The 57,671-nt window shown below is 36.3% G+C and carries 57 protein-coding genes (1 of these 57 running past the window's edge); 45 read left to right on the top strand and 12 right to left on the bottom strand.

The window, feature by feature from the left end:
* The 13 genes from ACTWQB_RS07810 to ACTWQB_RS07750 form a co-directional block, all read left to right on the top strand.
* Positions 1-677: the 3' portion of a bifunctional 5,10-methylenetetrahydrofolate dehydrogenase/5,10-methenyltetrahydrofolate cyclohydrolase gene (locus ACTWQB_RS07810; protein ID WP_443138633.1), read on the top strand. Its footprint begins 175 nt before the window's first position; 677 of the gene's 852 nt are visible here — the last part of the coding sequence; its start codon lies beyond the left edge, outside the window; it ends in the stop codon at positions 675-677.
* A gap of 15 nt (positions 678-692) precedes the next feature.
* Positions 693-2,048 carry an exodeoxyribonuclease VII large subunit gene (gene xseA, locus ACTWQB_RS07805; RefSeq protein WP_443138632.1) on the top strand — a complete coding sequence of 452 codons (1,356 nt, stop codon included), beginning with the start codon at positions 693-695 and terminating at the stop codon, positions 2,046-2,048.
* Positions 2,041-2,292, top strand: coding sequence for an exodeoxyribonuclease VII small subunit (gene xseB / locus ACTWQB_RS07800; protein WP_443138631.1), 252 nt, complete (start codon positions 2,041-2,043; stop codon positions 2,290-2,292). The genes xseA and xseB overlap by 8 nt, the downstream gene beginning before the upstream one ends.
* On the top strand, positions 2,285-3,160 hold the full coding sequence (locus ACTWQB_RS07795; RefSeq protein WP_443138630.1) for a polyprenyl synthetase family protein: 876 nt from the start codon (positions 2,285-2,287) through the stop codon (positions 3,158-3,160). The genes xseB and ACTWQB_RS07795 overlap by 8 nt, the downstream gene beginning before the upstream one ends.
* A 704-nt stretch (positions 3,161-3,864) precedes the next feature.
* Positions 3,865-4,455: a hypothetical protein gene (locus tag ACTWQB_RS07790; RefSeq protein ID WP_443138629.1), complete on the top strand. Its 591-nt coding sequence runs from the start codon at positions 3,865-3,867 to the stop codon at positions 4,453-4,455.
* 21 nt (positions 4,456-4,476) lie between these two features.
* Positions 4,477-6,363 (top strand): 1-deoxy-D-xylulose-5-phosphate synthase, encoded by a 1,887-nt coding sequence (dxs, locus tag ACTWQB_RS07785; RefSeq protein ID WP_443138628.1) that lies wholly within the window; start codon positions 4,477-4,479, stop codon positions 6,361-6,363.
* A 2-nt stretch (positions 6,364-6,365) separates the two neighbouring features.
* Positions 6,366-7,202 (top strand): TlyA family RNA methyltransferase, encoded by an 837-nt coding sequence (locus tag ACTWQB_RS07780; RefSeq protein WP_443138627.1) that lies wholly within the window; start codon positions 6,366-6,368, stop codon positions 7,200-7,202.
* Between the two features lie 19 nt (positions 7,203-7,221).
* Positions 7,222-7,674, top strand: a complete 453-nt coding sequence (gene ahrC, locus ACTWQB_RS07775; RefSeq protein ID WP_443138626.1) for a transcriptional regulator AhrC/ArgR — start codon at positions 7,222-7,224, stop codon at positions 7,672-7,674.
* Positions 7,675-7,689: 15 nt separating this feature from the next.
* The gene (gene recN, locus ACTWQB_RS07770; RefSeq protein WP_443138625.1) at positions 7,690-9,402 is read left to right on the top strand and encodes a DNA repair protein RecN; all 1,713 of its coding nucleotides are present in this window, start codon (positions 7,690-7,692) and stop codon (positions 9,400-9,402) included.
* Positions 9,403-9,683: 281 nt separating this feature from the next.
* Positions 9,684-10,757: a SpoIVB peptidase gene (gene spoIVB / locus ACTWQB_RS07765; RefSeq protein WP_443138624.1), complete on the top strand. Its 1,074-nt coding sequence runs from the start codon at positions 9,684-9,686 to the stop codon at positions 10,755-10,757.
* Between the two features lie 254 nt (positions 10,758-11,011).
* The gene (gene spo0A / locus ACTWQB_RS07760) at positions 11,012-11,803 is read left to right on the top strand and encodes a sporulation transcription factor Spo0A (RefSeq protein ID WP_443138623.1); all 792 of its coding nucleotides are present in this window, start codon (positions 11,012-11,014) and stop codon (positions 11,801-11,803) included.
* A 41-nt stretch (positions 11,804-11,844) separates the two neighbouring features.
* Complete coding sequence (locus ACTWQB_RS07755; protein WP_443138622.1) at positions 11,845-12,165, top strand: hypothetical protein; 321 nt, start codon at positions 11,845-11,847, stop codon at positions 12,163-12,165.
* 177 nt (positions 12,166-12,342) lie between these two features.
* Entirely contained in the window at positions 12,343-13,707 is a 1,365-nt protein-coding gene (locus ACTWQB_RS07750) for an aspartate kinase (RefSeq protein WP_443138621.1), read from the top strand.
* 69 nt (positions 13,708-13,776) lie between these two features.
* On the opposite strand, the gene ACTWQB_RS07745 is transcribed toward ACTWQB_RS07750, so the two are convergent.
* Positions 13,777-13,992, bottom strand: a complete 216-nt coding sequence (locus tag ACTWQB_RS07745) for a DUF2627 family protein (protein ID WP_443138620.1) — start codon at positions 13,990-13,992, stop codon at positions 13,777-13,779.
* Between the two features lie 136 nt (positions 13,993-14,128).
* On the opposite strand from ACTWQB_RS07745, the gene ACTWQB_RS07740 reads away from it, so the two are divergent.
* The 10 genes from ACTWQB_RS07740 (at position 14,129) to ACTWQB_RS07695 (ending at position 25,682) form a co-directional block, all read left to right on the top strand.
* Positions 14,129-16,180, top strand: coding sequence for a sigma 54-interacting transcriptional regulator (locus tag ACTWQB_RS07740; RefSeq protein ID WP_443138619.1), 2,052 nt, complete (start codon positions 14,129-14,131; stop codon positions 16,178-16,180).
* Positions 16,181-16,203: 23 nt separating this feature from the next.
* Complete coding sequence (locus ACTWQB_RS07735) at positions 16,204-17,103, top strand: bifunctional enoyl-CoA hydratase/phosphate acetyltransferase (RefSeq protein ID WP_443138709.1); 900 nt, start codon at positions 16,204-16,206, stop codon at positions 17,101-17,103.
* A gap of 22 nt (positions 17,104-17,125) precedes the next feature.
* Positions 17,126-18,226, top strand: coding sequence for a Leu/Phe/Val dehydrogenase (locus tag ACTWQB_RS07730; protein WP_443138618.1), 1,101 nt, complete (start codon positions 17,126-17,128; stop codon positions 18,224-18,226).
* On the top strand, positions 18,192-19,334 hold the full coding sequence (gene buk, locus ACTWQB_RS07725) for a butyrate kinase (RefSeq protein ID WP_443138617.1): 1,143 nt from the start codon (positions 18,192-18,194) through the stop codon (positions 19,332-19,334). The genes ACTWQB_RS07730 and buk overlap by 35 nt, the downstream gene beginning before the upstream one ends.
* Before the next feature lie 3 nt (positions 19,335-19,337).
* A complete protein-coding gene (gene lpdA / locus ACTWQB_RS07720) occupies positions 19,338-20,759 on the top strand; it encodes a dihydrolipoyl dehydrogenase (RefSeq protein ID WP_443138616.1) in 1,422 nt (473 codons plus the stop codon).
* A 17-nt stretch (positions 20,760-20,776) separates the two neighbouring features.
* Positions 20,777-21,781: a thiamine pyrophosphate-dependent dehydrogenase E1 component subunit alpha gene (locus ACTWQB_RS07715; RefSeq protein WP_443138615.1), complete on the top strand. Its 1,005-nt coding sequence runs from the start codon at positions 20,777-20,779 to the stop codon at positions 21,779-21,781.
* A gap of 2 nt (positions 21,782-21,783) precedes the next feature.
* Complete coding sequence (locus tag ACTWQB_RS07710; RefSeq protein WP_443138614.1) at positions 21,784-22,767, top strand: alpha-ketoacid dehydrogenase subunit beta; 984 nt, start codon at positions 21,784-21,786, stop codon at positions 22,765-22,767.
* 19 nt (positions 22,768-22,786) lie between these two features.
* The gene (locus ACTWQB_RS07705) at positions 22,787-24,064 is read left to right on the top strand and encodes a dihydrolipoamide acetyltransferase family protein (protein ID WP_443138613.1); all 1,278 of its coding nucleotides are present in this window, start codon (positions 22,787-22,789) and stop codon (positions 24,062-24,064) included.
* 141 nt (positions 24,065-24,205) lie between these two features.
* A complete protein-coding gene (locus ACTWQB_RS07700; RefSeq protein WP_443138612.1) occupies positions 24,206-24,637 on the top strand; it encodes a BrxA/BrxB family bacilliredoxin in 432 nt (143 codons plus the stop codon).
* A gap of 91 nt (positions 24,638-24,728) precedes the next feature.
* Positions 24,729-25,682: an aromatic acid exporter family protein gene (locus ACTWQB_RS07695; protein ID WP_443138611.1), complete on the top strand. Its 954-nt coding sequence runs from the start codon at positions 24,729-24,731 to the stop codon at positions 25,680-25,682.
* Positions 25,683-26,035: 353 nt separating this feature from the next.
* Here the strand turns inward: ACTWQB_RS07695 and nadA are convergent, their stop codons facing one another.
* The 3 genes from nadA to ACTWQB_RS07680 are packed head-to-tail and all read right to left on the bottom strand — an operon-like array spanning position 26,036 to position 28,540.
* Positions 26,036-27,136, bottom strand: coding sequence for a quinolinate synthase NadA (nadA, locus tag ACTWQB_RS07690; RefSeq protein ID WP_443138610.1), 1,101 nt, complete (start codon positions 27,134-27,136; stop codon positions 26,036-26,038).
* A 12-nt stretch (positions 27,137-27,148) separates the two neighbouring features.
* The gene (nadC, locus tag ACTWQB_RS07685) at positions 27,149-27,985 is read right to left on the bottom strand and encodes a carboxylating nicotinate-nucleotide diphosphorylase (RefSeq protein ID WP_443138609.1); all 837 of its coding nucleotides are present in this window, start codon (positions 27,983-27,985) and stop codon (positions 27,149-27,151) included.
* Positions 27,986-28,039: 54 nt separating this feature from the next.
* Positions 28,040-28,540 carry an FAD-binding protein gene (locus ACTWQB_RS07680; protein ID WP_443138608.1) on the bottom strand — a complete coding sequence of 167 codons (501 nt, stop codon included), beginning with the start codon at positions 28,538-28,540 and terminating at the stop codon, positions 28,040-28,042.
* A gap of 99 nt (positions 28,541-28,639) precedes the next feature.
* Here ACTWQB_RS07680 and ACTWQB_RS07675 point away from each other — a divergent pair, with 99 nt between their 5' ends.
* Together ACTWQB_RS07675 and ACTWQB_RS07670 are read left to right on the top strand one after the other, a co-directional pair.
* The gene (locus tag ACTWQB_RS07675) at positions 28,640-29,788 is read left to right on the top strand and encodes an IscS subfamily cysteine desulfurase (RefSeq protein WP_443138607.1); all 1,149 of its coding nucleotides are present in this window, start codon (positions 28,640-28,642) and stop codon (positions 29,786-29,788) included.
* Complete coding sequence (locus ACTWQB_RS07670; protein ID WP_443138606.1) at positions 29,763-30,302, top strand: transcription repressor NadR; 540 nt, start codon at positions 29,763-29,765, stop codon at positions 30,300-30,302. Before ACTWQB_RS07675 ends, ACTWQB_RS07670 begins: the two co-directional genes overlap by 26 nt.
* A gap of 28 nt (positions 30,303-30,330) precedes the next feature.
* Here ACTWQB_RS07670 and prli42 read toward each other — a convergent pair whose 3' ends face one another.
* Positions 30,331-30,480: a stressosome-associated protein Prli42 gene (gene prli42 / locus ACTWQB_RS07665; RefSeq protein WP_443138605.1), complete on the bottom strand. Its 150-nt coding sequence runs from the start codon at positions 30,478-30,480 to the stop codon at positions 30,331-30,333.
* A 158-nt stretch (positions 30,481-30,638) separates the two neighbouring features.
* Between prli42 and ACTWQB_RS07660 the strand changes: the two genes are divergently transcribed.
* From ACTWQB_RS07660 to ACTWQB_RS07635, 6 genes are all read left to right on the top strand, one after another.
* Positions 30,639-32,297: an acyl-CoA mutase large subunit family protein gene (locus tag ACTWQB_RS07660; RefSeq protein WP_443138604.1), complete on the top strand. Its 1,659-nt coding sequence runs from the start codon at positions 30,639-30,641 to the stop codon at positions 32,295-32,297.
* Between the two features lie 19 nt (positions 32,298-32,316).
* Complete coding sequence (locus ACTWQB_RS07655) at positions 32,317-32,721, top strand: cobalamin B12-binding domain-containing protein (RefSeq protein WP_443138603.1); 405 nt, start codon at positions 32,317-32,319, stop codon at positions 32,719-32,721.
* Positions 32,718-33,125, top strand: a complete 408-nt coding sequence (gene mce / locus ACTWQB_RS07650; protein WP_443138602.1) for a methylmalonyl-CoA epimerase — start codon at positions 32,718-32,720, stop codon at positions 33,123-33,125. The genes ACTWQB_RS07655 and mce overlap by 4 nt, the downstream gene beginning before the upstream one ends.
* A gap of 2 nt (positions 33,126-33,127) precedes the next feature.
* Entirely contained in the window at positions 33,128-34,675 is a 1,548-nt protein-coding gene (locus tag ACTWQB_RS07645) for an acyl-CoA carboxylase subunit beta (RefSeq protein WP_443138601.1), read from the top strand.
* A 19-nt stretch (positions 34,676-34,694) separates the two neighbouring features.
* A complete protein-coding gene (locus tag ACTWQB_RS07640; protein ID WP_443138600.1) occupies positions 34,695-35,828 on the top strand; it encodes a M20/M25/M40 family metallo-hydrolase in 1,134 nt (377 codons plus the stop codon).
* Between the two features lie 81 nt (positions 35,829-35,909).
* A complete protein-coding gene (locus ACTWQB_RS07635; RefSeq protein WP_443138599.1) occupies positions 35,910-37,160 on the top strand; it encodes a DNA polymerase IV in 1,251 nt (416 codons plus the stop codon).
* Between the two features lie 84 nt (positions 37,161-37,244).
* On the opposite strand, the gene ACTWQB_RS07630 is transcribed toward ACTWQB_RS07635, so the two are convergent.
* From ACTWQB_RS07630 to ACTWQB_RS07615, 4 genes are read right to left on the bottom strand one after another with little or no spacing between them, the layout of a single operon-like run.
* Positions 37,245-38,615 (bottom strand): aldehyde dehydrogenase, encoded by a 1,371-nt coding sequence (locus tag ACTWQB_RS07630; RefSeq protein ID WP_443138598.1) that lies wholly within the window; start codon positions 38,613-38,615, stop codon positions 37,245-37,247.
* Positions 38,608-39,543 carry a ribonuclease Z gene (gene rnz / locus ACTWQB_RS07625; protein ID WP_443138597.1) on the bottom strand — a complete coding sequence of 312 codons (936 nt, stop codon included), beginning with the start codon at positions 39,541-39,543 and terminating at the stop codon, positions 38,608-38,610. The genes ACTWQB_RS07630 and rnz overlap by 8 nt, the downstream gene beginning before the upstream one ends.
* A gap of 17 nt (positions 39,544-39,560) precedes the next feature.
* The gene (gene namA, locus ACTWQB_RS07620) at positions 39,561-40,580 is read right to left on the bottom strand and encodes an NADPH dehydrogenase NamA (RefSeq protein ID WP_443138596.1); all 1,020 of its coding nucleotides are present in this window, start codon (positions 40,578-40,580) and stop codon (positions 39,561-39,563) included.
* An 18-nt stretch (positions 40,581-40,598) separates the two neighbouring features.
* Positions 40,599-41,312, bottom strand: coding sequence for a glycerophosphodiester phosphodiesterase (locus ACTWQB_RS07615; protein WP_443138595.1), 714 nt, complete (start codon positions 41,310-41,312; stop codon positions 40,599-40,601).
* A gap of 147 nt (positions 41,313-41,459) precedes the next feature.
* Between ACTWQB_RS07615 and ACTWQB_RS07610 the strand changes: the two genes are divergently transcribed.
* Entirely contained in the window at positions 41,460-43,067 is a 1,608-nt protein-coding gene (locus ACTWQB_RS07610; RefSeq protein ID WP_443138594.1) for a M20/M25/M40 family metallo-hydrolase, read from the top strand.
* Between the two features lie 76 nt (positions 43,068-43,143).
* Positions 43,144-44,115: an MBL fold metallo-hydrolase gene (locus tag ACTWQB_RS07605; protein ID WP_443138593.1), complete on the top strand. Its 972-nt coding sequence runs from the start codon at positions 43,144-43,146 to the stop codon at positions 44,113-44,115.
* A gap of 72 nt (positions 44,116-44,187) precedes the next feature.
* Here ACTWQB_RS07605 and ACTWQB_RS07600 read toward each other — a convergent pair whose 3' ends face one another.
* From ACTWQB_RS07600 to ACTWQB_RS07590, 3 genes are all read right to left on the bottom strand, one after another.
* Positions 44,188-44,529 (bottom strand): YolD-like family protein, encoded by a 342-nt coding sequence (locus tag ACTWQB_RS07600; protein WP_443138592.1) that lies wholly within the window; start codon positions 44,527-44,529, stop codon positions 44,188-44,190.
* A gap of 12 nt (positions 44,530-44,541) precedes the next feature.
* On the bottom strand, positions 44,542-45,771 hold the full coding sequence (locus ACTWQB_RS07595) for a DNA polymerase IV (protein ID WP_443138591.1): 1,230 nt from the start codon (positions 45,769-45,771) through the stop codon (positions 44,542-44,544).
* 281 nt (positions 45,772-46,052) lie between these two features.
* Positions 46,053-46,979, bottom strand: a complete 927-nt coding sequence (locus tag ACTWQB_RS07590; RefSeq protein WP_443138590.1) for an aldo/keto reductase — start codon at positions 46,977-46,979, stop codon at positions 46,053-46,055.
* A gap of 98 nt (positions 46,980-47,077) precedes the next feature.
* On the opposite strand from ACTWQB_RS07590, the gene ACTWQB_RS07585 reads away from it, so the two are divergent.
* The 12 genes from ACTWQB_RS07585 to sigF all read left to right on the top strand — a co-directional run bounded on the left by ACTWQB_RS07585 (position 47,078) and on the right by sigF (position 57,510).
* Positions 47,078-47,623 carry an NUDIX domain-containing protein gene (locus ACTWQB_RS07585; protein WP_443138589.1) on the top strand — a complete coding sequence of 182 codons (546 nt, stop codon included), beginning with the start codon at positions 47,078-47,080 and terminating at the stop codon, positions 47,621-47,623.
* A 57-nt stretch (positions 47,624-47,680) separates the two neighbouring features.
* Entirely contained in the window at positions 47,681-48,808 is a 1,128-nt protein-coding gene (locus ACTWQB_RS07580) for an endonuclease Q family protein (RefSeq protein ID WP_443138708.1), read from the top strand.
* An 82-nt stretch (positions 48,809-48,890) separates the two neighbouring features.
* Positions 48,891-49,520: a stage II sporulation protein M gene (spoIIM, locus tag ACTWQB_RS07575; protein ID WP_443138588.1), complete on the top strand. Its 630-nt coding sequence runs from the start codon at positions 48,891-48,893 to the stop codon at positions 49,518-49,520.
* Positions 49,521-49,629: 109 nt separating this feature from the next.
* Positions 49,630-50,079 (top strand): ferric iron uptake transcriptional regulator, encoded by a 450-nt coding sequence (gene fur, locus ACTWQB_RS07570; RefSeq protein WP_443138587.1) that lies wholly within the window; start codon positions 49,630-49,632, stop codon positions 50,077-50,079.
* Between the two features lie 159 nt (positions 50,080-50,238).
* The gene (gene xerD, locus ACTWQB_RS07565) at positions 50,239-51,126 is read left to right on the top strand and encodes a site-specific tyrosine recombinase XerD (RefSeq protein WP_443138586.1); all 888 of its coding nucleotides are present in this window, start codon (positions 50,239-50,241) and stop codon (positions 51,124-51,126) included.
* 64 nt (positions 51,127-51,190) lie between these two features.
* Positions 51,191-52,372 carry a phosphopentomutase gene (gene deoB / locus ACTWQB_RS07560; RefSeq protein WP_443138585.1) on the top strand — a complete coding sequence of 394 codons (1,182 nt, stop codon included), beginning with the start codon at positions 51,191-51,193 and terminating at the stop codon, positions 52,370-52,372.
* Between the two features lie 13 nt (positions 52,373-52,385).
* Positions 52,386-53,201, top strand: coding sequence for a purine-nucleoside phosphorylase (locus tag ACTWQB_RS07555; RefSeq protein ID WP_443138584.1), 816 nt, complete (start codon positions 52,386-52,388; stop codon positions 53,199-53,201).
* A gap of 20 nt (positions 53,202-53,221) precedes the next feature.
* Positions 53,222-54,526, top strand: a complete 1,305-nt coding sequence (locus tag ACTWQB_RS07550; RefSeq protein ID WP_443138583.1) for a pyrimidine-nucleoside phosphorylase — start codon at positions 53,222-53,224, stop codon at positions 54,524-54,526.
* A gap of 176 nt (positions 54,527-54,702) precedes the next feature.
* Positions 54,703-55,863, top strand: a complete 1,161-nt coding sequence (locus ACTWQB_RS07545; protein ID WP_443138582.1) for a D-alanyl-D-alanine carboxypeptidase family protein — start codon at positions 54,703-54,705, stop codon at positions 55,861-55,863.
* Between the two features lie 96 nt (positions 55,864-55,959).
* Positions 55,960-56,313 (top strand): anti-sigma F factor antagonist, encoded by a 354-nt coding sequence (gene spoIIAA, locus ACTWQB_RS07540; protein ID WP_443138581.1) that lies wholly within the window; start codon positions 55,960-55,962, stop codon positions 56,311-56,313.
* On the top strand, positions 56,310-56,753 hold the full coding sequence (gene spoIIAB / locus ACTWQB_RS07535; protein ID WP_443138580.1) for an anti-sigma F factor: 444 nt from the start codon (positions 56,310-56,312) through the stop codon (positions 56,751-56,753). The genes spoIIAA and spoIIAB overlap by 4 nt, the downstream gene beginning before the upstream one ends.
* Before the next feature lie 4 nt (positions 56,754-56,757).
* Complete coding sequence (sigF, locus tag ACTWQB_RS07530) at positions 56,758-57,510, top strand: RNA polymerase sporulation sigma factor SigF (protein ID WP_443138579.1); 753 nt, start codon at positions 56,758-56,760, stop codon at positions 57,508-57,510.
* The last annotated feature ends 161 nt before the right edge of the window (positions 57,511-57,671 follow it).

Genomic DNA, 57,671 nt, shown 5'->3' with positions numbered 1-57,671 from the left:
AGGTCGGAATCTCATCTCAGGTCATCGAATTAGACCAGGAAATTTCAGAAGAAGAATTACTTCTGCATATTAATGAGTTAAATAATGATTCTAGTGTACATGGTATTTTAGTTCAATTACCTCTGCCAGACCACATTAACGAAAAACGCATATTGGAATATATAGAACCAACTAAAGATGTCGATGGGTTTCATCCAATTAATATCGGTCGAATGCAAATCGGTCAAGATGCTCTTGTCCCATGCACACCTTTAGGGATTATGAAATTATTGGAGTATTATGGTATTAATCCAACTGGCAAACATGCGGTTGTGGTAGGTAGGAGCAATATAGTTGGTAAACCTGTAGGACAACTATTATTAAATGGAAATGCTACAGTTACCTATTGTCATTCTAAAACTTCAAACTTATCAGAAATTACCAACAAAGCAGATATTTTGATTGTTGCGACAGGCAAAGCAAATACCATTGGTGAGTCGGATCTAAAAGAAGGAGCTATCGTTGTTGATGTTGGTAACACTTTCTTAGATGATGGGCGTGTCGTGGGTGATGTTGATTTTGAAAGCGTGAAAAATAAAGTCAGCAAAATCACACCAGTGCCAAAAGGTGTGGGACCCATGACAATCACAATGTTATTACATAATACAGTTAAAGTGGCAAAAACCTTTAAATATTAAGGGGAGTTTTTACTTGTGGAGAAACGATATTTAACGGTCACGGCATTAACGAAATATATTAAGCGTAAATTTGAAACGGATTCTCATTTAAAAAATGTTTGGTTGCAAGCAGAAATCTCTAATTTTAATCACCATTCCAGGGGACATATGTATTTTACATTAAAAGATCAAAATGCTAGGATTTCCGCGGTAATGTTTGCTTCACAAAATCGTATGCTTAAATTTAAGCCCGAAAATGGAATGAAAGTATTAGTGCGAGGGGATCTATCCGTCTACGAACCACAAGGTCAATATCAGATTTATGTTCAAAGCATGCAACCAGATGGAGTAGGGGCGTTATACCTAGCTTATGAAGAACTTAAGAAAAAGTTAGAGTATGAAGGTTTATTTGACCGAGGACGAAAGCAACCTATTCCAAAGTTCCCTGATCGAATAGCAATCATAACTTCACCAACTGGTGCAGCTGTAAGAGATATAATTACAACTTTAAAAAGACGTTATCCCAATGTAAGACGAACAATTTTACCAGTATCTGTCCAAGGGGAGCAAGCAGCACCATCAATTGTACGTGCTATTGAACATGCAAACTATATTGGAGAATTTGATACCATTATCGTTGGCCGTGGCGGAGGTTCTATTGAAGAATTATGGGCTTTTAATGAAGAAAGCGTAGCAAGAGCAATTACAGCATCAAGAGTCCCAGTTATCTCAGCTGTAGGTCATGAAACAGATTTTACTATTAGTGATTTTGTAGCTGACCTAAGAGCACCTACCCCAACTGCTGCAGCTGAATTAGCTGTTCCATCTATATTAGAGCTTAAAAAGCAATTATTAACGGATAGCCAACGTCTACAACAATCATTGCAACATCAAATTAATACTTATAAAGATCGATTAAGAGGTATTAATCAAGCTTATGCTTTTAAGTATCCAATCCATCTAACTAGACAAAAAGAGCAAGATTTAGATCGAGCTGTACATAACTTAAATAAAAACGTAATACGTTACTTTGAACAAAAACGAGTTGAAGTGAATCACTCACGTAAACAGTTATATACGTATAACCCTAAAACAATCATTCAACAACATCATCAAGAACTAATTTATAAAAAGTCTCGAATAAATCAGGCACTTAAACAGCAGGTGTCTTTGCATCAAAATAACTTTCAAAATCAACTAAACAAACTTTCTATCCTAAATCCGTTAGAAACAATGAAAAGAGGGTACTCGATTTCTTATAAAGGAAAAGAAATCATAAAATCAACAAAACAAGTTGAGCCGGGTGATGCTATAAAGATTTCGTTACAGGATGGTTTAATTGATTGTCAGGTATGGGGTACTGAAGGTAAGGAGGAGGATTTAAATGACTGATACAAACAAAGACCACGAGTTAACATTTGAACAAGCTATGCAGAAACTTGAGGCAATTGTTGAGAAGCTGGAGGAAGGTGATGTGCCACTAGAACAAGCGATTGAGTATTATAAGGAAGGTATGAAGTTGTCTAACTTTTGTAACAAAAAACTTCAATCTGTTGAAGAGGAAATAACTGAAATTATGAAAGAATCAGGTGAAACTGAACCTTATAAAGTGGAGGAAGAGTCGAATCGTGATTGAACAATATATTGAAAATAAACAGATGTATATTAACAACTTGTTAATGGAGAGGTTAAACCAACTCAATTTACCTCAAGGTTTTAAAGAGGCTGTCTTATACTCAATTGAAGCTGGAGGGAAAAGATTAAGGCCAGTTTTAATGTTAGCTACATATGAAGCATTTCAAGAAAAAAATGATAAAGTTATTGAACCCGCTTTAGCATTGGAGATGATTCATACATATTCGTTGATTCATGACGATCTGCCTGCAATGGATGATGATGATTTTAGAAGAGGTAAAGAAACCTTACACCGAAAATTTGACGAGGCGACCGCAATTCTAGTTGGAGATGGGTTATTAACTCAAGCATTCCACGTCGTATCAACTTCTTCAATGCTAGAAGCGGAGGAGAAAATTTATATTATTCAGCAATTAAGTCAATCGGCAGGTTTGGAAGGCATGATTACAGGTCAGCACCTTGATTTAAAAGCGGAAGATCTCCAATTAACTGAACGTGAATTAAATGATATACATCAACTTAAAACTGGTGCCATAATAAGATCAGCACTAAAAATAGGAGCTTATTTAGGTGGAGCCAATCCACCCCAAATAGAATCTCTTGATGAATTTGGGCAATATTTAGGGCTTGTCTTTCAAATTCAAGACGATATATTAGATGTTGAAGGAGACATGGCAGTCATTGGTAAACCAGTTGGAAGTGATGAAGAAAGAAACAAAAGCACCTACCCTCAAATACTTGGTTTAGAAGAAGCGGTCAAAATAAAAGAACGCTACATGGATGCTGCTAAAACAAAGTACAAAGAGTCAGGTATAGAACAACCTATTTTATTAGACTTATTAGACATTTTCGGCAACAGGCAATCTTGAACACTAATGATTGTTTGCACCTCTCGGATGTGATAAAATAGGGATTGCAATAGGGGTGGTGCAGTATTCTAGTCGGTCCTCCACTTCTGAAGGCGGGCCTAAAAATCCGCCAAAGGGCACATCGATGAAGTTCCTGGTGTTGGCTTGAGGCGCCCAGCCTTGGGTCAATGCTGGGAGTTAAGGTTGTAGGGCGATCCACAATGGCATGTGGGCGTTGACCCTGCTTCCGCGGAGGCCCATTCTTGTGCCCCATTAATCGCGCTTAATGGGGTACGAAATGGGGTATGAACCTGCACTATAAGGTTAGTAGCCTTATTTGCAGCGTAGCCTGCCTTGAGTGGTGTTTAGGGGATTACAATTAAAAGCATTAATTCGGATGGCCACCGATGACGTGCTGTTGACATTGTATGAAATAAACACTGCAAAAGAGGCTAGGAAGTGGTCAAAGACTGTCGAGGAAAACTCCTAGACTGTTCTTGAGACACTTAAAAGGGATTGTAGTACGGACTAAGTGGTAGTCCAGTCTAGCTGTGGTGACGCAGCTAAGGTCAGTTTAAAGGGGAACCGCCGATGTGGCAACACACGGTACTGACTTGGGAAAACCTACTGGACCTAAGCCGTAATATTTACCTTTTAAGTGACCATCCCTACCTACATATAATTAGTGTTTACTACACATATTTTTCACAAATAAGAGGGAAATTATGAACAAAAATACGATAAAGAGTTCATTGCGTTTTAGTATAAGTATCGCCGTTATCACATTCGTGTTAGCGGCCATTTTTTCAATTGCTTCCAATAATGCCCTCAACGGAACAACATGGTCTATTGGATTGATTATAGTACTTATCATTGTGTTTATTGGGGTTTTCTTTGATATGATGGGCATAGCAGCTGCAGCTGCAGCTGAAACACCATTTCATGCAATGGCTGCAGAGAGAGTACCTGGGGCAAAACATGCTATTGTGATTGTCAGGAATGCAGATCGCTTTGCATCATTTTGTAATGACGTGATTGGTGATATCGCAGGTGTTGTAAGTGGTGTTGCTGCAATGATCGTCGTCATTGAACTAATGAATGTCATTCAATTAGGACAACCTGTATTAAACACAATTCTTACAAGTATTGTGGCTGCATTAACTGTTGGTGGTAAAGCAGTAGGAAAGACATTGGCTATGTCAAAATCAACTCAAATTATACTTATGGCAGGTAAAATTTTGTATTTTATAGAAACAAAGTTACATATCAAAATTTTGCCGAATTTGAAAAAGAAAAAAAAGAAGCAAGAAATATAGGATAAAGGTGAGTGGTCCACTGTGGATCTTAAAGACATTAAACATCCTTCAGATATTAAACAATTATCAATTGAAGATTTAAAAAAATTAAGTGAACAAATCCGTCAGTTTCTTATTAATGAATTATCTGTCACTGGTGGACATTTAGGCCCAAATTTAGGTGTTGTTGAATTAACATTAGCATTACATCATGCTTTTGATAGTCCTAAAGATAAATTTATTTGGGATGTCGGACATCAATCTTACGTTCATAAGATGCTAACAGGTAGAACTGATCAGTTTTCTACCTTAAGACAATATAAAGGACTTTGTGGGTTCCCTAAGATGAACGAGAGCGAGCACGATATATGGGAGACTGGTCACAGCTCAACGTCATTGTCAGCTGCAATGGGGATGGCCATTGCTCGAGACTTAAAAGGGGAAGAGCATTCGGTTATACCAATTATAGGTGATGGTGCTTTAACTGGTGGAATGGCTTTAGAAGCTTTAAACCATATTGGAAGTGAAAAGAAAAATGTAATTGTTATTTTAAATGATAATGAAATGTCAATTGCGCCAAATGTCGGTGCTCTGCATAATATTTTAGGTCGCTTAAGAAGCGGTCAACGCTATAATTGGGTAAAAGATGAACTTGAATGGTTGATGAAAAAAGTCCCTGCAGTTGGTGGACGTTTGGCAACAGTAGCTGAACGTGTAAAAGATAGCATGAAGTATCTTGTTGTCCCGGGGATGTTTTTTGAAGAGATGGGTTTTACTTACTATGGACCTGTTGATGGACATGATTATGAAGATTTATTTAATTCCATTCAATATGCAAAGAAAACAGAAGGACCTATTCTTATTCATGTATTAACTAAGAAGGGTAAAGGGTATAAACCTGCTGAATCAGATAAGGTCGGAACATGGCATGGTGTTGGACCATATAAAATTGAATCTGGAGAAAGCTTGAAGAAAGCTTCTAATGGACCTGGTTGGAGTAAAGTTGTTAGCGACACCTTGATGGAAGTTGCTGAAAAAGATGAAAGCGTTGTAGCTATTACACCTGCTATGACTGTTGGTTCTAAACTGGAAGATTTTAAAAAGAAATTTCCTGAACGTTTATTTGATGTAGGGATTGCTGAACAACACGCAACCACTTTAGCTGGGGGCGTAGCAACTCAAGGCTTGAAACCGTTCTTATCTATTTATTCAACATTTTTACAAAGAGGATTTGACCAAGTGGTACATGACATTTGTCGTCAAAACCTAAATGTTGCTTTTGGTATTGATCGAGCTGGATTAGTTGGCGCAGATGGTGAAACACATCAAGGTGTGTTTGATATTTCATTCTTACGTGATTTACCAAACATGACGATTATGATGCCAAAAGATGCGAACGAGTGCCAGGACATGGTTTACACTGCATTAGAACATCAAAATGGTCCAATTGCTGTTCGGTATCCACGTGGAAATGCAAAAGATCAGCCTGAAAAACGTCCATTCAAGAAATTACCAATAGGTAAATGGGATGTGCTTAAAGAAGGAAATGATGCGGTGATTTTAACATTTGGAACGATGATTGACCTAGCATTAGAGGCTGTTAAAGAGATGGAACGCGACGATTATTCAATACGAGTAGTTAATGCAAAATTCATTAAACCTCTTGATGAAGAAATGTTAAAGAATTTAAATAACATTCCGATCTTAACTATAGAAGAACATGCCCTACAAGGCGGATTCGGAAGTGCAGTATTAGAATTTTATGAGCAGGAAAACTTGCCAATGCCTTATATTCAAAGAATGGGAATTCCAGATCGATTTATTGAGCATGGCAGTGTAAATGAACTTCTAGAAGAGATTGGACTTACAAAAGATGGAGTCGTGACAAAGTTAAAAGATATGGTACCAACAAAAGAGAAAAGAGCTTAGATATGGGTAAGAAAGTACGTTTAGACACGTTATTAGTTGAACAAGGTTTTTTTGATTCAAGAGAAAAGGCTAAAAGGTCTATTATGGCTGGTTTGGTTTTTCATAAACATGAACGATTAGACAAACCTGGTTTAAAAATTGACTCAGACATAGAGCTTACCGTTAAAGGAAAAGCAATACCTTATGTTAGTCGTGGTGGTTTAAAGCTTGAAAAAGCATTAAAAGTGTTTGAGATTGATGTGACAGGTCGTTTAGTGATGGATATCGGTTCATCGACAGGTGGCTTTACGGATTGTTCATTACAAAATGGGGCAAAAGAAATATACGCAATTGATGTAGGATATAATCAATTAGATTGGAAATTGCGTAATGATCCTAGAGTTCATGTAATGGAAAGAACGAACTTCAGATATGTTACAAAAGCTGACTTAGATTATGGTTTGCCAAGTATGGCAGTTACAGATGTATCATTTATTTCATTAAAATTAATATTCCCAGTTCTTAAAAAACTGTTATTAACAAATTCTGACATAGTTACGTTAATTAAACCACAATTTGAAACAGGTAGAGAACAAGTAGGTAAAAAGGGAATAATTAGAGACGCAAAAGTTCACGAAGAAGTTGTTAAAAACATTATTAACTTTGTTTATGAAGAAGGATTTGATGTGGTTGGCTTAGATTATTCACCAATCACAGGTGGTGATGGCAACATTGAATTTCTTCTTCATACTAAATGGCTGAATGAGTTACCAACTAATCATATAACCGACCAAGACATACATTCAGTTATTCAAACTGCTCATGAAGAGTTTAAACAGAAGAAAAAATCAAACGATTAATTAAGTTGGTGATTTTTAAGTGAAAAAAGCTCAGAGATTAATGAAAATACGTGAACTAATTTCAAAAGAAACCATTGAAACGCAAGATGAGATGGTTCGACGCTTTCATGAGTTAGGGTTCCCGGTAACACAAGCAACAATTTCTAGAGACATAAAAGAATTACAGCTTGTAAAAGTAACTACACATGATGGTTCGTATAAATACAGTCTTCCTCAAGATCAAAAATATGATCCGGTTCAAAAACTTAGAAGAATGTTGACAGACAGTTTTGTCTCAATAGATCGAGCTGATCATTTTATCGTACTTAAAACAATTCCTGGTAATGCTCAAGCTGTTGGAGCTCTTCTAGATAAATTAGAATGGAATGGCATTATGGGGACATTATGTGGTGACGATACTTGTATGATTATTTGTCGATCACCTGAACAATGCGTTGAGGTGTATAACAGCTTTAATGACATGTTGAATTAAATTGAGGTGGCTAACGTGTTAGCGGAAATTAATATTAAAAATTTTGCAATTATAGATGAAATATCGTTAAGCTTTAATGATGGATTAACTGTATTAACTGGGGAAACTGGTGCTGGTAAATCCATCATCATAGACGCCATCCAGCTGTTGGCAGGAGCTAGAGCTTCGGTTGAATTTGTAAGGCATGAAGCTGATAAGGCTAATTTGGAAGGCATTTTCTTTATTGATGATCAAAGTCATCAAGTTTATGATGTATTAGAGCAATTTGATATCCCTTTAGATGAAGAGGGAAGCATTATTTTACAACGTCAAATTACTTCAAAAGGAAAAAGTATTTGCAGAGTAAATGGAAAGCTAATCACGTTAGGTATATTAAAGGAAATAGGGCAAACGCTAATTGACATACATAGTCAACATGAAACACAGTCATTAATGCAAGCAGAACAACACATAAAGTTGCTCGATCAATATCAATTTGAACAAATTTCAAAAGTTAAAGAATCTTATTTAAACCTGTTTGATAATTATGAACGTTTATTAAAACGTTATAAAGAATTGTCAGAAAATGAACAAGAAATTGCCCAACGTATTGATTTGTTGAAATTTCAATACAATGAATTGCAAGAAGCAGATTTACAACTTGATGAAGATGCTCAATTGGAAGAAGAACGGCATCAATTAGCGAATTTTGAGCGATTATTCGAAAGTCTTCAAACAACCTATTATGCTCTTTATGGTGAAAGTAAAGGATTAGACTTTTTAAGTCATGCTATGACATCTTTAGAGCAAATTGAAGATGTTAATGATACTTTTAAAGATCTTTCTGAGCAACTGAAGTCTAATTACTATGCAATCGAGGAATTATCATTTGAATTAAGAAATCAACTTGATGGGTTAGAATTTCAACCTGAGCGTTTAAATGATATTGAAAATAGGTTGCATGAAATTAACCGTTTAAAGAGAAAATATGGTAAAGACGTTAATGAAATATTAGAACTCATGTCTGAAATGGAAGAAGAACTCGAACAATTAGAAAATAAAGACACTCATATACAAGCACTTGAAAACCAGATTAGCGATATTGAAAAAGATACATTAGTTGAAGCTGAACAATTACATGAAGTTCGGAAACTTGTTAGCCAAGAATTAATTAAATCCATACACAAAGAATTAAAGGATTTATATCTTGATAAATCAAAGTTCGATGTCCAATTTGATACGCAAAAAGGCCATATAAACTGGAAAGGCCAAACCGTTAAGTTAACTAGGAATGGATTAGATCATGTTCAGTTTATGATAAGTACTAATCCTGGAGAACCCTTGAAGCCATTGCAGAAAGTTGCTTCTGGTGGAGAGATATCAAGAATTATGTTAGCTCTTAAAAGCATTTTTGCAGAGCATCAGAATATGACAAGTGTTATTTTTGATGAAGTGGACACAGGTGTAAGCGGCAGAGTAGCTCAATCCATTGCTAAGAAAATTCATCAAATCTCAAACAACTCTCAAGTTTTATGTATTACGCATTTACCACAAGTTGCAGCAATGGCTGATCAACACTTATTAATTGAAAAAGACCAAAGTGATAATCACACAACAACAAGAGTAAAAAAACTGAATCAAAACGAGTCAATTGTTGAGATTAGCCGAATGATGTCTGGAACAGAAATTACAGAAACGACTTTACAACATGCTGAAGAGCTTATAAAACAAGCTAAAGAAACTGTATGATTTGAGTGAATCGCCTTTGGTTATTACTTAAGGCGATTTTTTGTAAATGTATTTTATAATTAGTTTTTAATTAAATATGATCTTAATCACCAATTTTTAAATAGTATAAAATGCTTCGTTTGATTGCTCCAGCCTTATCTTTTTCGAGGGTTAACTATTCAAATCAATAATACACAGAGAAGGAAAAGATAAACTGTATTGCATGTGTTTTAATCGTTTAAAAAGCATGCGAAATGCTCAAATTAAGCTTACAGCTTAATCAAGAAATGAGGAGTGTGAATATGAAAAGTTCTCGCCATATCATACATTTAATTCTCCTTGTTTCGTTTTTAATTCCATTCTCGCATGTAGGTCCACTTTCCGCCGAAACAGTAAGTGAAGTCATCCCAGGTGGTCAATCCGTTGGGGTAAAATTACACACAACTGGTGTAATTGTCGTAGGGTTTAGTCCAGTACAAACCAATGATGGTAAGGTGTCGTCAGCTGAACAGGCAGGTGTTAAAACTGGAGATATAATTTTACAATTAAATGGAAGTAAAATAGATAATATGAACAGTTTCGTTCAAGAAATGAAGAAGTTAGAAGGTAGTAAGGAACCTGTTGAACTGCTTTTAAAACGAGAAGAGCACATATTTCCTTTAACCATTAATCCCGCATTTGATGAAAAGGATGAGGCTTATCGTTTGGGGCTGTTCATCCGAGATGCTACGGCTGGTATTGGAACATTAACGTTTTACGATCCCGATTCTAAGAAGTATGGAGCTTTAGGCCATATTATTATGGATCATCAAACTAAAAAGCCGATTGATATTTATAATGGTAAAATCGTACCTTCAGATATAACTTCAATTAATAAAGGTAAAAATGGGACTCCTGGTGAAAAAAAGGCACGCTTCTCCATGGATGAAGAAAGTTTAGGTACGATTCAGATAAACAGTGATTATGGCATTTTTGGAAAATTAAATAATGCATCGATTTTAAAAGGTCATCAAGATCCTATTCCTGTTGCTAAATCTAATGAGGTTAAAGAAGGTAAAGCTAAAATTTTAACCGTTGTTGAAGATGATGAAGTAAAATCTTTTGATATTGAGATCATAAGCAGTGTTCCTAGTAAGAACCCAGAGACAAAAGGTATGGTAATAAAAATCACTGATCCAGATTTGCTGAACAAAACAGGTGGAATTGTTCAAGGTATGAGTGGAAGCCCGATTATACAAGATGGGAAATTAGTGGGGGCTGTTACTCACGTTTTCTTAAATGACCCTACAAGTGGCTACGGAGTTCATGTGGAATGGATGCTAAATGAAGCAGGATTACAAATAGAGTCAGAAAAGACATTAAAAGACGCCAGCTAATTAATAAAACACCAATCAATTTTGATTGGTGTTTTATTTTTGTAAGAAAGAATGGTTAAGTGGCGCTCGTGGCTCTAATGTAATCGACAAATTTCAATAAAAAGGCGAAAAATATGTCGTAAATTGAAGAAACCAAAAGAAAATAAATAAAAATATAAATAATTTAAATTTTTTTCAGATAAAAGAAGGATTTATAACGATTTTATGGAATAAGATTAGTGAAGATACAAGAAAATCTTGGGAGGTTAACAGTAATGGAAAAAGTACGTTTAGGAATTGCAGACGACAACAGAGAATTAGTCACCATGTTAGAAAATTATTTTGGTGAGGAGGAAATGGTTGAAGTTGTGGGAACGGCATATAATGGTAGAGAATGCTTAACAATGATCGAAGACACCAATCCAGACGTACTCATCTTAGATATTATTATGCCACATGTAGACGGATTAGCCGTATTAGAAAAGATGCGTGAGTTAAATCTAGATGAACTTCCTAATGTCATTATGTTAACAGCGTTCGGCCATGAATCTGTCACGAAAAAGGCAGTGGAATTAGGTGCTACATACTACATGCTGAAACCATTTGATCTTGACCTGTTAAAGGAACAAGTATTACAAGCAGCTGGTGCTATTCAACAGAAACCAATGCATTTTGATCAACCAGGTCAATCAGCAGTAAAGCCAACTAAGAAGATTGATTTAGATGCTAATATCACATCAATCATTCATGAAGTCGGAGTACCTGCACATATTAAAGGATATCTATATTTAAGAGAAGCTATTTCAATGGTTTATCATGATATAGAATTATTAGGCTCCATAACGAAAGTGTTGTATCCAGATATCGCTAAGAAATATAATACAACTGCTTCAAGAGTAGAGCGTGCTATTCGACATGCGATCGAGGTAGCTTGGAATCGCGGGAATATTGATTCGTTATCATCTATTTTCGGTTATACGGTAAGCGTTTCTAAAGCTAAACCAACAAACTCTGAATTCATCGCCATGATCGCTGATAAGTTACGATTAGAACATAAAGTTAGTTAATATATCAAAACCTCCTTTCTTCCGAAAGGAGGTTAATTTTAGTGTTGGAGGAAGTTATGACAAAGCAAAAATATGAAACAGATACTACTAATATTATTGCTAAACTCCTATTTGTGGTGGGAAGCTTAATGATCATTGCTTCGTTGCTTTTCGCTTTCGTTCAAGCTAGTCAGATAGGACTGAACCATAACTTCTCTTTTAACGTGTTCTTATTTTACTTGTCGGTTGGTCTGGTTATATCTCTAATATTCTTTGCAATAGGAGAAATCATAAAGAAGTTAGATCATATAGATAAACGATTGTATAATAAAGGATGGTATATAGATTCAGAAGTAGATCATGATGAAAAACAAATTCTTTGATTAAATAGCACCTCAAAGCCTGAGGTGCTATTTTTATTCTTTAAGGTTTCCATAAACTGCATATACTCAAAAATAAGTCGACATCCTTTAGTGTACTCACTATCTTAAGATTTCAATAATTAGAAGCATAATGATAAAATGTTTAAATGTATTACATATTTGGAAGGGGATTTCGAAATGAAAGTCGCAAAATTTGGTGGTAGTTCTGTAGCAAGTGCTGAAATGTTACAAAAAGTTGCAAACATAATTAAAGAAGATAAAGAACGAAAATTTATCGTAGTATCAGCCCCTGGTAAACGCTTTGATGATGATATTAAAGTTACTGATTTATTTATAAAGCTTGGAGAACAACATATCAGTGGACAAGATACCACTGAAACTTTAGAGCAAGTAGTCAATCGCTTCTTATCGATAACAAAAGAATTAGGTTTATCTGATGAAGTGGTTGAGCGAATAAAAAAAGAAACAACTTATATTCTTAATGAAACTAATAATACTGCACACCTTAAAGACGCTCTAAAAGCGATGGGAGAGGATTCGCTCGCAAGGGTTTTAAGTGCATATTTAAATAAGATTGGTCTAAATGCGAACTATGTTAATCCTAAAGATGCAGGAATTATTGTAAGTGACCAACCAGGTGATGCCCAAGTATTGGAATCGAGCAATGATAAAATTCATCAATTAAGAAATAAAAACGGCATCATGGTTATACCTGGATTTTTTGGATATACAGAAAAAGGTGTATTAACAACTTTTCCTAGAGGTGGTTCTGATATTACAGGATCGATTATTGCTGCAGGTGTGGAAGCCGATCTCTATGAAAATTTCACTGATGTAAGTTCTGTTTATTGTGTGAACCCAAATATCGTTGATCATCCGAAAGAAATTAAAGCATTAACATATAAAGAAATGCGTGAATTGTCTTATTCAGGGTTTTCAGTATTCCATGATGAGGCCTTGATTCCAGCGTTTAACAAAAACATTCCTGTTTGCATTAAGAACACTAACGAACCACAAGCTCCAGGAACAATGATTGTTTCAGAGAAAAAAGAACATAATGGGCCTGTTGTTGGAATAGCGAGTGATAAAGGGTTCTCTAGTATTTATGTTGGTAAATATTTAATGAACCGTGAGCTAGGATTTGGTCGCAACCTTCTCAACATATTAGTTGAAGAAGATGTTTCATTTGAACATGCTCCATCAGGAATCGATAGTATGTCTGTTATCGTAAGATCAGATCAACTGACAGCAAAGAAAGAAGAGCGTTTATTACGTAGAATTAAGCAAGAACTAGATGTGGATGCTATTAAAATAAGTCATAATCTTGGAATGGTTGTCATTGTAGGTGAAGGAATGAGCCAAAGAGTGAATGTGGCGGCTATAGCTACGACTGCAATTGCTAAAGCAGGAGTTAATATTAAAATGATTAACCAAGGGTCATCAGATGTATCTATGATGTTTGGAATTAGTGAAGAAGATATTGATGATACTGTAAGATCTCTTTATCAAGACTTTTTTGAGTCATCCATGCCAGTAAGATAAAATATATTTTCTTTAAAATAAGAAACCGGAACTTTAAACATTAAAGTTCCGGTTATTTTTTTGATTAATTTATTTAGTTTTTTGCTTACGTCTGTCACGGTGTAAAAGGAAACCGCCAATAAAGCCAATTCCAATTATGACAAATAAAACGCCTGCAAATAATTGCACGAAAACATTTAAAAATACGGATTCAACTATTCCAAAGAAGGAGTCTCTTATTAATTTAATTCCATATACGCCTAATATTCCAGGTAATAGTAACATTAAAAATGCAACAATTCTCATAATCAAAACCTCTTTTCTTTATCCCTAAGTAGTATATCATGAAAAATATTATAAAAACACGAAAATATCTTGCATTCTTAAAGCGCTTACATTATGATTGAAGTGTGCAAATTTTTGCAAGGTGTAGGTGGGCGAAATGCAAAATGTTGTAATTGTAGGCGCAGGTAAAGGTGGCACAGCGATTTTAAGGTTATTTCAACAAGTAGAGATGTTGAATATCAAAGCAATCGCTGATATTGATTCACACGCACCTGGACTCGAAATTGCTAAAAAGTTAAACATTAATACATATAACGATTATGAAAACGCAATATCTGAATCAGTTGATATCATTGTTGAAGCAACTGGAAATCAGCAAGTATTCAATCACTTATTGAGTGCAAAGCCAGATCATTGTGTTCTAATTCCAGGAACAATTGCTCATGTCATTTATCAACTATTAGATGAAAAGGAATCTCTCGTTGATCAAATCAAGAAAGATACATCCAAGCGTGAATTAATTTTAAATTCAATTCATGATGGAATGATCGTAATTAATAACGATGAAATGATTACTTTTGTAAATAAGGCAGCTAGTGAGATATTAGATATTCAACAAAATAATATGTTAAATCAGCGAATTTCAAATGTAATACCTGATTCAAGATTACCAGAAATTTTAGAAACAAAAAATCGCGAAATTAATCAACATCTTACATTAAATAACGGGAAAAAAGTCATCACAACACGAATTCCTCTAATTAGTGAAAATAACGAATTGTTGGGCGCTTATGCTGTATTTAAAGATATTACTGAAGTCGTAAGTCTCGCTGAAGAAATTACGAATTTAAAAGATATCCAAGTAATGTTGGAGGCGATCATTCATTCAAGTGAGGAAGCTATATCGGTTGTAGATGAAACAGGACATGGGTTAATGATTAACCCAGCCTATACAAAAATTACCGGATTAACCGAAAAAGAAGTCATTGGAAAACCAGCTACAGCTGACATTTCAGAAGGCGAAAGCATGCACTTAAAAGTATTAAAAACCAGGCGCCCTGTTCGTGGTGCTCGAATGAAGGTTGGACCTAACAAACGAGATGTACTTGTAAATGTAGCACCAATTATTGTAGATGGTAAGTTAAAAGGTAGTGTAGGAGTTATTCATGACCTTTCTGAAATAGAAGCTTTAACAACTGAATTAAAACGAGCAAGACAAATTATTAGAAACCTTGAAGCAAAATATACCTTTAATGATATAATTGCTGAATCATCTGATATGTCTTTGGCTTTAGAACAAGCTAAAGTTGGTGCAAAATCTCCAACCAGTGTTTTGTTAAGAGGCGAGCCTGGAACTGGTAAAGAATTAATAGCTCATGCCATTCATAACGAAAGTGATCGCAAGCACATGAAGTTTATAAGAGTAAATTGTGCATCATATGACGATGAAGTTCTTGATCGGTTGTTATTTGGTGATGAGCAAGGTTCAACTGAACAGAGGATAGGGTATTTTGAAGAAGCTAATCGAGGAAGTATTTTTTTAGATGAAATAGGTGATTTGTCACCGATTCTTCAATCTAAAATATTACGTGTTCTTGAAGAAAAAAGTATCGTCAGAGTTAATGGACAAGAGCCAGTATTTGTTGATGTAAGATTAATTGCCTCGACAAATGTAAACCTCGAAAAAGCGATTATGACAAATGAATTTAACGAAAAACTTTACTATAGGTTAAATAAGTTTCCTATTAATATTCCTCCACTTAGAGAGAGGATCGAAAGCGATTTGAAGCCGTTAATACACCATTTGCTTAGCCATTTAAATGAAAATTATGGTAGAAATGTAAATGGTATTTCTAATGATGCTTTAGATAAATTGAAAAAATATGATTATCCTGGTAACGTTCGCGAACTCGAAAATATAATCGGCCGAGCTATTATTAACATGGATATTGGAGATAATGTGATTCATGAATATCATTTACCTCCTTTAAGGAAAACGTCTTTTGATGATCTAGACATCATGTATGAGACCACAGATGAACAAGTTATTCCATTACAAGAAGCGTTAGATGAATTTGAAAAACAATTGATCTTAGAAACGCTTGAAAAAAATAACTTTATCAAAGCCAAAACGGCTAAACAATTAAATATTTCTATTAGAAATTTGTATTATAAGATGAAAAAATACAACATTGGAAAGGATACTTAAGGTACATCATGAATACTCAAGAAATGACGCTAGATGGCTTAGTAGAACAACTTTGTAATATGAGAGAAAAAAAGGTTGTAGCAGTCGCTGAAGCAACAAATGTAGAGACTTTAAAGGCTGTAAAAGACGGTATAGACCGTGATTTAGCAAGCTTTAAGTTGTTTGGAAATATAGAAGACATTACAAATGCAGCTGATGCGATTGAATTAAATTTAAACAATGACAAGATTACACTGCACCATGCGACTTCGGTGGAAAATGCCGTAGATAAAGCTGTTCAATCAGTATCCGAAGAACGGTCAGATGTTCTAATGAAAGGGAATGTGGCTACAAAAATAGTTCTAAAAGCCGTCTTGAAAAAAGGGTCAGGCCTGAGGAACGGTCGAATACTATCGCACGTAGCCATGTTTGAAATGAAAGGCCGTAATCGCTTCTTATTTCTAACTGATGCTGGAATGAATATTGCACCAGACTTAGAAGAAAAGGTGCAAATCATTCAAAATTCAGTTGATGTAGTCAATAAATTAGGAATAGTAAAACCAAAAGTTGCACCGTTAGCTGCCGTTGAAATAGTTAACCCAGCAATGCAAGCTTCAGTTGATGCAGCTGTTCTTTCTCAAATGCAAAAAAGAGGTCAAATTACGAACTGCATTGTAGATGGACCGTTAGCTTTCGATAACGCTATATCTATGGATTCAAAAGAACAAAAGGGTATTCAGTCTGAGGTTGCAGGCGATGCTGACATATTAGTTTGTCCATTTATTGAAGTAGGAAATACTTTATACAAGTCTTTTACTTATTTTGCTGACGCAAAAGTTGCGGGTATTATAAGTGGGGCTAAAGCACCTATTGTTTTAACCTCTCGTGCCGATTCGGCTGAGAGTAAAATATATTCATTAGCTTTTGCATTATTATCATCATAAAAAACTAGGGAGGAATACAGACATGGATATTTTTAAATACTTAGAAGAAAGTGATTACGAACAGGTTGTATTTTGTCAGGACAAGAACTCGGGCTTAAAAGCAATCATTGCTATTCATGACACAACACTAGGTCCAGCATTAGGTGGAACTCGTATGTGGACATATGATTCTGAAGAGGATGCAATTATTGATGCTTTACGTCTATCCAAAGGTATGACATATAAAAATGCAGCTGCAGGTTTAAATCTTGGCGGAGGAAAAACGGTTATCATTGGGGATCCGAAAAAAGATAAGAACCCTGAAATGTTTAGAGCCTTTGGTCGTTACATTCAAGGATTAAATGGTCGTTATATAACAGCTGAAGACGTTGGTACAACAGTTCATGACATGGATACAATTTATATGGAAACTGATTACGTAACAGGAATTTCACCTGAATTTGGCTCTTCAGGTAATCCATCACCAGCAACAGCATATGGAGTTTATCTTGGAATGAAAGCCACTGCTAAAGAAGCATTTGGAAGTGACTCACTAGAAGGTAGAGTTGTAGCTGTTCAAGGTGTAGGTAACGTTGCTTATCATATGTGTAAACATTTACACGAAGAAGGCGCAAAATTAATCGTTACAGATATCAATAAAGAATCTGTAAAACGAGCAATGGAAGATTTCGGTGCTCATGCAGTTGACCCTGATGATATTTACGGAGTTGATTGTGATATTTATGCTCCATGTGCGTTGGGTGCGACAATTAATGATGAAACGATTCCACAACTTAAAGCTAAAGCTATTGCTGGATCAGCAAACAATCAGTTAGCAGAAGATCGTCATGGAGAGAAGCTACATGAATTAGGTATTGCATATGCTCCTGATTATGTCATTAATTCTGGTGGAGTTATTAACGTTGCTGACGAATTAAATGGTTACAACAAAGATCGTGCTTATAAGCAAATTGAAACAATTTATAATAGCTTAGAAAAGATTTTCGAAATTTCTAAACGAGATAATATTCCAACTCATAAAGCTGCTGATCGTATGGCTGAAGAGCGTATTGAAAGTGTGAGCCGCTCACGTAGTACGTTCTTAAGAAATGAGCATAACATCATCTCTAGAAGAAACGGTTAAGTTGGAGGAATTATTAGTGAAAAATTTTCGAACACTTATTATCAATCCTGGATCTACATCGACGAAAATTGGTGTATTCGAAGGACATAACAGCATTTTAATTAAAACCATTAGACATGATATAAACGAGTTAAACAAGTTTAATCAGTTAATGGATCAGTATAAATTTCGTAAAGACGTTATTTTAAAAACGTTAGATTATGAAGGATTTAATCTTTCTAATTTTAGAGCTATTTGTTCAAGAGGTGGCTTACTTAGACCAATAGAAGGCGGAACATACGTGGTATCAGAAGACATGGTTCACGACCTAAAAATCGGTTATAACGGTGAACATGCATCTAATCTAGGGGGTCTGATTGCTTATGACTTAGCTCAAGACTTAAATATACCAGCTTTTATTGTTGACCCTGTTGTTGTAGATGAAATGCAGCCAATTGCTAAGATTTCTGGTTTAAGCGCGTTACCTCGTAAGAGTATTTTCCATGCTCTAAATCAAAAGTCTGTTGCAAGAAAAGTTTGTGAACATAAAACCAAAACATACGAAGAAGCAAAACTAATTGTATGTCATATGGGTGGCGGTATCACAATAGGTGTTCACAAAGATGGAAAAGTTATAGATGTTAATAATGGACTTGATGGTGAAGGACCATTTTCGCCTGAGCGTGCTGGCACATTACCAGCTGGTCAACTAGTTGAATTATGCTTCTCAGGTAAATATGACCAACAACAGATTAAGAAAATGTTAGTTGGTCAAGGTGGTCTTGTAAATCACTTAGGAACTCAAGATGCGATAGAAGTTGAAAAACGAATCGAAAATGGAAACGAAGAAGCAAAGTTGATTTATGATGCTATGGCATACCAAATCGCGAAAGAAATTGGATCTGCTAGCGCTGTATTAAAAGGTGAAGTGGATGCTATTGTATTAACAGGCGGCCTTGCACACGGCAGTGAATTCGTAAAACAGATCACACAATATATTGAATGGATTTCAGATGTTGTTGTTTTACCTGGAGAAAACGAAATGGAAGCGCTTGCGGAAGGCGCATTGAGAGTGTTAACAGGAAAAGAACCAGCCAAAGAATATATTATTGAAAAAGAGAGGAGTTAAATAATGGCTCTAGAATACGATTTAGTCGTCTTAGGTGGCGGTACTGGGGGATATGTAGCTGCAATACGTGCCAGTCAATTAGGGTTAAAAGTAGCTGTCGTTGAAAAAGAAAAGATGGGTGGAACTTGTCTTCATAAAGGATGTATTCCATCTAAATCATTATTACGAAGTGCAGAAGTCTTTAAACAAACAAAGAATGCTGAACAATATGGTATTGAAACAGAAAATACTTCATTAAACTTCATTAAAGTTCAAGAAAGAAAGCAATCCATCGTTGACCAATTACATAAAGGTGTCGAAGGATTAATGAAAAAAGGTAAGATCGAAGTTTTTGAAGGCTTCGGACGTATATTAGGTCCGAGTATTTTCTCTCCTACTGCAGGAACGATTTCTGTTGAGCGTAATGATGGAGAAGAAAACACGATTATTATTCCAAAAAACGTTCTAATTGCAACAGGATCAAAACCAAAATCACTACCAGGATTAGAACTCGATGGCGAAATGGTCTTATCTTCAGATCATGCTTTAAACTTAGAAGAATTACCAGAATCTATTTTGATAGTTGGTGGAGGCGTAATTGGAATTGAATGGGCCTCAATGTTAGTAGATTTCGGTGTACAAGTCACGGTAGTAGAATATGCTGATCGTATATTACCAACTGAAGATGAGGAGGTTTCTAAAGAAGTAAAAAGGTTACTTAAGAAAAAAGGAATCAAGATAGTTACTGGTGCTAAAGTATTACCAGACACTCTTGATAAAGGTGATCAAGTGTCGATAAAAGCCGAGCACAATGGTGATGAAAAAGCATTTACAGCTGATAAAATGCTTGTATCTGTTGGGCGTGCGCCAAATGTCGATAACATTGGTCTAGAAAACACAGATATAGTCGTAGAAAACGGTGCTATTAAAACAAATAAATTCTATCAAACTAAAGAATCTCATATTTATGCCATTGGGGATGTAATTGGTGGAATGCAATTAGCGCATGTTGCATCCCATGAAGGAATTGTTGCAGTTGAGCATATGGCAAATGAAGAGCCACTACCAATTAATTATGACCACATCTCAACTTGCATTTACTCAAATCCTGAAGTCTCAAGCGTTGGATTAACAGAACAACAAGCGAAAGAACAAGGTTATGATGTTAAAGTAGGTAAGTTTTCTTTCCAAGCCATTGGTAAAGCACTAGTTTACGGTGAAAAAGATGGTTTTGTAAAAATTGTGGCGGATAAGAAAACAGAGGATTTATTAGGTGTCCATATGGTTGGTCCACATGTAACGGATATGATTGCAGAGGCTGGATTAGCGAAGGTACTTGATGCAACACCATGGGAAATGGCTCATACGATCCACCCGCATCCAACACTATCGGAAGTTATGGGTGAAGCGGCATTAGCTGTTGATGGAAAACAAATTCATGGATAAAAAGGGGAGGTACTAAAATGGGAAAAAATCGTCATGAAGAACTAGGTTTATCTGATGAGCAAGTTCTTGATATGTACCGCACGATGTTACTTGCTAGAAAAATCGATGAAAGAATGTGGTTATTAAACCGCGCAGGAAAAATTCCTTTTGTAATCTCTTGTCAAGGACAGGAAGCAGCTCAAGTTGGAGCATCTTTCGCCCTTGACCGTGAGAAAGATTATACGGCTCCATATTATCGAGATATGGGTGTTGTCTTAGCATTTGGTATGACAACAACAGAATTGTTTTTATCAGGTTTTGCTAAGGCTGAAGACCCTAACTCAGGTGGTCGTCAGATGCCAGGACACTTTGGTCAGAAGAAAAATCGTATTTTAACAGGTTCATCACCAGTAACAACCCAGTTACCACATGCAGTTGGTGTTGCTTTAGCTGGCAAAATGGAAAAGAAAGATTTTGTCTCTTTTGTAACGTTAGGTGAAGGGTCATCGAACCAAGGTGATTTTCACGAAGGTTTAAACTTCGCAGGAGTTCATAAACTTCCAGTTATTACTATGGTTGAAAACAATAAATACGCAATTTCCGTTCCTTTAGAGCGACAAGTGGCATCTGAAACGGTAGCAGATCGTGCTAAAAGTTATGGAATGCCAGGTTATCAGGTGAATGGTAATGATCCATTAGAAGTTTTCAAGGTTGTAAAAGAAGCACGTGAGCGAGCAGTGAATGGAGAAGGCCCTACATTAGTAGAGGCTGTTACGAATCGTCTAACTGCTCACTCGAGTGATGACGACCATACAGCATATCGCGACAAAAAAGAGATTGAAGAAATGAAAAAGAATGATTGTGTTCTTCTATTCTCTGAATACTTAAAAGAAAATGGTGTTTTAACAGATGAAAAAGAAGAGGAACTAAAGAAAGAATTAGATGCAGAGATCAATAAAGCAACGGATTATGCTGAGAATGCTCAATATGCTCCTGCAGAAGATGCACTTAAATATGTATACGCTGAAGAGGGAGGGGAATAACAATGCCAGTTAAGTCCTATATTCAAGCAGTTACGCAAGCAATGCGTGAAGAAATGGAACGCGATGAGAAAGTATTCGTATTAGGTGAAGACGTCGGTAAAAAAGGTGGCGTTTTCAAAGCAACAGAAGGCTTATATGATCAATTTGGTGAACAACGAGTCATCGATACACCATTAGCGGAGTCGGCAATCGCTGGTGTCGGTATTGGTGCAGCGATGTATGGTATGAGGCCAATAGCTGAAATGCAGTTCGCTGATTTTATCATGCCAGCTGTGAACCAAATTATCTCTGAAGCAGCTCGAATTCGATATCGTTCTAATAATGATTGGAGCTGTCCGATTACAATTCGTGCTCCATATGGTGGTGGAGTACACGGTGCACTTTATCATTCGCAGTCTGTTGAAGCGGTATTTGCTAATCAACCAGGTCTGAAAATTGTTATGCCTTCAAACCCTTACGATGCTAAAGGGTTATTAAAAGCGGCGATTCGTGACGAAGATCCGGTTCTTTTCTTTGAGCATAAACGTGCTTACCGTTTATTAAAGGGTGAAGTGCCAGATGATGATTATGTATTACCAATCGGAAAGGCTGATGTGAAGCGTGAAGGAGAAGATATTACTGTTATCACATATGGACTATGTGTTAACTTCGCTCTTCAAGCTGCAGAAAAATTAGAAGAAGAAGGTATCTCTGCACACATTCTAGATTTAAGAACGGTTTATCCATTAGATCAAGAGGCCATTATTGAAGCTGCCAAAAAGACTGGTAAAGTACTACTTATTACAGAAGACAACAAAGAAGGTAGCATTATGAGTGAAGTTGCGGCAATTATTTCTGAAAACTGCTTATTTGATTTAGATTCTCCTATTCAACGTTTAGCAGGACCAGATGTACCGGCTATGCCTTATGCACCAACAATGGAGAAATTCTTTATGGTTAATCCGGATAAAGTCGAAGAAGCGATGCGTGATTTAGCAGAGTTTTAAGTGAAGAGGAGGTTATGAAATGAGTGTAGAAAAAATCACAATGCCTCAATTAGGTGAAAGTGTTACAGAAGGTACGATTAGCTCTTGGTTAGTGAGCGTCGGGGACCAGGTTAATAAATATGACCCTATTGCAGAAGTTATGACTGACAAGGTAAACGCTGAAGTACCATCTTCATTTACAGGAACTATTAAAGAATTAGTTGCTAATGAGGGAGACACGATTGAGGTTGGAGAACTAATTTGTTATATCGAAGTTGAAGGTGGGTCTAGTGAGGAAGCAACAGAACCAACAAACGATTCAAGTGACCAAGATGAAGTTAAAGAATCTGCTGAAAATAAAGATCAATCAATGAAGAAACGCTACTCTCCAGCAGTTTTAAAATTAGCACAAGAACACAACATTGATTTAAATCAAGTTGAGGGATCTGGCAGAGGCGGCAGAATCACACGTAAAGACGTTGAGAAAGTCATTAATTCAGGAGATATTCCTCAGGCTGGTACACAAGAACAACAGTCTAAGCCAGTAAAAGAAGAAACTAGTGCAGCGACTCAACAGCCTAGTCAAAGTAAACCATCTCCTATGCCATCTGCACAAGAAGGCGATGTAGAAATTCCTGTTACAGGTGTTAGAAAAGCCATTGCTCAAAATATGGTTAAATCGAAAACGGAAATCCCTCATGCATGGATGATGGTAGAAGCAGATGTCACAAACCTTGTTAATTTAAGAGATGAACTGAAGGAAGACTTTAAGCGTAAAGAAGGATTTTCATTAACTTACTTTGCATTCTTCGTAAAAGCTGTTGCACAAGCATTGAAAGAATTCCCAGAAATCAATAGTTCATGGGCTGGCGATAAAATTATTCAGAAGAAGGATATTAACTTATCTATTGCTGTAGCCAATGACAATCAACTATTCGTGCCAGTCATTAAGAATGCAGATGAGAAAAGCATTAAAGGCATTGCAAAAGATATTGCTGAACTTGCAAATAAAGCACGTCAAGGTAAGCTAACAAATGATGATATGCAAGGTGGAACATTTACGGTTAATAACACGGGATCATTTGGCTCTGTTTCGTCCATGGGAGTAATTAATCACCCACAAGCAGCCATCTTACAGGTTGAATCAATTGTTAAGAAACCTGTTTACATGAATGGCATGTTTGCGGCCCGTGACATGGTCAACTTATGCCTATCTCTTGACCACAGAGTTCTGGATGGACTAGTGTGCGGAAACTTCATGAAACGAGTTAAGGAAATTTTAGAGAATATGTCTCAAGACAACACGTCTGTATACTAATATAACGATCGAAATAGATGGCAGGAAATCTTTGCCATCTATTTTCATTCCTCTGAAAATTGCAATATAATTGAAAGACAGACATAAAATTGATAGGATTATATTGAACTATTAAAACTGAGAAAAAAGGAGCCATTTAGAATGGATTTCAACATTTATATGCAAGACTTTGTTAATCAAGCTCGTACAGAGATTAACGAAGCGGGGTTTGAAAACTTAACAACTCCAGAAGAAGTAGATGAAGCATTTGCTCGCAAAGGTACAACACTAGTGATGGTTAACTCTACATGTGGTTGTGCTGGTGGTGTAGCTCGTCCAGCAGCAGCTAACGCAATCCATCATGACCATCGTCCAGATTATTTAGTGACTGTATTTGCAGGGCAAGATCGTGAAGCTACTGAAAGAGCAAGAGAATTTTTTGAAGGTTACCCGCCATCTTCACCTTCATTCGCACTACTTAAAGATGGTAAGATACAAAAAATGGTTGAGCGTCATGAAATTGAAAGCTCAACACCAATGGAAGTTGTCCAGCAATTACAATCATTATTTGATGAATATTGTGAAGAATACTAAGAAAAAGGTGGTTACATACCACCTTTTTCTTTTTCAATAATTTTATTTTGCGTTATAGTGTAATTAAAAAGAACATAAGAGAGGAACAATCATGTTAAAGATTGGTTCAAGAACAATCAAAACAGCTATTGGTGCTCCAGTCTCTATATTTATTGCGCAACTACTAAATTTAGATAATTTTATATCTGCAGCAATACTAACTATTTTATGTATTAAAGTTACAAGGAGAAGCTCAATTCTTAATGCGTGGTATCGTTTTTACGCATGTATTATTGGCTTGGCTGTATCAAGTGTACTTTTTGAGACAGTTGGTTATTTTCCATTAACAGTTGGATTAGTTTTATTAATTTTTATACCCATTACCGTGAAATTAAAAATTACTGAAGGTGTTATTACGAGTTCGGTTATTATTTTGCATGTTTATGGTGCTGGAAATGTGACAGTCGATTTGCTTGTAAATGAAATAGTTCTTCTTCTCGTAGGTATCGGAGTGGCACTAATATTAAACTTATATATGCCAAGTTTAGAGTCAAATTTAGAAGAAGTACAAAAAGAAGTAGAAGAGAATTTCTCTATTATATTAAAAGAGATTGCCCATTTCTTAAAAACAGGGGATCATTCTTGGACGGGTGCAGAGCTGACAAAAGTATCACAACTATTAGATAAAGCGAACGACCTAGCGTCTCGTGATGTGGATAATCACTTATTAAGAAGTCATCATCCTTATTATCATTACTTCCACATGAGACAAAAGCAATTTGAAATTCTAGAGAGAATGTTACCTTTGATTAGTCGAATTCATGCAACAGATGATGAGTATTATTACATTGGAGAATTGTTTGAAAACCTTGCTGATCATGTGCAACCTAAAAACACAGCGATTAAGTATTTGGAGCAATTAAATAACATACGAAAACAATTTAATCGAGAAGAGTTGCCCGCTAATCGACAGGCATTTGAAGAACGGGCTAATTTGTATTTGTTATTAAATGAAATTGAACAATATTTAATTTTAAAACGTTCCTACAAAAAGAGTGATATTTAATTACAAGGCTAAGTTCAACTTCGTTGTTGATATTATGATTCGCTTTCATTGGACGCTTTCCGCGGGCACGGCTTTAACCTCCCAAAACTCACAACGTTCGTTGTAGGGGATTTTCAGCTCGTGCTGTTCCCGCAGGAGTCGCCACCTACGCTCATCATAAATCAACAAGTTTATTGTTCTTATGTCAACACTACTTAAACAGAGCTTCATATAAATATTAATTAAGCTAAAAAGCCGGATGTTAAGAGTTCGCACCCAACATTCGGCTTCAATTATATAGTTTAGTCAAAGTGTACGCGAAATGCGATCCTGTGTCGTTTAAACGAATCAAAATGCACGCGAAACCTTTCATCTTATAAACTTAACATACGATCTAAGGCTAGTTTGGAATAATAAGAAACATCTTCATTAACTTTAATTTGGTTAACGGGTAGGCCTTGGTTAATAGAGTCTAAACACCACGCCAGGTGTGCAAGGTCGATACGGTTCATCGTTAAACATGGGCACATATGGGGGTTAAGTGAGATAATTTCTTTGTCTGGGTTCTCTTTAATAAGTCGTTTTACTAAGTTCATTTCTGTTCCAATAGCCCATTTCGAACCGCTTGGTGCCCCTTCAATCGTATCTATAATATATTTAGTAGATCCATTATAATCAGATAACTCCACAACTTCTCTACGACATTCCGGATGGACTATAATTGCCATATCTTGATGCTGTTCTCGTACCTGTTGAATATTGTGTTCAGTAAAATTTTCATGAACTGAACAGTGACCCTTCCACAGAATAACTTTTATGTCAGTTAAATTACCTTCGTAAATTAATGTTTCTAAAATTGGATCCCATACAGCCATTTGGTCTAAGGGGATCCCAAGATCGTAAGCCGTATTTCGACCTAAATGTTGATCTGGTAAAAAGAGTAACCGTTCTTTCTGGGTAAATGCCCAATCCATAACACGCTTGGCGTTAGAAGAAGTGACTGTTGTACCACCATGTTGACCTACAAATGATTTAATGGCTGCTGTTGAGTTAACATAGGTCATAGGTAAGATTGTATCGCCAAATAACTTCATCAACTCTTCCCATGCAACTTTTGTTTGTTTAATGTCAGCCATATCTGCCATTGAACATCCTGCACGTAAATCAGGTAAATACACTGACTGATGGTCTTCTGATAATATGTCAGCAGTCTCCGCCATAAAATGTACTCCACAAAAGACAATGTGTTTTGCAGTAGTATTGGCAGATAATTGAGCTAATTGAAGAGAATCACCTCGAGCATCTGCATGATTCATGACTTCTTCCTTTTGATAATGGTGACCTGGTAAGAATAAATCATTTCCTAGGTTTTGTTTTATTGAAGTGATTAAGTGATTTAATTCGTCATGACTCATATTTTTATATTGCTCAGGCATCTTAGAAATAGATTGTTCCATCTGAGTTAATAAATTCAATTTAAATACCTCCTATGAATGAATATGTACGTCTACACTTATATCTAAAGATTCAATTTGGTGTGTTAGACATCCTAATGAAATGACATCCACCGGTATATGTGTGTAGTTAGGTAAATCCTGTAATGTGATTCCACCAGATGCTTCAGTTAAGATGGATGAAGGGATTAAAGATAACATGTTAGATAGTTTCTGTGGCTTCATATTATCTAGTAAAATACAATCAACATCGTTTTCAACTGCTTCTTTAACTTGCTGTTCATTTTCCGCTTCTACAACAACTTTAACCATATGGCCGGTTTGTTGTTTTACTTTTTGAACGGCATCTGTGATAGATCCACAAAACAAAATATGATTATCTTTAATCATTACAGCATGATCTAATCCAAATCGATGGTTAATCCCACCACCTTGTTTAACAGCAAACTTCTCAAGCATTCTTAGTCCGGGTGTTGTTTTTCTAGTGTCACTAATTTTAGTGTGTGAACTGTTTAATAGCTGAACGGCTTTTTTTGTTTTAGTCGTAATTCCACTCATTCGTTGAATTAAGTTTAAGATCACTCTTTCACCTGTTAATAGATCTCTTATAGGTCCTTTTGCAAAGGCTATAAGTTGCCCATTTTGTAGTGGCTCTCCATCTGTAACCTTTATATTGACATTAATCGCTGAATTAATGGCTTGATAACCAACTCGTATAATATCTTCACCACAAAAGAAACCTTCTGACTTAGCAATAAACTGTACTTCTCCTAGTTCTTGATCAAAAATCGCATCAGTCGTTAAATCTTGGTAGCCGACATCTTCAATAAAAAACTCTTCAATCTGCTTTCTAAGTCGTAACATATTCATTATGTAACCTACTTTCATCAACACTATATATTGACTGATATTGATTGTTGGCATTTATAAATTTTGCACCAAAGCATCTGGATTCTTTGTAAGTAATTCATAAACAAATGCATGTTCAATAATCTTTACATTTGAAGGTAATTGCTTAATGAGAGTGTCAATAATGGCTTTTCCGGTTTGGTCCCCACCTGATTTAACAATTCTTCTGTGAGAGTGAGCGCCTTCTTTCCCAAGTATAAAATGATGATTAGATTGATCGAATGGACAACCTTGATTAGTCAACTGTTCAATGATTTCAGGAGCTTGTTGAGTCATCTCAGTGACGACATCTTGATTGTTTAGATAACATCCAGCTTGAATCGTATCAATTGCATGTACTGTTGGGTGATCTTCTTGGTCAATAGCCGCTGAAATCCCACCTTGAGCAAGAGCTGAATTACTCGTTTTTAATTTGCTTTTAGTTAGAATAGTGATGTCTAACCTGTCATCTAATTGGGTTGCTAGTTGTAAAGCGGCAAGGCCACTACCTATGATAAGGACATCTGTATACGCCATGTCAAACTTCCTTTTTACACCTGTCTTGACATATATATTTACATATAATTTAATAAATGACAAGAGGTAAGACAGAAATTTATTTAGGGGAATGATGACATGAAGTATTTTGACTATGCGGCCACCACACCTATGAGTGGCATTGCCTTAGAAACCTATCAAAAAGTGGCCAATCAATATTACGCAAATGCGAATAGCCTCCATGATCTAGGTGGAATGACTAATGAACTATATGAACTGTTTATGAAACAGTTTAGTGACTTAATTGGATGTCAACCAGAACAGTTATTTCTTACAAGTGGCGGTTCAGAGTCCAATATTTTAGGTATAAAGACTATTTTGCAACGTCATTTAGGTAAACATATTATTGTGTCGAGAGGCGAACATAACTCTATTCATAATATTTGTCAGCAATTAGAGGAAGAGGGTTATGACATAAGTTATTTAAGTTTTAATACTTCAGGACAAATTGACATTGAGGAATTAAGGTCCTTAATTAGAAATGATACGACATTAGTGATTGTCCAACATGCGAATGGTGAGATTGGTACGTTACAACCAATAGAGGAAATCGTTGAACTATGCCATTACCACAATATTTATTTTCACATGGATGCGGTACAAAGCTTTACTAAGGTTGACTTGAAGCACATGACTTCTATGGTAGATAGCATGAGCATGTCCTCTCATAAAGTTTATGGCCCTAAAAGACTGGGTGGATTATATTTAAAAGAGGGATTGAACAATGGTATAGAATCGCTTTTATTAAAAGGAAATACGTTGGATGTCCCTGGTGTGGCCTCGTTTGTATCAGCTGCGTATGACATGGTAGAAAAAATGGACGTGGAGAATGAGCGAGTGTTATTTCTTAGAAATTTATTTTTTGATCACCTATCAGAAATCAAAGAGGATTTAACGATTTATGAAAACAATCGTGGTGATCAATTACCTTCTATCATTGGCATGGGGATTCAGGGGATAGAAGGACAATGGGTTATGCTAGAATGTAATCGAAATGGGTTTGCGATTTCAACCGGGAGTGCTTGTGATGTAAAATATAATAAGAAGCCTAATGCTTTAAACGCACAATCAGTTTCAAATGAAAAAGCTAGAGAGTTTTTTAGAATTTCAATGGGAAAAGATACAATGGAAGAAGATGTGATTGAGTTAGCTCAATTTCTTGTTAGTATGGTAAAGGAATTTAAGGGAGGTCAGGGCTTGTATGAAAGCAAAAATGTCAGCCGATGAACGACGAGAATATATATTGAAATTATTAAGAGAATCTCAACAACCTTTATCAGGTAGAACAATAGCCGAACGAGCAGGTGTGAGTCGTCAAATAATAGTAGGGGATATGGCTTTATTAAAAGCGAAGAAAGAACCAATATTAGCCACTAGTCAGGGGTACATTTATATGCATGATTCCGGTAGTCAAAAAGGCTACGAAAGAACCATTGCATGTTACCACAGTCCAGAAGATACGGTTAATGAATTAAATATCCTAGTCGACCATGGGGTTTTTGTGAAAGATGTAACGGTTGATCACCCTATTTATGGCGAATTTACTGCACAACTTAGGATTTCTAATCGAAAAGAAGTAGAGGCATTTATAGAACAAATTCAATCTTCAAATGCAGCATTATTATCTGAGTTAACAGATGGTATTCATCTACATACGATACAAGCAGACCGTGAGGACTTATTAGATCAAGCAGAACAAGCTTTAGAGAAAGCTGGGTATTTAGTAAATAAAAAGGTATGAGCCGGGGCTCATACCTTTTTAGTGTGCTTTATATAAACATAGCAGCTGCGAAAGTAAATGTTGAAAGTAGCATGGCAATAATCATTAACCAAATCACTACTGTTGTCCATTTAGCGCGCTTTCTTCTCGGTGTTGAAAAAGGAGCTTGCGCCTGCTTTTTCTTCTGTTTGTTAGACACGATGGATTCCTCCCCTAAAATAATACGCTAATGTTATTGTAAAAGAAAATGAAGGATTGGACAAGATGAATCTTTCCTTTAAAATAGAAATAGGAGAGAAAATTCTTAAAAATAGTAATGATTTTAAATTTGATCTTTTTTTGAAGGGAGTTAGGAACATGGGGAATGAGTATAACGATGCAAAACAAGAATGGGAAAAGAAGCTATCTAAAACTAAAGAACGTTTTCCTGAACGTAAAGAATCATTTGTTAATAGTTCAGACTTAGAAATTGATCCATTATATTTACCAAAGCATAAAGGGCTAGAAGAAGAATACATAGAAAAGCTAGGTTTCCCTGGACAATATCCTTATACAAGAGGTATTCAACCAGGGATGTATCGCAGCCGTTTTTGGACGATGCGACAGTATGCAGGTTTCGGTTCAGCTAAAGAAACCAATGAACGTTTTCGCTATTTATTAGATCAAGGTCAAACCGGACTATCTGTAGCTTTCGATCTACCAACGCAAATCGGTTATGACTCAGATGATCCCATGGCAGAAGGGGAAGTTGGTAAAGTTGGTGTGGCAATAGATTCATTGGAAGATATGGAGACACTTCTTAAAGGGATTCCGTTAGACAAAGTTAGTACATCGATGACAATCAATGCGCCGGCGTCTGTTTTACTTTGTATGTATATTGCCGTAGCAGAAAAACAAGGAGTACCAAAGGAAAAAATAACAGGTACTATTCAAAATGATATTTTAAAAGAGTATATTGCTCGAGGTACTTATATTTATCCACCTAAGCCATCCATGAGGCTTATTACTAATATCTTTGAATATTGTGCGAAAGAAGTGCCGAAGTTCAATACAATTAGTATTTCGGGCTATCATATTCGTGAAGCAGGTTCAACGGCCGTACAAGAAGTAGCATTTACGTTAGCAAACGGAATGGCTTATGTTAAAGCTGCAATTGAAAGCGGTTTAGATGTCGATGAGTTTGCGCCAAGATTAGCTTTCTTCTTTAATGCTCATAATAATTTCTTTGAAGAAGCGGCGAAATTTAGAGCAGCTCGTCGTATATGGGCAAAGATTATGAAAGAGAAGTTCAATGCAAAGGACGAAAAGAGCCTTCGCTTACGTTTTCATACACAAACTGGTGGCTCAACGTTAACGGCACAACAACCAGATAACAACATTGTCCGTGTCGCCTTACAAGCGTTATCAGCCGTATTAGGAGGCACTCAAAGCCTTCACACGAATTCAAGAGATGAAGCATTAGCATTACCAACAGAAGAGTCAGCTCGTATCGCATTAAGAACTCAGCAAATTATTGCGCATGAAAGTGGTGTGGCTGATACTGTTGATCCATTAGCAGGTTCTTATTATGTGGAAGAGATGACGGACAAGATTGAGGAAGAAGTTTTTGCTTATCTTGATCGAATTGACGAAATGGGTGGAGCTGTTCAAGCAGTTGAGGATGGATATATGCAACGAGAAATTCATCAATCAGCTTATGAAGCTCAGAAACGTATAGAATCAAAAGAAGATATTATAGTCGGATTAAATGATTTTAAATTAGATGAGGAACTTCAGGCAGACTTGCTTAAAGTTGATGAACAATTAGAGAAAGATCAAGTTAAACAAGTGCAAAAAGTTCGAGAAAATCGAGATCAATCTGTTGTTGATCATAAGTTAAATGCTCTTAAGGAAGCGGCTAAAGACGACCAAATGAATTTAATGCCATTTATTTTAGATGCTGTAAAATCATACGCAACAGTCGGAGAGATTTGTAATGTGTTGCGAGGAGAATTTGGTGAATTTACTGGAGTTTAAGGATAATGGAGGGGAAGACATGGAACAGAAAATTAGAGTACTTATAGCAAAGCCAGGATTGGACGGACATGATCGCGGTGCCTTAGTCATTGCACAAGCGTTAAGAGATAGCGGTATGGAAGTTATTTATACTGGATTAAGACAATCAGCACAACAAATTGCACAAGCTGCGATTCAAGAGGATGTAGATGTGGTTGGTTTATCATCACTGTCAGGTGGACATAAAGCACTGTTTCCGAAAGTCGTTGAGGAATTAAAGAATAGAGGAGCGGATGATATCCCCGTGATCGGAGGCGGGGTCATCCCAGAAGATGATGTATCATTTTTAGAGGCGAAAGGTGTTAAAAAAATCTTCACATCAGGCACTCCAACAACTGACATTGCTAAATATATTAAAGAGCTTGTCCGAGGTGAAGTAGTATGAAAAAAATCGCTCACATCGGAATCGCAGTATCAAGCTTAGAGCAGACGATTCCATTTTACCGTGATCAGTTAGGTTTGACCTTTCAAGGAACTGAAGAGGTGACATCAGAGAATGTTAGAGTTGCCTTCTTCAAAATTGGAGAAAGTGCGATTGAACTTTTGGAACCGTTAAATGATCAATCACCTATTGCTAAATTTATTGCAAAGAAGGGTGAAGGCATTCATCATATTGCTTTGGATGTTGATGATATTGAGCGCCGATTAGAAAACTTGAAAGAGAATGGTGTCCCTCTTATTAATGATGAACCTAAAGAAGGCGCTCATCAAACTCAAGTGGCGTTTCTTCACCCAAAAGCAGCAAACGGAGTATTATTTGAACTTTGTGAGAAGAGTCTGGAGGATTAGTGATGGATATATACGATAAAATAAACGAACTTTATGATAAACGCCGTAAAGTCGAACTTGGTGGCGGAGATGAAAAGATTCAAAAGCAGCGCGACAAGGGAAAAATGACGGCACGTGAGCGTATTGATTATTTGCTCGATGAAGGTTCATTTGTAGAGTTAAACCCTTTTATCGAGCACCGCGTGACAGACTTTGGCATGAATGGGAAGGAAGTACCCGGAGAAGGTGTTGTAACAGGGTACGGTACGATTGAAGGACGTCCCATTTATTTGTTTGCTCAAGACTTCACTGTATATGGCGGAGCACTTGGTGAAATGCACGGTAAAAAAATTGCTGCAGTGATGGACTTAGCTGCCAAAAACGGAACACCTTTTATCGGACTAAATGATTCTGGTGGCGCAAGAATTCAAGAAGGTGTAGCATCTTTAGATGGTTACGGCCATGTGTTCTATCGTAACTCTATTTATTCTGGTGTTATCCCACAAATCTCTGTTATTATGGGTCCATGTGCAGGTGGAGCAGTTTATTCTCCTGCAATCACAGATTTTGTTATAATGGTCGAGAAAACGTCTCAAATGTTTATAACGGGTCCTAAGGTAATTGAAACGGTTACTGGCGAAAAAATTTCATCTGAAGACTTAGGTGGTGCAGACGTACATAATAGTAAAAGTGGTAATGCACATCTAAAGGCTAAGACGGAAGAAGAAGCGCTTGATCAGGTCAAACAACTTGTCCAATACTTACCACAGAATCATGATGAGAAGACGCCGAAAGCTACCGTTCCTGAACAACAAGACTTTAGAGATGAGTTGACGGACCTTATTCCATTCGATTCTATTCGCCCATATGATGTTAGAACCATCATCAATGAGGTAGTAGATCAAGATTCATTCTTTGAAATACACCCCGATTTTGCTAAAAACGTTGTCGTAGGGTTTGCGAGAATCAAAGGAGAAACAGTTGGGCTTGTATGTAACCAACCGAAGTTTTTAGCGGGTGGATTGGACATCGACTCAAGTGATAAAGCATCTCGTTTTATTCGCTTCTGTGATTCATTTAATATTCCGCTAATTACGTTTGAAGATGTAACTGGATTCTTCCCAGGGGTTAAGCAAGAGCATGGTGGCATTATTCGTCACGGAGCCAAAATTTTATATGCGTACTCAGAAGCAACCGTCCCTAAAATTACAGTCATCACACGTAAAGCATATGGTGGTGCCTATGTAGCGCTCAACAGTAAATCCATTGGAGCAGATTTGGTGTTCGCATGGCCTAATGCTGAGATTGCTGTTATGGGACCAGAGGGTGCGGCGAATATTATTTTTGCAAAAGAAATTAACGAAAGTGACCAACCAGAAGAAACACGTCAAAATAAAATTAATGAATATCGTGAGAAATTTGCTAACCCATACGTAGCAGCTGGTCTTGGAATGGTAGATGATGTCATCGATCCAAGGGATACTCGTATTAAATTATCACAAGCCTTAGAAATGTTAAGAAACAAAAAAGAAGAACGACCTAATAAGAAACACGGTAATATTCCTTTATAAATCACTGGAGGTGCTCAACATGACAGAAATTAAAGTTAATAACGACCGACTAATTGAAGAATTTATGGAATTAGTACAAGTAGATTCTGAAACAAAGCACGAAGAGAAAATTGCTGAAGTTTTAAAAGAAAAATTCACAGCTTTAGGCCTAGAAGTGGAAGAAGACAACGCCAAAGAGAAGACAGGACATGGTGCAAATAATCTTGTCTTCACTTTAAAAGGAAATAAAGATGGTGTTGAGCCAATTTATTTCACTTCTCATATGGATACAGTTGTTCCAGGGAATGGTATCCAACCTTCAATCGAGGGTGATTATATTGTTTCTGATGGTACTACGATTCTAGGTGCTGATGATAAAGCTGGTATTGCTGCTATGTTGGAAGCCATTAAAACACTTAAAGAAACAAATGCTTCTCATGGTGACATCCAATTTGTTATAACAGTAGGTGAAGAATCAGGGTTAGTAGGCGCAAAGGCGTTTGATTCGAACTTATTGAAAGCCAAATATGGGTATGCGATTGACAGTAATGGAACTGTTGGAAATATTATTGTGGCAGCTCCGACTCAGGCCAAGTTAAGAATTACGGCACGTGGCAAGACAGCTCATGCTGGAGTTGCACCTGAAGAGGGAATTTCAGCTATTACATTAGCTGCTAAGGCCATTGCCAAAATGCCTTTAGGTCGCATTGATGATGATACAACAGCGAATATTGGTCGATTTGAAGGTGGTAAGGCAACTAATATTGTAAGTGATGAAGCGTTTATTCTTGCTGAAGCGCGTTCACTGGACCCTGAAAAACTAGATAAACAACTAGATAAAATGAAGAAAGCCTGTGAAGATGCTGAGAAAGAACTAGGCGGATCATTTGATGTAGAAGTTCAAATCATGTACCCAGGCTATCGTCATCAAGATGGAGATCAAGTTGTTGAAGTAGCAAAAGGTGCTGCTTTGCGTATTGGTCGTAACAGTGAACTTGAAAAGAGTGGTGGAGGGAGTGACGCCAACATTTTTGCCGGTTTGGGTGTTCCAACCGTTAACTTATGTGTAGGGTATGAAAACATTCATACGACGAATGAGCGAATGCCTGTTGGAGAATTAATCAAAGTATCTGAATTCATTACGTCAATTGTGCTAGAAGCGGCAAATGAATAAATTACTGCAAGTGCTTGGTGTTTTTAGAACATCAGGCACTTTTGTTATACTTAGAGGTAATGATGAATTAAATAGGTGGTCATGATGAAACAAAAAGGGAGAATCATTTTTCATGTAGATATGAATAGTTTCTATGCCTCCGTTGAGATGGCATATAATCCTGATCTTAAGGGTAAACCTGTAGCTATTGCAGGAAACCCTGATGAGCGACGAGGGATTGTTGTCACGAGCAGTTATGAAGCTAGAAAACAAGGAGTTAAGACAACCATGCCGCTATGGCAAGCTTTTGACCATTGTCCAAAACTCATTGTCTTAAGGCCAAACTTTGATCGTTACCGCGAGGCCTCTAAACATATGTTTTCGATTCTTTCTGAAGCCACCCCAATCGTTCAACCTGTATCCATTGATGAAGGGTACATGGACGTAACGGATTATGTTGGTGATGAAAACCCTATTCAATTTGCTGAAAAACTACAAAAAAGAATCTTAGATGAATTGGATTTACCTTGTAGTATCGGTATTGCACCGAATAAGTTTTTAGCTAAAATGGCCTCTGATATGAAAAAACCTTTAGGAATTACGGTCTTAAGAAAAAGGGAAATTAAAGAAAAATTGTGGTCACTTGAAATAGGTGAGATGTATGGTGTTGGACAGAAGACAGCTGAAAAACTAAAACGAATCGAAGTTCATACGATAGGAGATTTGGCTAATACGAATGTTTTAACTTTAAAGAATTTATTAGGGATTAACGGTGAACGATTACACCAACGAGCAAATGGAATTGATCATAGACCCGTTGACCCTGATGCTGTTAATGAATTTAAGAGTATTGGTAATTCAACAACACTTCCTTATGATGTGACAGACTTAACGAGTATTTTTCGAGTATTTGACCAACTTTCTGAAAAAGTTGCCAGTCGGTTGAAGTATAAAAATGTCGTGACAGAAAATATTCAAATTATGATTAGATATCACGACCGAAAAACGATCACAAGAAGTCGACAGTTGAAAGAATTTATTGAAACTAAAGAAGAAATTACTCAAATCTCAAAGCATCTTTTCCAAGAACACTGGAATGAGGAACCGATACGATTATTAGGTGTAACAGCACAGCATTTAACACCTAAAGATGAGTTGTATAAACAATTGGATTTATTTAACTATGAAAAAGATGCAGAGAAAGAAAAACTGTATGAAACGATGGATCAAATTAAAGAAAAGTATGGAAATCAAATTTTTGTGAAGTTAAATGATTCAAATCCCAGTGTAAGCACAAGCTTTCAGAAAGATTTCTTAAATGATTTTAAAGAAGATGTAAATAAAAAAAGTTAATAACTTTTGGCAAGAAGAGAAGCCGACCTAAGGTGAAGTAGACCTTATGGTCGGCTTTTATTATCAATGTATTTAATAATATCATTACTTAAACAGTTTTTTGATAATCTTTCTTCCCATTTTTGAGTTAGGGTAGCGGAATGCTAAGTCAAAAGCAGTGGTTTGTTTTAAAATACTCTTTTCATGGGTGAATGTTTCAAAGCTGTGTTTCCCATGGTATTTACCTATGCCACTAGTTCCGATCCCACCAAAAGGAAGTTGGTTATTACCTAGGTGCATCATTGTATCATTAATACATCCGCCACCAAAAGATAGGTTTTTGACAATCCATTCTTGATTTTTCTCATTCTCTGAAAAATAATAAAGCGCTAATGGATTTCTCGAGTGCTCGACATGGTCATATACTTCGTCGAGTTTATTAAATGTCATAATAGGCAATAGAGGTCCGAAAATTTCATCTTGCATAATTTTCGAGTTCCAATCAATGTTGTCTATTAGTGTTGGATTTATGAGTCTATTCGTACGGTCCGTTTCACCGCCGTAAATAATATTGCCCTCATCTAAATAATTTGTTATACGATCGAAGTGCTTATCATTTACGATTTTTGTATATTCACCACTTTGCAGCGGATTTTCACCATACATTTTTTCCACTTCAATTTTAATTTGATCTAAAAGCTTTTGCTTGATTGATTCTTGAATCAATAAGTAGTCTGGAGCTACACAAGTTTGCCCTGCATTAACAAATTTACCCCAAACAATTCGCTTTGCAGTATATTCAATTTTTGCATCCCGGTCAACGATACAAGGGCTTTTACCACCTAATTCTAAGGTGACAGGTATAAGCTGTTTGCTGGCTTTTTCCATAACAATCTTTCCGACCGGTACACTACCAGTAAAGAAGATGTAATCAAAAGGTTCTTCTAATAACTGTTGACTAATCTCAGCATCACCTTGAACGACAGTTATATATTTTTCTTCAAATGTATCTTCAATCATTTCTTCAATTAAATCACTCGTATATGGCGTTAATTCAGATGGTTTAATAATTGCTGTGTTTCCTGCTGCAATAGCGCCAATTAAAGGGGCTAATGCTAGATGTAAAGGATAATTCCAAGGACTAATGATCAACGTCACACCATACGGTTGTTTATAGATTAAACTTTTGGCACCTTTGTGTGATGTAGGTGTTTTAACCTTTTTAGGTTGCATCCATTCTCTTAAATATTTAATCGTGTAATTAATTTCCTGTTGTAGAAAACCAAACTCTGTCGTTAAAACTTCATATGATGACTTGTTAAGGTCTTTATGCAATGATTCGTATATGCGTGGTTCGTATCGATTTAACATCTCCTGTAATTTTTGAAGCTGATGGATACGGTAAGTATATGTCATCGTTTTTCCCGCGCGAAATAGATCTTTTTGTTTTTGAACGATGTTAGAAATGTCACTCATGTTGATCCCTCCTTTTGATAACGTAAGATGAAAGATCTTCAGCATATGTTGTATTAGGAAAAATTTTTCTAATTTCTTTCAACTCTCTTTGTAAGTCTTCCCCTACATATCGAGATGAAACATGGTTTAAAATCAGCTTATTTACATTAGCAGCTTTAGCGATTTGAGCAGCTTCCAGGCTCGTAGAATGATAATACTGTTTTGCTAAGGATTGATCTTGATTTGTAAATGTTGCTTCATGCACAAGTAAATCAGAATTTCTGACATGCTCAATAACATCATCAGAAGCATGAGTGTCTCCTAATATTGATATCTTTCTCCCAGGTATAGGGTCACCTGTTACATCATCTCTATAAATCATTGTTCCGTCAGGCAAGCTGATCTTTTCATTATTTTTAATTTGTTGATAGATTGGTCCAGGTTTTATGTCAAGCTCTCTAAGCTTTTCTGGAATTAACGGCCCGACAGATTCTTTTTCATTTATAATATAACCGTATGATTTTACGCCGTGCTTTAATGGAATACTTGAGACACTTAGAAGTCCATCTTCATATAATAGATTTTGATCGACTGATTTAAAATACAAATCATATCTCAATTTCGTTTCACTAACGTTTAGGCTTATTTCTATAAATTCTTTTAGTCTTGGAGGTCCATATATTTCTACTGGACTTGTTCCTTCTTGAAAAGATCGACTACTAAGTAACCCCGGTAATCCGTATATATGATCACCATGCATATGCGTAATAAATATTTTAGATATTTTTCTAGGTTTAATTGTCGATTGGAGGATTTGATGTTGGGTTGCTTCTCCACAATCAAATAACCATACCTCATCACGTTCCTGTAGCATAGATAATGCTAATGAAGAGACGTTTCTTTTTTTAGATGGAACACCTGAACCGGTTCCTAAAAAAGTTAGCTCCATAATGGCGACCCTCCAATCTATTGCCAACCTCGATTATATTGTTTAGGACCTTCAAGTTGAACACCTAACTCATCGGCGACTTGCTTCGGCCAGTACGGATTTCTTAAAAATGCACGTGCAACAAAAATAAGGTCAGCACGGTTGTTTTGGAGAATTTCCTCTGCATGAATACCTGTCGTAATTAAACCGACAGCTCCTGTAAGTATTTCTGCTTCATGTTTTATTGTTTCAGCTAATTTCACTTGATAACCAGGGTAAGTGTTAATTTTGACGGGTACAACCCCACCTGAGCTGCAATCAATTAAATCAATACCCTGATTCTTCATTTGTTGAGAAAAATAAATCATGTCAGACATGCTATTACCATCATCATGGTATTCAGAAGCTGAGATTCTTACAAAAATAGGGCCTTCAAATTCTGCTTGTACAGATTCAATAATATTTTTTAACATTCGGTAACGATTCTCTTTAGAGCCACCATATTCATCTGTCCGCTTATTAGTTAAAGGTGATAGAAACTGGTTAATTAAATAACCATGTGCGGCATGTATTTCTACTAAATCAAAATTAGCCTGTTTTGCTCTTTTGGCAGCTTGTTTAAAGGCAGTGATTATTTCTTCAATTTGTGACTTCGTCATTTCTTTTGGTGTTTTAAATTGATCATTAAATGGAATAGCACTTGGCGCATAAATATCGCCTTCTAAATTAGCCTTTCTTCCGGCGTGGGCTAATTGAATACCACTTTTGGATCCATATGTATGGATTCGTTCATTCATTTGTTTTAAACCGTCCACGTGTTCATCAGACCAGATGCCTAAATCCTCTGGAGAGATTCGGCCTTCAGGTTGTACAGCTGACGCTTCTAAAATAATCAAGCCAGCTTGACCAGCGGCTCGGCTTTCATAATGTGAGATATGGAATGGAGTCACTTTGCCATCTTGCTTTTCGCAAGAATACATACACATAGGTGACATGACAATTCTGTTTTTAAGTCGTAAGTTTTGGATGTTTATAGGTTCAAATAATTTGGCGTTCATCATGATCCAACCTTTTTATTAAATATTGTTTTTTATGACGTCTGGTATATCAGTGAAAAGTCCGTCTGCTCCCATTGTGACACATTTTCGTGCTAAGCTCACGCGATTTACTGTATAAACTCTAAACGGAATATCATAATTTAATAAACGTTTAACCATTTTACTTGATAATAGTCTAGATTTGATATGAATGGTATTTGCTCCTATTTCATGAAGAAATTGTTCAATATCTTTAACTTGGTTCTTAGTAAGCCAAGCCAGTTCTATATCAGCACTGACGTCTCTAACACGTTGAATGGTGTATGGGTTGAAACTAGAAATGGTAGTTTTATTGATCATGTTATATTCAGTTAATAATTCAATGACACGTCTTTCAATTGTAGGGTATTCGATGACATTAGTCTTCAGTTCAATATTGACAAGCATATTTTTGTTCTGCACCCATTGTAAAAACTCTTTTAAAGACATAATAGGTGTATGTAAATACTGTTTAGAAAACCAATATCCTGCATCGAATTCCTGAAGCTCATCTAGAGTATAATTTTGGACAAAACCCGTTCCGTTTGTTGTCCTTCTAATATTCTCATCGTGGATGATAACGGGTATAAGATCTTTTGTTAGCTGTACATCTAACTCGATTCCATCTGCACCCAATTCATGAGCTATTTCAAAAGCTGGAAGTGTATTTTCGGGTGCATATCGGCTAGCACCTCGATGGGCAAATATTTTCATAGTGATAAGCCACCTCATTATTTTATGACTCTATTATTTATTAATAATACGATAATATTGATATAATTCCTGTTTATTTCTGTTATGATTGTGGTGTATAAAAATTGAAAAGTCAAACTATTACGGTCGTGGCAAGGGGGAATCATGATGAGATGGCAAACAAAAGATCAATTAGAATCATGTCTCTGTGATCTCGTTAAGTTTAAAAGCATTTCAGGGACTGAAGGGGAAATAGAACTTATTGAACATGTGCAACAAGAGCTTATGACAGATTCATATTTCAAAAACAATCCTGAACATATCTATATTGATTTATTAGATGATGGGCGTAAATTGCTTGCTGCATTAGTTAAAAGTAAGAAGCAGACAAGCAAAACGATTATCTTATTAAGTCATATTGATGTCGTTGGCATTGATGATTATGGTTCATTTAAGGACCTTGCTTTTAATCCCAAAAAATTAACGGACCACTTCAAAAAGCATCCACAACAACTTCCAGATGAAGCATTAAAAGATTTAACAAGTCAAGAAAATTGGATTTTGGGACGTGGAACGATGGATATGAAGGCTGGGACTACTCTCCATTTATCAATGATTGAGCGTGCCATTAATGAAGAATGGGATGGGAATGTAATAATCCTTTTAGTACCAGATGAAGAAGTTAACTCAGCTGGTATGTTAAAAGCTCGAGAAACACTGAATCGTATTAAAGCAGAAGAGTCTCTTGAATATATTTTATGCATTAATAGTGAACCTATGTTTCGTCAGTTTCCTCAAGATGAACAAAAGTATCTTTATACAGGTTCCTTAGGTAAAGTATTACCGGGATTTCTTTGCTATGGAAAAGAAACACATGTCGGTGAGCCTTTCAATGGATTAAATGCCAACTTAATGTTGAGTTATTTAAATATCAATTTAGAGTTAAATACCGCATTAACTGAACAGGTAGGGGAGGAAGTAACACCACCCCCGATTAGTTTAATGAACAGAGATTTAAAAGAGCATTACTCAGTCCAAACACCACTGACAGCTGTATCTATGTATAATGTCTTGTTAATGAAGCAATCTGTTCAATCTTTAACCAAACAGCTTTTCGATACCATGAGAAAAGCTAAATCACAAATAGAATCTCACTTTGAATCACAAGTTCAAGCTCATAATCATACTAATTCATTCGATGTAAAAATCTTAGACTACAAGACCTTATATAATGAAGCTGTTAAGCGACATGGAATCAACGAAGTTAATAGGAGAAAAGAAGTGTTAACTAAAAATAGATCGCATGGAGATCGAGACTTCAGTACCTTACTCGTACAAGATCTCGCTTATCTATGTAAAGATTTGGCACCTATGATGATTTTGTTTTACAGTCCACCTTATTATCCGGCAGTTTCTAGTCAAGGAGATCCATTGGTTGAATCAGTTGGCGAACGTGTGACACAAGTTTTAAGTGAACATTACCAATATAAGGTGAAAACGTTAAATTACTTTAACGGTATTTCCGACTTAAGTTTTATTGGTGAAGACCCTAATATGGAAAGTAACCTTGATACGTTATACCATCAAATGCCTTTAGATGAGAGAAGCGGATTGTTTAGTTATCTTAAGGAGAAAGTTGAAGTACCATCGATTAATATTGGACCAGTCGGAAAAGATCCACATCAATGGACAGAACGTTTAAACGTGGATTATTCTTTCGGTGAATTACCAGACGTTTTAGCAGATGCCATTCAATTTGCCTTTAAAAATAGTTAGTCGTTTATGTTAAAAAACTATTTTTGTAGTATAATAAAACTGAATAACTATTCAGTTTTATTTGGGGGCAATGTTTATGACTCATGATATTTATCAAATAACACTTCCGACTCCATATGCGGTTGGTGACGTTCATTCATATATAATAAAAAATGATATGATTACTCTAATTGATGCGGGTGTTCACACTAAAGAAGCGTGGGAAGCCTTTAATCAACAATTAAAAACATTAAATCTTCAACCAAAAGACATTGATCAAATTGTGTTAACACACCACCACCCAGATCATATTGGTTTGGTTGGGCGACTTGATCATATAGATAAGATTTATGGCCACTCATTAGTACATAAGTGGTTAACACGAGATGAGGAGTATCTTCAACTTTATTTAAGCTTTTTCAATGAACTTTATTCCAAATGGGGAGTTCCAGAACATTTTCAAGATATTGAGAGGGCTTTAAAGTACACGCTAAAATTTTCAACCCAAAGTGCTTTAACAAATGTATTAAAAGAAGGGGATTCCATTCCTGGTATGGAAGGCTTCGTTGTAATGGAAACACCCGGTCATGCAGAAAGTCATATTTCTCTTTTAAATAAAGACACAAATGAGTTTCTAGCTGGAGATTTTCTGTTAAAGCATATCTCATCAAACCCACTGTTAGAACCACCACTTCAGAAAGGTGAAGAGCGTCCAAAGCCGTTGTTACGTTATCGCGAATCGATGAAAAGAGTGTTAAAATATTCTTTTTCAAATATTTATCCTGGTCATGGTGAGATTTTTTCTGATCATCAAAAGTTGATTAGAGACCGTCTAGTCAAACAGGAAAAGAGGGCGTATAAAGTATTAGATTATATTCGTGAAACGCCTTCGACTCCATTTGAAGTTTGCCAATACTTATTTCCGAAACACTATCAAACTCAATTTGGTTTGACAATGTCTGAAACGGTTGGACAGCTAGATTATCTTTGTTCAATTGGTGAGATTGAGCAGGTAACAGATGATAAACTAATTCGTTACACAGCTCGACATTCATTAACTACGCGGTAATTGTTTTTAGAAAAGGTTAAGAAACAAGGTTGGGGCAATGTGTTTGTTCCAACCTCATGATTTCTGCTATTTTTATTGAATATCAACTATATTGTTTAAAGAAACCCACTCTATTTCCTCTTCTATCGTGAGAAGCTTGATTTGCTTTGTTTGCCTATCGACTTTTTGAATTACCCCCTTAAGGATGACTGTTTCATAAGGATGGAACAATGTGATATGAACGGGTGATTGCATGTGTATAGCTTCTTGAATTTTTTTCTCCAGTTGCTCAATTTCTTGTTGATCTAGAATAGGCTTAGTTTTTTTAATTAATTGTTTTTGATGTTGTTGCAACAGCTCCTTATGCTCCGGCAGCATCATGCGGCTCGATTCCCAGATTAAATTGTGTCCTTGAGTTAACTTATTTGGGTTCATCGAAATCTCTCCTTACTTATAATGTCCACCAATTTTTTGTGCTCGATCAAATACTTGACCAGCATCTTTTAAGGAAGAGGCACGGACAATGGCTGTTTGGCCGAACTTCATTCGAATATCATCCATTGCCTTACTTAACTGATCCTTTTCAACAGACGGGTTAAAAAGGCTAAGCTGATAAACATCTGCTGATTGTAGTTGTGATAATGTGACCCCGACACTACGAACGGGTAAGCCATCCCAATGTTTGTGTAGGAGTTTTAGTGCAGCGTGAAATAGGTCCATGCCATAGTTAGTGGGTGACGTTAACTTAATTTGTCGGTGAAATCCTGTTGGAACCTCAAAGTTAGCCCCACGAATGCCTAACGATAATGTGTGACCACGGTAGTTTTTAGCTCTTGCTCGTTTAGCGACCTCTTCACACAATTCAAGAAGAACAATCTTAACATCCTCAAGCGTTTCATAATCTCGTGGCAATGTCATATGGTGGCCAACTGCTTTTTGACCGTTATGTGTTTTAGTTGTAACGGGAGAATAATCAATGCCGTTTGCGATATTCGATAGCACTTCACCATTGATTCCCCAGCGCTTTTTCAAATAATGAACAGGGTAGTTGGCGAGGTCACCAATCGTTTGAATCCCCATTCGGTGAAAGTGACGTTTCATACGGCTTCCCACACCAAACATCTTACCAACGGGTAGCTTCCACATGGTCTCTTTCATATTGTCAGGTGATAAGTAGAACATACCGTCTTTATTTTTCTTAGCAAAAGCATCACAAGCAATTTTGGCGAGCACTTTATTTGGACCCATACCGACACGAGCATAAACACCGAGTTCTTCTTGAATTTCATATTGAATTTGTTTTGCTACTGAATATTTGTCTCCAAATAATCGTTCTGTTCCAGTTAAGTCCATAAATTGTTCATCGACTGAAAATACTTCTACTTGATCTGTAAACCTCTCTAATATTTTGGTGATCTGATATGAGAGGTCAATATATAATTTCATGCGAGGTCGAACGACAATGAGTTCAGGACATTTTTCTTGTGCTTGCCAAAGTGCCTCAGCAGTTTCAACGCCGTATTGTTTGGCAATTGGACAAGCAGCTAGAATGATACCACTTCGTCGTTCAGGATCTCCTGCTACGACTACAGGTTTGTTTTGAAGCGATGGGTCAGCTGATTTTTCAATTGACGCATAGAACGATTGCATATCGACCAAAAAAATGATTTTTTCCATAGAATCCCTCTTTTTTATAAGGCCCGCGGAAAGCGTCCACCGGGAGCGTATCACAATATCAACAACAAAGTTTAACACTACCTTTAATAAAGATAAGCCTGTTTTTTGCTGATAGAACTTTTGTTCGTGTTTTTATTATATGCGAACATACGTTCTTTAATCAATAGAAATTTATGACAAAAAAATCCGAATCTGATCTGAGTCTAAATTGCTCAGATCAGTTCGGATTCCCTTACTCGTTATAATGGTTTATTCATTTTATAAAAGCTTTATGCAAAATTTCAGTCACGATGTTGCTCATAAATATTAGTTTTCGTGAGCTGCTTTAATTGTTCAAAAACATCATCTGAAATATCAGATTCTTGATACGCTCGCACGTTATCTAGTACCTGTTCTGGACGACTAGCACCAAGAACTAAACTGCTAATGGCTGGATGCTTGAGTGTATATCCTATTGCTAATGATTGAGGTGGCTGGTGATGATTATTCGCTAGGTCTTGTAAGGACATAATTGTCGACTTTAATTCTGAAGAATCATAGTCAAGAAATCCTTTTTGGCCTTTCTTTTGCCATTGAGATTGCCCGTTATTCGTTAACATTCCTTTCCCTAAAGCACCACGCACAACAACGCCAACTTGACTGTTATTGAGAAGGTCTAAAACTTCTTCTTCAGGTCTGCGGTCCAGTAAGCTGTATTGCATCATAACACTCGTTATGTTTGATTGATTAATGAATCGTTTAATAACATTTGGTCGAATGGAAGAGATGCCGTAGTAGCGAATGAGACCTTCTTTTTGTAGTTCTTCAAATGTTTCGATGACTTCATCAGTTGGGTCTTCAATTGTTCCGCCATGGAGTTGGTAGAGATCAACATCATCTAATCCAAGTCGAAGTAAACTATTTTTAATAGCTTCTTTTAAATATTGCTTCGATGGGTCCCAATACCATCCATCTTTTCCAGATTCAAAATGATTTCCACCTTTTGTGGCAATGGTGACTTGATCACGTTTACCTTTAATGGCTTGACCGACAATTTTTTCATTTTCACCAAAGTCATATAAATCTGCTGTGTCGAGGTAATTAATTCCTTGGTCTAAAGCTGTATCAATAATATTCGTAGCATGTTTTACATTGGTGCCAAGGTTCATACATCCAAGGCTGATTTCTGATACATATAAATCTGAGTGTCCTAATTGACGTTTCTTCATTTATTAATCACTCCTTCTATTTCTATTTTAAAAACAACATTTCATTAAAAACAAATATAACGGTCTATGCTACAATAGGGGGCAGAAAGGGGATTATTATGAAGAAATTTGAAGAGAAGACGATTTCAAGTGAGTCGATTTATAAAGGTAAAATTATTGATGTCAGAATAGATGATGTAACATTGCCAGATGGTAACAGATCGCAGCGAGAACTAATTGACCACCCTGGAGCAGTTGCGATTATTGCTATAACAGATGAAGGTAAAATAGTATTGGTGGAACAATATCGTAAAGCGCTTGAGAAAAGTATAATTGAAATTCCTGCTGGAAAGCTAGAACCAGGTGAAAAGCCAGAGGTAACAGCTAAAAGAGAGCTTGAGGAAGAAACAGGCTACCAAGCAGAAACATTGGATTTTGTCGTGTCCTACTACACGTCTCCAGGCTTTGCGAATGAAATTATCTATGTTTATGAAGCAAGAGGTTTAAGTGAGGTTGAAGATCAATTAAATGGTGATGATGATGAGTTTGTTGAACTTATTGAAGTGTCATTAGAGGAAGCGATGGATCTCATCAATAGTCAACGAATCCATGATGCGAAGACGATTCACGCTATTTATTATCTCATGTTACAACATAAAGGGTGACATAAATTGAGTTTAGAAAGCTATTATGCTGATTTGCATGTTCATATCGGTAGAACGATGTACGATCATCCAGTTAAAATATCGGCATCCAATAACTTAACAATCTCAAACATATTTGAGTATGTTAGAGAGAAGAAAGGCTTAGATTTAGTTGGAGTGATTGATGCACATGTTCCAGAGGTTATTGAGGAGATTGAATTGTTATTACAAAATGAGTGCATTGAGTTGGACGAGGGTGGGATTTCAAACGGATCCGTTACGATGTTACTAGGATCAGAAATTGAACTGTATGATCAGAACTGTTCCGGACCAATTCACGTGTTATGTTTTATGCCAACGTTACAAAAAATAAAGGATTTTTCTAATTGGTATAAGCAATTTGTTAAGAACCCAACATTAAGTTCACAACGGATGTATGTACAATCTAAAGAGCTTCAAAAGAAGGTGAAGGAATTAGGTGGACTATTTATTCCTGCACATGTATTTACACCCTTTAAAAGCCTTTATGGAAAAGGGGTTCGGAAAAGCCTTACAGAAGTATTTGATCCACAGTTGATTGATGGCATTGAGTTAGGATTGAGCTCTGATACATCTATGGCAGATATTATACATGAATTAGAACCATATACATTTTTGACAAACTCTGACGCTCATTCTTTAGAGAAAATTGGTAGAGAATATCAAGAGATAAGATTAAAAGGACCTACTTTTAAAGAGTTTCAATTAGCTCTAAAAGAATTAGAAGGAAGAAGTGTCATTGCAAATTTTGGTATGAACCCATTGTTAGGTAAATATTATAATACAATTTGTAGAGGGTGTAACGCACGAGTTGACTATGCTGAATACTGTCCAAGTTGTGGATCGAAAAAGATGATAAAAGGTGTTAGTGAACGGATTAAAGAAGTGAGCCAACACCATGAATCAAGTAAAAGGAAACGCCCGCCTTATATTCATCAAGTGCCGTTGGAGTACATTCCGGGGCTTGGCCCAAAGACGTTAGAGAAGCTAAGAGACGTTTTATATCACGATATGTATATTATTCATGAAGCAACTATTGAAGAGTTAACTAAAAATAGCAATAAGCTGATAGCTGAAAGAATCATACAGTTAAGAAAAGGTGAACTCGACATCAGCCCTGGTGGTGGGGGTACTTATGGAAGTGTTTTGTTGAAAGATAAAAATTGATTTGAATTAATCTACTTGGTTCTATATTTATTTCTAGCTTCATAGGATTTTACTAGAGCTAGAAACGAATGGAGGAACCATGATGAAACGATGGTTGAAAGGGTCGTCCTATACACTAGAGCCTTATATCAGTTTATATGTATTCTTGTTTGTGCTGTTTGTCATTGGTGTCATTTTCGGCGCCAGTATGGTTGGAAGTCTAAGCTTCTTACAAAAACAAGATTTACTATTTTTCGTAGAACAATACTTTCTATCGATTACAGAATCCTCTAGATTAACCACATTAGGAGAATTGTTTAGTGCTTTTTGGACGCATGGAAAATATGTAACATTTTTATTCTTATTTGGGTTATCGTTCATTGGATTACCAGTTGTATGGTTTTTATTGTTCTTAAAAGGAATCGTCATAGGGTTTACGGTTGGCTTTTTAGTTAACCAGATGTCATGGAAGGGCTTCTTATTATCGATGTTAAGCGTTACGCCACAAAATCTTTTAATCGTTCCTGCGTATCTTTTAATCGTGGCTAGTAGTATGATTTTTTGTATTCATGTAATGAAAATGTTATTCGGAAAAGGTAAAAGTTATTATACAATTGGCCAAGCGGCTAGTTTATATTTCAAAAGCTATATAATAGCTTTACTTATTGTATTAGGTGGATCGATTATAGAGGCATTTGTATCTACTCAGTTCATGCACATCATTTTAAAATAATTATAAAGTGATAATCATTATTAAATTATAAATTAAAATAATTATAATTTGACACCAAACCCTCTCTTACATATAATTAATTATGTAAAGTAAGAGGGGGGGATTCTTCGTGGAAAACCGCATAGAGAAAATAAAGAAACAATTACATTCTCAAAGCTATAAACTAACCCCACAAAGAGAAGCAACCGTTCGGGTTTTATTAGAGCATGAGGAAGACCATTTAAGTGCGGAAGATGTCTACCTCCTCGTGAAAGAAAAATCACCTGAAATTGGATTGGCAACTGTTTATAGAACACTAGAATTGTTATCGGAATTAAAGGTTGTTGACAAAATTAATTTTGGTGATGGTGTATCACGATATGATCTTCGAAAAGAAGGTGCAGAACATTTCCATCATCACTTGGTGTGTGTAGAATGCGGTTCTGTAAAAGAAATTGAAGAGGACCTATTAGGGGATGTAGAAGAAATAGTAGAATCACAATGGGAATTTAAAGTTAAGGATCACCGCTTAACATTTCATGGGATATGTAAGCAATGTCATGATAAACAAGACAATTAATACATAGAATACCTTTTTTCGCAGAGAAAAAAGGTTTTTTTGTTTACAAGAAGAAGGGTATCTTAAAATAGTAAATTTCTAAATTAAAGAATTTTAGTAGGATAGGCCACTTTTTTTGAATTGAATAAAATGAAGGCGTAAAATAGAGGAGGCATCGGAATGGAAGATGCATTAAGAGATTATATTCATTTCTTACAAATTGAAAAAGGACTTGCTGATAATTCAATAGCGTCATACCGAAGAGATCTTAACCAGTACTTAAAATTTTTGAAAGAAGTAGAGGAAGTAGCTGAAGTTAACCAAATTGAGCGCCATCACATTAGAGAGTTTTTAAAACACCTGGACGACGCAGGTAAATCTAGTTCGAGCATTGCTAGAATGATCTCAACGATTCGTTCGTTTCATCGATTTATCATTCAGGAATACGGCGTGAAACATGATGCTTCTTTACATATTCAGACACCAAAAAAGGAAAGAAAGCTACCGAAAGTATTATCAAATTCAGATGTAGAAACGCTGCTAGATTTAAATGGGTCTGAACCTTTAGATTTAAGAAATAAAGCAATGTTGGAAACGTTATATGCAACCGGTTTACGTATTTCAGAATTATTATCATTAAAAGTTAATGACCTACATTTAATGATGGGGTTCGTACGCATTATTGGTAAGGGTGGAAAAGAACGAATTGTTCCTTTAGGTAAACATGCGCAACAAGCAATTGAGGAATATGTAGAACATGCTAGGCCTAGTTTTCTAAAGCATAACCAAACCGATGCACTTTTTTTAAATCACAGAGGCAAACAAATGACAAGGCAAGGGTTTTGGAAGGTGTTAAAGAAAATTGCAAGAGAGAAGGGAATTCGCGCAGAATTAACTCCGCATACACTAAGACACTCTTTTGCATCTCATTTGCTTGAAAATGGAGCTGATTTAAGAGCAGTACAAGAAATGTTAGGACATGCAGACATTTCAACAACTCAGATTTATACTCACATCTCTAAGACTAGAATGAAAGACATTTATCAAAATTACCATCCTAGGGCATGATATGTTATAGTTTTTTAGTTGTGGGAAAAATGTAAAACACATCTAATCATGGAGGTAAATAATCATGGAACAACCATTTAAACGTGTATTTTTAATTGTTATGGATTCAGTTGGTATTGGAGAAGCACCAGATGCAAAAGACTTCAACGATGAAGGTGCTGATACATTAGGGCATATTGCTGAACATATGGACGGACTTAATATGCCGAATATGGGTAAGCTTGGCTTAAGTAACATAAGAGAAATTAAAGGTATTGATCCAGCAGAACAACCAATGGCTCATTATACAAAAATGGAAGAAGCATCTGTTGGAAAGGATACTATGACAGGGCATTGGGAGATTATGGGCTTACAAATGGGTCAGCCTTTCCGTACATTTCCAGAGGGTTTTCCAGATGATTTAGTACAAAAAATTGAAGAGAAAACGGGCCGTAAAGTAATCGGTAACAAGCCAGCCTCAGGTACTAAAATTATTGAAGAATTAGGCAAAGAGCACATGGAAACAGGTGCGTTAATTGTTTATACATCCGCAGATCCCGTATTACAGATTGCTGCACATGAAGAAATCGTTCCTTTAGATGAGCTTTATGAAATCTGCGAAACTGTTCGTGAGATGACTAAAGATGATCCATACATGATTGGACGAATTATTGCTCGTCCATTTGTTGGTGAACCAGGTAACTTTGAGCGCACAACGAATCGTCACGACTACGCTTTAAAACCATTTGGTCGTACAGTCATGAATGAACTTCAAGATGAGAATTATGATGTTATTGCTTTAGGTAAAATTAGTGATATTTATGATGGTGAAGGTGTAACAGAAGCCATACGCACAGATGATAATAACGATGGAATGGATAAATTATTGCAAAGTTTAGATAAATCATTTAATGGCTTAAGCTTTTTGAATTTGGTTGATTTTGACGCCAAGTTTGGACACCGCCGTGACCCTCAAGGATATGGTGAGGCATTAGAAGATTTTGACCGCCGCTTACCTGAAGTATTAGAGAAGCTTAATGAAGAGGATTTATTAATTATTACAGCTGATCATGGTAATGACCCAATTCACCACGGGACTGACCATACTCGCGAATATGTCCCTTTATTGGCATATCATAAAGGTATTAAAGAAGCGAAGGAATTACCAATCCGTGATACATTTGCAGATATCGGTGCTACTATTGCAGAAAACTTTAATGTAAAAGCACCTAAATATGGCACAAGTTTCTTAAATGATATTAAGTAAAGGAGTCGCAGTTATGATAGAACAAATTAATGAATCAAAAGCATTTATTGAACAACAATTAGAAGGACAAACACCACAGGTTGGACTGATTTTAGGTTCTGGATTAGGAATTCTAGCAGATGAAATAAACAATCCTACCGTCATTCCTTATAAAGAGGTTCCTAATTTTCCAACATCAACCGTTGCAGGGCATAAAGGGCAATTAGTCATTGGAGAGCTACAAGGCAAAATTGTAATTGCCATGCAAGGTCGCTTTCATTATTATGAAGGATACTCCATGCAACAAGTTACGTTTCCTGTTCGAGTGATGAAAGCATTAGGTGTAGAACAATTAGTCGTAACAAATGCAGCTGGTGGCATTAATGAATCATTTGATGCAGGTAATCTAATGCTGATTAAAGATCATATTAATATGATGGGTAATAATCCTTTAATGGGGCCAAATCATGATGAATTAGGTCCACGCTTCCCTGATATGTCACAGGCGTATGACCGTAATTTAATGGAAGTTGCTAAACAATGTGCATCTGAGCTTGATTTAACGTTACAAGAAGGCGTTTATGTTGGTAACACTGGACCTGTTTATGAAACAGGTAGTGAAGTGAAAATGTTACGCACATTAGGTGGAGATGCTGTTGGAATGTCGACAGTACCAGAAGTTATTGTCGCTAATCATGCAGGAATGAACGTACTAGGTATATCTTGCATCTCAAATATGGCAGCTGGAATATTAGATCAACCGCTATCGCACGATGAAGTGATCGAAACAACAGAAAAGGTAAGAGAAGATTTTATTCAGTTAGTTAAAAAAGTAGTCAAAAAGATGTAATTTAGCAGGAGTGTTCAATAATGAGAATGTACGATATTATCGCTAAGAAGCGGGATGGAGAACATCTAACAAAAGAAGAAATTCAATTTTTCATAGATGGCTATACAGATGAATCAATTCCAGATTACCAAGCTAGTGCTCTAGCTATGGCAATTTATTTTCAGGATATGAACGAAGAAGAGCGTGCTAACCTTACGATGTCAATGGTTCACTCTGGTGACACGATTGATTTATCGGATATTGAGGGTGTGAAAGTGGATAAACACTCCACTGGTGGTGTTGGTGATACAACCACACTATGTTTAGCTCCGCTTGTAGCATCTGTTGACGTTCCAGTTGCTAAAATGAGTGGACGTGGATTAGGTCACACTGGTGGTACGATCGATAAACTTGAATCAGTGCCTGGTTTCCATGTTGAAATTACTAGTGAAGAGTTTGTTAATCTTGTTAATAAGAATAAAATTGCGGTAATCGGTCAAACAGGTAACTTAACACCAGCCGATAAGAAGCTATACGGATTACGCGACGTAACAGCGACAGTTAATTCTATTCCACTGATTGCGAGTTCAATCATGAGTAAGAAAATTGCCTCAGGTGCAGACGCTATTGTTTTAGATGTTAAAACAGGTGCTGGCGCGTTTATGAAGTCGAAAGAAGATGCTGAAAACTTAGCTAAAGCGATGGTTTCAATAGGAAATAATGTCGGCCGTCAAACAATGGCTGTTATTAGTGACATGAGCCAACCTTTAGGTAGAGCAATTGGTAACGCGCTTGAAGTTAAAGAAGCCATTGATACTTTAAATGGTCATGGACCAGAAGACTTAACAGAATTAACATTAACTCTTGGTAGTCAGATGGTTGTACTTGGTGGCAAAGCTGATTCTTTAGAAGAAGCTCGCAACATGCTAGAAGAGAATATCAAAAATGGAAAAGCAATTGAGAAATTAAAAGAATTTTTAGCAGCACAAGGTGGAGATGCATCAGTAGTCGATCAACCAGAGGAGCTACCACAAGCCTCGCATATTTTTGAACTAGAAGCTAAAGAAGCGGGTTATGTTGAAGGTATGGTTGCAGATGAAATTGGCTCTGCTGCCATGATGTTGGGTGCTGGTCGCCAAACAAAAGATTCCGAAATCGATTTAGCAGTTGGGATTGTATTGAACAAAAAAGTTGGCGATTATGTGGAGAAAGGCGAATCACTCCTTACGATTCATGCTAATCAAACAGATGTGGATCAAATCAAAGATAAACTATATCAAAATATATCTATCAGTTCTTCATCTGTTCAAGCACCACAACTTGTCCATAAACTTATAAATGAATAAATTCATTGTCCCTCGGGTCCTATACATGGTTTCGAGGGATTTTTAATTGCTCTCATTATAATTTCTATAATTCCCCATAAATTCATCAAGCCTAGACCACTAATAATTTTTTAAAAATCTTGTAATAAAAAATAAGACCTTGGAAAAAATATGAAACATGAAATGGAGGGAGTATCATGAGAAAAATAATTTCATTGTTCATCATTATTTCATTGATTTTACCGAGTACAAGTTTATTTGCTCAAGAAGATATCGAAGTAGCTAACCTCATCGAGTCATCCAAGTCGGCAATTCTCTTAGAAGCTGATACTGGAGAGGTTATTTTCAAAGAAAACGAATCTAAACGCCTTCCACCAGCAAGTATGACTAAAATCATGACCATGCTTTTAATTATGGAAGCACTTCATGACGGTACCATTAGCTTAGATGAGAAGGTGAGAATTAGTGAACATGCAGCTTCGATGGGCGGAACGCAAATTTATTTAGAGCCATTTGAAGAAATGACTGTTAAAGATTTATTAAAAGGAGTAGCGGTTGCTTCAGCAAATGATGCATCTGTTGCTTTAGCTGAACGTATTTCGGTTACAGAAGAAGCCTTTGTAGAAAAGATGAATCAAAAAGCACAGGAATTAGGGTTAAAGGACACGAACTTCAAAAATGCAACAGGCTTACCAGCCAAAGAACATTATACCACTGCGCATGACATGGCAATTATGGCCAAGGCTTTACTTGAGTATGAAGAAATTACTGATTATACAAAGATTTATGAAGATTACCTTCGTAAAGGAACTGAGGATGAATTCTGGCTTGTTAATACGAATAAGTTAGTAAAGTTCTATCAAGGTGTAGACGGTCTTAAAACAGGTTATACATCAGAGGCTAAATTCTGTCTAACAGCAACAGCCAAAAGGAATGATATGAGAGTAATCGCAGTGGTAATGGGTGCAGAAACATCTAAAGACCGTAATAGAGATATATCTAATATGTTAGACTATGCATTCGGCCATTATGATATCAAGAGGTTATATTCTAAAGGAGATTCAGTGTACGAATGGGAGCCTTTAAAATCAAATGACAAAATAACTGCAACACCTAAAACAAATATCTCATTATTACTTAAGAAAGGCGAATCTATTGAAGATTATAAAACAGAGATTGTAAAAGAATCGTTAGATCACTGGCCGGTTAAAAAAGGTGATGAGGTAGGAAAAATACGAGTATTAAAAGGAAACGAATCAGTTGGAGAATATCCACTAATTGTCGATCAAGATGTAAAAGATGCTAGTATTTGGACATTGTGGAAGCGCGCGCTTAGAACCATTCATCACGGTAAATAAACGTCGAATTGACACTTCTTTTGTCATGTAGCAGGAAAATTAAATAATCGAGAAGAAAGACTCAATAGCTTATTTTTTATGAAGGAGGAAAAAGCGTTGAGTCTTATTTCACATTTCGAGAAAAAAGAAGATGTACTGTTAGTCAGACTGATTGGTGAACTAGACCACCACGAAGCAGAACAACTGAAGGAGAAGTGGAAAGAACAATTAGCTGACACAAGCATCAAACATGTTGTCGTTAATTTAGAGAAGTTGGCATTTATGGATTCTTCAGGTTTAGGTGTGTTCTTAGGGCGTTATAAAGAGGTAAAACAATTAAACGGTGAAATGGTCATTTGTTCATATAATCAATCAGTTAAGCGTTTGTTTGAACTATCTGGTTTATTCAAATTAGTTCGCACAGCTGATAATGAAGAGGCTGCCCTAGAACGTTTGGGGGTGGCATCATGAACAATTATATGAAAGTTGATTTTGCAGCAAAAAGTGAAAATGAATCATTTGCTCGTGTAACAGTGGCTTCTTTTATTGCCCAATTGGACCCGACAGTTGATGAATTGACTGAGATAAAAACAGTTGTCTCTGAAGCTGTTACAAACGCAATTATTCATGGTTATGAAGAAGATGAAGATGGGATTGTGACACTTGAATGCCATATCTGTGAAGGTGAAGTTGAACTAAGTATCATGGATCGTGGCCGTGGTATTGATAATGTAGATGAAGCAACTCAACCTATGTTTACATCCAAACCTGAACTAGAGCGTTCTGGAATGGGATTTACGATTATGGAGAACTTTATGGATAATATAACGGTAGATTCACAAATGGGTTACGGTACAACGGTCACAATGAGAAAAAAGTTCAATCAAAATGAAACCGCCTCACATAGGTGATGGTATGAGTGGAAAAGAAAAGGTTAAAGAAGAACAATTAACTTCAGATCAAGTTAGAAAATTGATTGAACTAAGTCAGACGGGTGATGAGTCTGCGAGAGATGAACTAGTTCAAAAAAATACTCGTCTTGTGTGGTCAGTTGTCCAACGCTTTTTAAACAGAGGCTATGAGGCTGATGATCTTTTTCAAATCGGCTGTATTGGTCTAATAAAATCCATTGATAAGTTTGATCTATCGTATGATGTTAAATTTTCAACCTATGCAGTACCAATGATCATCGGGGAGATTCAGCGTTTTATTCGAGATGATGGTTCAATAAAAGTTAGTCGATCTTTGAAAGAACTGAATCATAAAATCAGAGCGAAGATGGAGGAATTTTCAAAAGATAAAGGCCGTTCGCCTTCAATTGTAGAACTTAGCGAAGCGTTAGATATTCCGAAAGAAGATATTATACTAGCATTAGAAGCTAATCAAAGCCCTCATTCAATTCATGAAACGGTATTTGAAAATGAAGGAGACCCAATAACGTTAATGGATCAAATTGCTGAAAAAGATTCTAGCTGGTTTGATCATATTGCATTAAAAGAAGCTATAAGGCAACTAGACTCAAGAGAACGACTTATCATATACCTTAGATATTTTAAAGATCAAACGCAGTCTGAGGTGGCTAAACGATTAAACATATCGCAAGTACAAGTTTCTCGTTTAGAGAAAAACATATTAGAACATATGGGACATTTACTCAACAAACAGTGAATAAAGCTCTTACCTATTTGGTAAGAGCTTTTCTGTTTGCCCGTCATGGGTGAGCTCTAACGGGTGAAAGTCCCGAGTGTGACCAAGTAGCGGTAAGCACATAGCTGAAGGCAAGGGTGTCCGTGGTGACGCGGAATCTGAAGGAAGCTCTAGGCAAATCT

Source organism: Piscibacillus sp. B03, from assembly GCF_052246295.1.
Lineage (GTDB): Bacteria > Bacillota > Bacilli > Bacillales > Alkalibacillaceae > Piscibacillus.
Note: the sequence above shows the minus strand (reverse complement) of the source record. Positions and strands in the feature narration are given on the sequence as shown.

Excerpts from the sequence above, each read along its gene's own strand:
- xseB (WP_443138631.1), top strand. The coding sequence starts at position 2,041 with ATGACTGATACAAACAAAGACCACGAGTTAACATTTGAACAAGCTATG.
- xerD (WP_443138586.1), top strand. The coding sequence starts at position 50,239 with ATGGAAGATGCATTAAGAGATTATATTCATTTCTTACAAATTGAAAAA.
- ACTWQB_RS07700 (WP_443138612.1), top strand. The coding sequence starts at position 24,206 with ATGGATTTCAACATTTATATGCAAGACTTTGTTAATCAAGCTCGTACA.
- ACTWQB_RS07750 (WP_443138621.1), top strand. The coding sequence starts at position 12,343 with ATGAAAGTCGCAAAATTTGGTGGTAGTTCTGTAGCAAGTGCTGAAATG.
- ACTWQB_RS07590 (WP_443138590.1), bottom strand. The coding sequence starts at position 46,979 with ATGAAGAAACGTCAATTAGGACACTCAGATTTATATGTATCAGAAATC.
- nadC (WP_443138609.1), bottom strand. The coding sequence starts at position 27,985 with ATGAATATGTTACGACTTAGAAAGCAGATTGAAGAGTTTTTTATTGAA.
- ACTWQB_RS07545 (WP_443138582.1), top strand. The coding sequence starts at position 54,703 with ATGAGAAAAATAATTTCATTGTTCATCATTATTTCATTGATTTTACCG.
- ACTWQB_RS07585 (WP_443138589.1), top strand. The coding sequence starts at position 47,078 with ATGAAGAAATTTGAAGAGAAGACGATTTCAAGTGAGTCGATTTATAAA.
- ACTWQB_RS07745 (WP_443138620.1), bottom strand. The coding sequence starts at position 13,992 with ATGAGAATTGTTGCATTTTTAATGTTACTATTACCTGGAATATTAGGC.
- ACTWQB_RS07655 (WP_443138603.1), top strand. The coding sequence starts at position 32,317 with ATGGAACAGAAAATTAGAGTACTTATAGCAAAGCCAGGATTGGACGGA.
- ACTWQB_RS07640 (WP_443138600.1), top strand. The coding sequence starts at position 34,695 with ATGACAGAAATTAAAGTTAATAACGACCGACTAATTGAAGAATTTATG.
- spoIIM (WP_443138588.1), top strand. The coding sequence starts at position 48,891 with ATGAAACGATGGTTGAAAGGGTCGTCCTATACACTAGAGCCTTATATC.
- ACTWQB_RS07735 (WP_443138709.1), top strand. The coding sequence starts at position 16,204 with ATGACGCTAGATGGCTTAGTAGAACAACTTTGTAATATGAGAGAAAAA.
- ACTWQB_RS07630 (WP_443138598.1), bottom strand. The coding sequence starts at position 38,615 with ATGAGTGACATTTCTAACATCGTTCAAAAACAAAAAGATCTATTTCGC.
- ACTWQB_RS07600 (WP_443138592.1), bottom strand. The coding sequence starts at position 44,529 with ATGAACCCAAATAAGTTAACTCAAGGACACAATTTAATCTGGGAATCG.
- ACTWQB_RS07680 (WP_443138608.1), bottom strand. The coding sequence starts at position 28,540 with ATGGCGTATACAGATGTCCTTATCATAGGTAGTGGCCTTGCCGCTTTA.
- lpdA (WP_443138616.1), top strand. The coding sequence starts at position 19,338 with ATGGCTCTAGAATACGATTTAGTCGTCTTAGGTGGCGGTACTGGGGGA.
- spoIIAB (WP_443138580.1), top strand. The coding sequence starts at position 56,310 with ATGAACAATTATATGAAAGTTGATTTTGCAGCAAAAAGTGAAAATGAA.
- ACTWQB_RS07670 (WP_443138606.1), top strand. The coding sequence starts at position 29,763 with ATGAAAGCAAAAATGTCAGCCGATGAACGACGAGAATATATATTGAAA.
- mce (WP_443138602.1), top strand. The coding sequence starts at position 32,718 with ATGAAAAAAATCGCTCACATCGGAATCGCAGTATCAAGCTTAGAGCAG.
- ACTWQB_RS07555 (WP_443138584.1), top strand. The coding sequence starts at position 52,386 with ATGATAGAACAAATTAATGAATCAAAAGCATTTATTGAACAACAATTA.
- ACTWQB_RS07580 (WP_443138708.1), top strand. The coding sequence starts at position 47,681 with ATGTACGATCATCCAGTTAAAATATCGGCATCCAATAACTTAACAATC.
- rnz (WP_443138597.1), bottom strand. The coding sequence starts at position 39,543 with ATGGAGCTAACTTTTTTAGGAACCGGTTCAGGTGTTCCATCTAAAAAA.
- ACTWQB_RS07780 (WP_443138627.1), top strand. The coding sequence starts at position 6,366 with ATGGGTAAGAAAGTACGTTTAGACACGTTATTAGTTGAACAAGGTTTT.
- spoIVB (WP_443138624.1), top strand. The coding sequence starts at position 9,684 with ATGAAAAGTTCTCGCCATATCATACATTTAATTCTCCTTGTTTCGTTT.
- sigF (WP_443138579.1), top strand. The coding sequence starts at position 56,758 with ATGAGTGGAAAAGAAAAGGTTAAAGAAGAACAATTAACTTCAGATCAA.
- ACTWQB_RS07660 (WP_443138604.1), top strand. The coding sequence starts at position 30,639 with ATGGGGAATGAGTATAACGATGCAAAACAAGAATGGGAAAAGAAGCTA.
- ACTWQB_RS07705 (WP_443138613.1), top strand. The coding sequence starts at position 22,787 with ATGAGTGTAGAAAAAATCACAATGCCTCAATTAGGTGAAAGTGTTACA.
- ACTWQB_RS07730 (WP_443138618.1), top strand. The coding sequence starts at position 17,126 with ATGGATATTTTTAAATACTTAGAAGAAAGTGATTACGAACAGGTTGTA.
- deoB (WP_443138585.1), top strand. The coding sequence starts at position 51,191 with ATGGAACAACCATTTAAACGTGTATTTTTAATTGTTATGGATTCAGTT.
- ACTWQB_RS07615 (WP_443138595.1), bottom strand. The coding sequence starts at position 41,312 with ATGAAAATATTTGCCCATCGAGGTGCTAGCCGATATGCACCCGAAAAT.
- ACTWQB_RS07595 (WP_443138591.1), bottom strand. The coding sequence starts at position 45,771 with ATGGAAAAAATCATTTTTTTGGTCGATATGCAATCGTTCTATGCGTCA.
- spo0A (WP_443138623.1), top strand. The coding sequence starts at position 11,012 with ATGGAAAAAGTACGTTTAGGAATTGCAGACGACAACAGAGAATTAGTC.
- ACTWQB_RS07790 (WP_443138629.1), top strand. The coding sequence starts at position 3,865 with ATGAACAAAAATACGATAAAGAGTTCATTGCGTTTTAGTATAAGTATC.
- ACTWQB_RS07610 (WP_443138594.1), top strand. The coding sequence starts at position 41,460 with ATGAGATGGCAAACAAAAGATCAATTAGAATCATGTCTCTGTGATCTC.
- ACTWQB_RS07710 (WP_443138614.1), top strand. The coding sequence starts at position 21,784 with ATGCCAGTTAAGTCCTATATTCAAGCAGTTACGCAAGCAATGCGTGAA.
- ACTWQB_RS07605 (WP_443138593.1), top strand. The coding sequence starts at position 43,144 with ATGACTCATGATATTTATCAAATAACACTTCCGACTCCATATGCGGTT.
- ACTWQB_RS07635 (WP_443138599.1), top strand. The coding sequence starts at position 35,910 with ATGATGAAACAAAAAGGGAGAATCATTTTTCATGTAGATATGAATAGT.
- ACTWQB_RS07645 (WP_443138601.1), top strand. The coding sequence starts at position 33,128 with ATGGATATATACGATAAAATAAACGAACTTTATGATAAACGCCGTAAA.
- ACTWQB_RS07740 (WP_443138619.1), top strand. The coding sequence starts at position 14,129 with ATGCAAAATGTTGTAATTGTAGGCGCAGGTAAAGGTGGCACAGCGATT.
- ACTWQB_RS07550 (WP_443138583.1), top strand. The coding sequence starts at position 53,222 with ATGAGAATGTACGATATTATCGCTAAGAAGCGGGATGGAGAACATCTA.
- ACTWQB_RS07695 (WP_443138611.1), top strand. The coding sequence starts at position 24,729 with ATGTTAAAGATTGGTTCAAGAACAATCAAAACAGCTATTGGTGCTCCA.
- ACTWQB_RS07675 (WP_443138607.1), top strand. The coding sequence starts at position 28,640 with ATGAAGTATTTTGACTATGCGGCCACCACACCTATGAGTGGCATTGCC.
- ACTWQB_RS07715 (WP_443138615.1), top strand. The coding sequence starts at position 20,777 with ATGGGAAAAAATCGTCATGAAGAACTAGGTTTATCTGATGAGCAAGTT.
- buk (WP_443138617.1), top strand. The coding sequence starts at position 18,192 with ATGAGCATAACATCATCTCTAGAAGAAACGGTTAAGTTGGAGGAATTA.
- namA (WP_443138596.1), bottom strand. The coding sequence starts at position 40,580 with ATGAACGCCAAATTATTTGAACCTATAAACATCCAAAACTTACGACTT.